Here is a 46,362-nt window from a genome sequence, read left to right as displayed (position 1 = left end):
CACTATGTTTGTGCATTATGGCAAAGAAAAAGAAGCTCTGTTACGAGCTTCCTAAAGAATGAACGCTAAATCGACTGTGAATAGTAACTAATCATGAGCTTTTGCCCCGGGAGTAAAAGCCCTCCTCAGTACAGGCTGACCGCCAGAAAATATACAGCCAGATAATAAAGCGTCAGAAGTACCGCGCTGTGCCAGCGGGCTCTTTTCCCGCTCAAATAGCTCCAACCCAGAATCGTATCCGATATAACAAAAAAGATCCCTCCTGCTCCTCTGATGATCCCCGGCATACTGCCGTCATTCATCCCCCAGGACGCCATAAAAGCCGCCATGAAGCAAAGCAATGCCGCATAGACAAAACCCGGAACCAGCAGCCGTCTTTCCAGTCTGTTCAGGTGAGGACTGAGAATCAAAAACATAAACCCATACAGAATTACAAACAAAATGACTGCGTTCCGCCAGCCACACCCATCCAGCAGAATACCGGTTATCAGACAGATGTGCCCCACTCCGAAAGAGGCAACGCCTGCCAGAAACCATATTTCCAGAAGTACGTCCGCAGCCATATAGCAGACAATCCCGGCAAAGGTCCACCAAGCCATAGGAGTCTGCGAAGATACGGCAAAAGAAAGCGCCATCAGTACGGGCATAAACGTAGCCAGTGCCTTAAATATAAGCGGTTTCCTGCTGCCGCTCTCTTTTCGAAAAAAATATACCAGACCGAAGACTGCCATGAATACTGCCTCCATCCCTAACATACGCCCCCCCTTTCCATCTGTTTACTGAAAGGTTTTATTCTTCACTGCCCCCACAATCGTATAGATCAACAGCGCACCGATATTTACAATAACTACACTTGCGCCCGCCGGTGTTGCCCATACGTAGGAGACAGTAATACCGATAAACAGACATACGACGGAGATGACCGCCGAGTTTATAACCACACTTTTAAATGTCCTGCACACCCTCATGGAAGTCAGTGCCGGGAATATAATAAGGCTTGAAATCAGCAGCGCCCCCATCATGCGCATGCCCAGAACAATAGTAACCGCTGTGAGAACGGCGATCAATGTATTATAGAGATTGGCTTTTACCCCCGTTGCCAGAGCAAAAGTCTCATCGAATGTGATTGCAAAAATCTTATGGTAAAACAGAATATATAAAATCAGTACTGCCGCAGAAAGGAGGACACTCATTCTGACATCCCCGCTGCTCATGGCCAGAATGCTTCCAAACATATAATTATAGACATCTGTATTCATGCCCGTGGTCATTGATATCACCATAACTCCCACCGCGAGAGCGCTCGTTGAAATCAGTGCAATAGCCGCATCCCCTTTGATTTTGCTGCTGCCGCTGATCCGCAGCAGAAGAACCGCCGCCAGAACCACCACCGGAATAGCCACTGTAAGCGGTGCAGCATTGGCTGCGGCTGCAATGACAAGGGCACCGAATCCCACATGGGACAAGCCGTCCCCGATCATGGAATACCGCTTCAGCACGAGGCTGACTCCCAGAAGGGCAGAGCAAAGCGATACCATTGTCCCCACCAGTATGGCCCTTACCATAAACGGATAGGAGAACATTTCAATTAATTTATCTAACACGCTGTCCACCTCCCAGAAATGCCTTTCCAATCTCGCTGTTCCTGTATTCTTCTGCCGTCCCGAAGAACAGGGCCGTCTCCTGGAGGTGCAGTATATGGCTGGCATATTCCATTGTACTTTCAATGTCGTGGGATACCATAACCACTGCAATCCGGGAATCTCTGTTGATCTGTTTAATCAGCTGATAAAACTCCTGGGTCACAATCGGGTCCAGGCCGGTTACAGGCTCATCCAGGAGCAGTAATTTCCTGGTAGCACACAAAGCCCTGGCAAGCAGAACCCGCTGCTTCTGTCCACCGGACAAATCCCGGAAACACTGTCTTTCCAGTTCCCGGATACCCAGCAGTTCCAAATTCTCTTTTGCACTGCGCTTGTCCGCTCCGGTATAAAAGGGACGCATCCCCCGGCCGTTCAGCCGCCCCGACAGTACCACTTCATAGACACTTGCCGGAAAATCTTTCTGTACATCCGTCTGCTGCGGCAGATACCCGATCTCATTCTGGGAAAGGCCGTCTCCCAGGATAATCTTCCCCTTTACCGGGTTCTTCAGCCCCAGAATGCTTTTCACCAGAGTACTCTTGCCGGAACCATTTTCCCCGACAATGCAAAGATAGTCATCTTCACTCACCTGAAAAGACAGGTCATGCACAACCGTCTGGCCTTCGTATGCAATTGAAATGTTTTCACATTTAATCAGTGCCATCTGACAATGCCTCCCTTAATGTCTCTACATTTTTTTCCATCAGGCTCAAATATGTTTCGCCATTCTGAAATTGTTCCGCGCTGATATTATGGCAGCTGTAAAACACTTTTACTTCCGTCCCTGTTGCCTCTGCAATGGCCCGGGAAATATGATCACTGCTCAGTTCCATTTTTAGAACGACCGGTATTTTTTCTTCCTTCACTTTGTTAATCAAAAAAGCCATGGTGGCCGCACTGGGTTCCGTATCCGAGGCGCATCCGGGAAATGCAGCATAATACCTGAGTCCGTACTCATCCGCAAAATAGCGGAACGGAAACCTGTCCCCAAACAGAATGGTATCCCGGTCAGATTCCTCCACCACTTGCCTGAACTGTGCGTCCAGATCCTCAAGTTTGTGTATATAGGTTTCTGCATCCTGCTTATAGGCATCCGCATTATCAGCGTCTGCACTGCACAGCAGTTCCGTGATGTTATCCACAATCTTCACCGCATTTTTAGGAGATGTCCACACATGTTCATCATATTCCCCCGGATTATCTTCCTCTTCCCGGTGATTTTCCTTCATCCCAGCTACATGTTCTTCCTCCACAGTATCCGCACAGTCTACCAGGCGGAGTGTTGCCATCCTGCCCGTGTCCATTGAGGACAGGATGTCCTCCACCCATTCGTCGTTTTCCCCGCCCACATAGATAAAAAGGTCACAGTTCTGGATGGCTATGATATCCTGAGGAGTAGGCTCATAAGAATGGCTCTCCTCCCCGGGCTTCAGAAGCATCTTCAGGTCTGCCCTGCCGCCTGCAATCTGCCTGACAAAATCATACTGGGGAAATATGGTTGTAACCACTTTGATCCTGTGGTCATCCGCGCTTGTTCCTTCCTGCTGCTTTGCTTTAGAGCAGCCTGACAGAAAGCAAGACATACCGAATAACAGACACATCAGCAAAACGGTTGTCCTCTTCCGGCAAACCGCTGCTGTTGTTTTTCCATTTCCATTGTAAATGCCGGCCATGTAACACCACTTCCTTTTCCCAGCAAGATAACTGCTGCATTCTTATGCCTGCCTCTCGTATTTGGTAAATCTGAATTCCAGGTCAAAGCAGGTCTGCTCCTCCCCTTCCTCTGTCATCGTCCACTCTTCCAGTTCATCCAGATTCGGCAAAAATGTGTCCGCCTGAAACGCATGGTCAATCCGGGTAATATAAGCGGTATCGCAGAGAGGAAGAAGCTGGCGGTAAATTCTTTCTCCCCCGATCACATAGATATCATCCGACTGGTAACGTTTCAATTCTTCCTGCAGTTCCTCTAGAGTATGGACAATAACCGCGTCTTTTACACGGTAATCTTTGTTGCCCGTCAATACTATATTAGTTCTGTTTTTTAAAGGCAGCCCGTTCGGAAAACTTTCCAGAGTCTTACGCCCCATCACTACAATCTTCCCCGTAGTCGTCTGACGGAAAAACTTCATATCCGTCGGAATGCTCACCAACAATTTATTTTTAAAGCCAATTCCCCAGTTCTTATCTGCTGAAGCTATCAATTTCATATATTATCCTCCTGTTTTATCCGAATTTTCAAATGCCGTATTTGACGGCAGTAAACCAGTAACTTTGTAAAAGCCTTCCATCTACGTTCTGCGCTTTCTGACTGCCCCTCTATACTGCAATCGGAATATTTTTAATCTGAGGATGTGTCTCATAATGGTCCAGCCTCACATCATCCGTCGTAAAGGCATAGAAATCCTTCACTTCCGGGTTCAGCCAAAACTGCGGCGCCGGAAGCGGCTCCCTGGAAATCAGCTCTTCAATCAGAGGTATATGCCTGTCATAAATATGAGCATCCGCAATCACATGTACAAATTCCCCCGGCTGCATATCACAAACCTGCGCCAGCATATGGACAAGCACCGCGTACTGGCACACATTCCAGTTATTAGCCGCCAGCACATCCTGAGACCGCTGATTCAGAATCGCATTCAGCGTCAGCTTATCGCTTCCATTTTCCTTTGTCACATTAAACGTCATACTATAAGCACAAGGATACAGATTCATCTCATGCAGATCCTGATGTACATAAATATTGGTCATGATCCTGCGGCTGTAGGGATTATTCTTCAGATCGTAGATCACCCGGTCCACCTGGTCCATCATCCCTTCCCGGTACTGGTGCTTCACGCCCATCTGATACCCGTAAGCCTTCCCAATCGAACCATCCCCGTCAGCCCAGCTGTCCCAAATATGGCTGTTCAGCTCATGAATATTATTCGACTTCTTCTGCCAGATCCAAAGCAGCTCGTCCACACAGCTCTTAATCCCCGTCCTGCGCAGCGTAAGCGCCGGAAACTCCTTCCTCAGATCATACCTGTTCACAACCCCAAATCGTTTTACTGTATAAGCCGGCGCGCCATCCTCCCACACGGGACGCACCTTTTCCCCCTCCGTACTGGTGCCATGATCAATAATATCCCGGCACATTCCAATAAAAACCTTATCTGCGTAACTCATGTCGCTCCTTCCTCAAAGGGGTCTGACCCCTTTGCTTACCATATTCTGAATATTCTGAAAATTCCCATCTATTTTTTATGGGTCTGAGATGTTATAAAGCATCTTCTCCAGACCTCTGTTTAATGCCGCAATCTCTTTTTTTGTCATTCCTCTGGTCATCTCTCTGTCCATCTTTCTGCGGTCAGCTTCCATCCTGCGCTGAATATCATATGCCTTTTCTGTCAGATAAATATTCTTTCTCCGTTTGTCAGCTGCGTTGGGGACACAGAGAATAAAACCTTTTTCATCCAGCCTCTTTAAGAGTCCGGTTACCGTTGGATTCTTCAGACTCAGATGGCGTTCTACATCCCTCTGGTTCACTTCTTCTTTGTTCGTATGAAACAGATAATCCAGCACCGCACACTGGGAAGCTGTAATTCCAATAGTTTTAAGCTTTCCGTTCAAGTCTTTCTCAAAGACGTTGTTGATCTGTTTTATAGTAAATCCAATCGGCTGGTTTCTTCGCTCCATGGTTTTCTCCTTTCCGTACTGGCAATATATAGCTTGCTATACACTGTTATACCATTATAAAAGAGGTGTGTCAACTTCATCACACCCCTTTTATGAAAGTCCTGTATTGCCGGATCTAGTACTCGCGGATAATACTACTGATTTCCAGTATACTCTCCATTTCCTTTAGTCCGGTCAGAGCATCCTGTAAATGATATTCTTTTACCTTTTCTGTCACGATAACAAGTTCCGCCTGGTTCTCCTTTACATGCTTCTGGACAACCCTTGCAATGCTTACCTTATGGTCTCCAAAAACCTGTGCGATACACGCCAGCACGCCTGGCTGGTTTTTCACCTGCATCCTCAGAAAAAACTTATTCCTGACCTCACTAAAATCTTTTACCGGCAGTTCCCTGTAACATGTACAGCTGATTCTGCCCATACAGCCATACTGCAGGTCTCTTGCCACATCAATGATATCACCGACAACCGCACTGGCTGTCGGCAGCTCACCTGCCCCTCGTCCATAAAACATCGCGTCATCTACCGCATCACCATGAACAAATACAGCATTAAATGAATCCCGCACGGATGCAAGCGGATGTTCTTTGTTCAGCAGCATGGGATATACCCCCACCTCGATCCCGGTTTCCGTATTATGTGCTACGCCAAGCAGCTTAATAACACTATCAAATTCTTTCGCATACGCAATATCTTCCGGAGATATTCTCGTGATCCCCTCTGTATAGACATCTTTAAATACCACCCTGGAATGAAATGCTATAGATGCCATGATCGCTACCTTTCTTCCCGCATCAAGCCCCTCCACATCCGCAGTTGGATCGGCCTCGGCATATCCAAGTTCCGTTGCCTTCGCCAGCGCTGACTCAAAACTCATATTCTCTTCAAACATCTTCGTCAGAATATAGTTGGTAGTCCCATTTACGATCCCGATCACCTCAGAAATATCATTTCCTGCCAGACACTGCTTCAGCGGACGGATGATCGGAATCCCGCCTGCAACAGCTGCCTCAAATAAAAAATCACAATGATTCTCCTCCGCAGCGTCCAGTAGTTCCCGGCCATACTCTGCCACCAGATCCTTGTTGGCCGTTACTACATGCCTGCCGGCTTGAAGAGCCTCCAAAATCATAGTCCTGGCCGGCTCGATTCCACCCATCACTTCGATCACAATTGTTATGTCTTCATCCGCGAGTATCTCCTGCCAGTTATCAGTCAGAAGTGAGGGAGCGATCCCTTCCCTTTTCTTTCTCATATCATGCACGAGTATCCGTGATATCTCCAGTTCCGCACCTATCGTGCGTTCCATTACATCTGCTCTTCTCTGAATCAGTTTATAAACACCCTTCCCCACCGTACCCAGTCCGAGCAGCGCTGCCTTAATCTTTTGTCCCTTCATTATAACACCCCGTCTGTGCTGCGGAAATGAACAGCCTGCCAAAGAAACACCGATCCCGCTTCATTTACTTAATAACTTAACAGGCTTTACACCTTCGCATGTACTATGTAATCCATATAAATATAAGCCTCAGGACACGAAATCAGTGTCCTGCAGTTATGAAATTTTCTGTTCCAATCCTTTTACTCTTGTCTCTAAATCTGAATACTTTTCCGCCAGCAGATTAATCGTACTGCTTTCTATTCTGATTGCATTTACCGCTGACTCCAGAGAAACCATCCGGTTCTCAAGCCTTTCAAAATGTCTGTTGGCTTTCTCCTGCACAAAATCAAGTTCCTCAAGAAGATTATTTTTGAGTCTATACAGACTATCAGCCATTTCTTTTTTCGTCGGCATCTCCGACAGCCTTGCATCCAGTTCTGCTTTCGTCGGCATCTCACACAGCCTTGCATCCAGTTCTGCTTTCGTCGGCATCTCACACAGCCTTGCATCCAGTTCCGCTTTCGTTGGCATCTCACACAGCCTTGCATCCAGTTCTGCTTTCGTCGGCATCTCACACAGCCTTGCATCCAGCTTTTTATCCATCATATCGGAAATTGCCTGCAATAACTGTTCTTCTGATATGAACATGCTTACCACCTCACCTTTTGTGTGGACATTATAACACATGCCCCGGTATAAAGTCTATTAAATTATCAAGGTACTTCCCCTTGGAAATCAGCTGAAAATTCAATGCCTGAACGACAGAAAATAAATAGATTTATGTAGAGAATCTGATATACTAAAATGGGCATTAAAATAATCACCTAATTTGCTTAGACAATTATTTTAACACCCATCCATGCATCCTTCAAAGGATAACTGAGAGCGATAGACGGGATTCGAACCCGCGACCCCGACCTTGGCAAGGTCGTACTCTACCAACTGAGCCACTATCGCGTATCTTGTGTGTTCCCTGACCGGAACAATAATTACTATACTATATGCAGTCCGTATTGTCAACAATTTTTTCAAACTTTTTTAACTTTTTTATTTTTTCTGCAGACTTGCTTTAATCTGCCCTCACCGGCCGCTTTGTCTATTTCTCCATAACGCCACGAATATACCAGTGTTTTCCATTTGTATTTCTACATCCCGTAATATAAAATAGACACATTGCGTCTTTTAATAAAATACCTGCAGATCATCCCTGGGTACGTTCGAAAGAATCCCCCGGGACGGCCATAAATTTTCAAATTAGATTGGGTAAATACGATGATTACTAATGATTCAATCGGCCAGAATATACGGCGCCTGAGAAAAGAACGTAATATGACACAGTTACATTTAGCAGAAAAGCTTCATCTCCACCGGGCCACTTTGTGCTCCTATGAGTGCGGCAAACGGCTCCCCGATATATTTATTCTGATATCGATTGCAGATACATTTCAGGTAAGTTTGGATACACTTGTAAACAGAAATATCTGTTTTACTGAATAGGCCTGTCTGGTTCCGGAAATCGTTTTCCTAAACCATAAACAGGCCTGTATCATACTACATTGCAAAGCAGGATGTATCACTTTTATGCTTTATCGCATCAAGCTCCTATATCGCATCATGCCGTCCCGATATCGGCTGCTAACCACACATCTTATGCAGCACCGCCGCAGCCTGTCTGACAGCCTCCTCAGAAGTTTTCCAGAGCAGATACTCATTTCTTTCCGGCAGGCCCATGCTGGCTCCTTCCATGCGGAATTGCATGGCGCTTTCTACCTCCTGTTTTCCAGACATATGGAAGGAGGTTATCCCGGCAGCCGGTACAAGTTTCTCAATCACCCCAGCCTGAATTCCACCGGCCGCCAGAATCTCGATTCTGCCTGCGCTCTTCTCCTCCAGCTTGGCCAAAACATCCCGGCCATCCAAACCGGTTTCTTTCTGCCCGCTGGTCAAAATCGTCTTCATCCCTATTGATACCGCCTCTTCCAGCGCTTTATATGGATCCTTGCATACATCAAAGCATCTGTGCAGTGCAACGTCCATATTTCCTGCCGCTTTCACCAGTTCTGACATTCTTCCGGTATCGAGCGTGCCGTCCGGATTCAGCATGCCGACAACCGCCCCGGAAGCTCCCAGTTCCCGGTACATCTGCAATTCTTCTTTCAATTGTTCAAACTCATAATCATTATAGCAGTAATCCCCGTATCTGGGACGTAGCAGCACACGTACACGAATATCCGTATATTTGCGCACCAGCTTGAATAACGCCTGTCCCGGCGTCACACCCCCGATCACCAGATTGCTGCACAGTTCGATCCTGTCTGCGCCTCCTTTTTCCGCTGCTATTGCGGACTCTACGCAGTCCGCACATACTTCCAATACATACTTTCCCATTTTTTCTCCTTTCATGCCCTCTTCTGCCTTAAATAAATATCCGAATTGATTATCACTGTCTACCCATGTATTTCAGCCACATATTAATTTACCACAGCTGAATGTGTTCTTCAAATGAAATTCTCCGTCCAGAACAAGGATATCCGCATCCTTTCCCACAGACAGCATCCCTTTGTGCTCCAGCCCAAACTCTTCTGCCTGGTTAACAGAACTCATCTGAACAGCATCTTCCAGTGAAGCCCCCGTGAAGTCCATGATATTGCGGAATGCCTGAATAAATGTCAGAACGCTTCCTGCTATCGTACCGTCTTCCAGCCTGGCTGTCCCATCCTTTACATACACCTTCTGTCCGCCCAGCTCACTTAAACCTTCCGGCATCCCCTTGGCTCTCATGGAGTCCGTGATCAGTTCAATCCCGCCGCTTCCTTTTATTTCATAGGCAAGCCGCACCATCTCCGGTACAATATGAATTCCGTCACAGATAATCTCAGCCTTCACCCCCGGCGTCAAAAGGCCGTATCCGGTCACTCCCGGCTCTCTGTGGTTTAAGCCTCTCTGTGCATTGTAAAGATGGGTAATATGGCTTGCACGGCTGCGTCCAAGCTCTGCATAAAGTGCATTCGAATGCCCGGCGCTTAAGACTACCTTGTGCTCCTCACACCAAGCCTCAAACTGTGTGTCCGCTTCCTCAGGAGCATATGTCACAAGCCGGATCATTCCGCCGCTGATCTGATTCCACTCCTCCAGCACTTTCTCATCCGGTTTTTTAATATAAGAGGCATCCTGCGCACCTTTAAACTTTTCAGAAATAAACGGCCCCTCAACATGGATTCCCTGGATGATCGGGTTCATTTTTGCTGCACTGCAGATATTTTTCATCGCTTCTTCTATCTTATCATAAGTTTGTGTCATGGTTGTACAGAAATAGGAAGTGATCCCTTCCTCTGCAGCCATTTTATTCACCATGCTGCTGATTTCTCCAGGCAGTGCATCCATATTGTCTTGACCATATCCGCCGTGGCTGTGGACATCAATAAATCCCGGAATCAGAATATTCCCTTCCGTCGCAACCTCCTCGTCGCCGGCCTTTTCCGTAAAGCTTTCCATATCACCTACTTCTGTAATTTTCTGGTCAAATCGGATATATCCCCGGTAAATCACTTCTTTGCCGGTGTATATTTTCTTATCTTTTATTAACTTCATATCATCCTCCATTCTGCCGCTTGCCACGGTCTTCTTATTTTTTGTCCGGTTCTCGTTTTTTCAGCGCAATGAAAACGCCGTAGCATAATAGCACTCACCGTTTCTCCTGTTTCATATAATACATCAAATAGAAAAAGAACCGTAAAAACGGCCCTCTTTCTCTATATCTTTAAATATGCCAGATTCTGTCCGCATATTTCTGTTCCAGGACATTGTTAAACTCCCTGCCGCCATCTATATTCGCACTCTTATAGACCGGAGCCTCATATCCCTTTTCGGTCATGTCTTTCACAGCCTCATAAATTGTCTGCTGCAGAAGAAGACATGTACTGAATGAGGATGTACCGCACACCTTGCTGTCAAGCCCTTCTATGTCCAGAGAGGCGTCTCCGAAGGTGGACTGGTTGTCCAGAACCACATCGGCAAATTCATATAACAGTTTTCCTGAAGAATGTCTGGAAGTGGAACTGCTGGATACTTCCAGCGCTGTCACTACAATTAACTTGTTGCCTTTTTTCTTAATATGTTCTGCCATCTCGATCGTCATTGGATTTCTCCCTGAGTTGGAGATCAGGATGAAAATATCGTTTGGCTGTATGTCTACGCAGCGCATAAGGAACGGCGCAACGCCTTCCACGCTTTCATACATGCCTTCTGCTCTGTCTCGTATAACCTTGCTTGGTATCAGACCGCCTGCTCTTCCGCACACTTCAATCGCCCCGGCATAGGAATGCCCGCTGCCGAATGCCTGCAGAATACCGCCTTTTTGGATCGATTCTGAAATCAAAAGTGCTGCTGCATGAATATTCTCTGCCTGCGTATTTTCCAGTTTCTCCATAACTTCTTTTGCCTTGTCAAAAAATTCCAGTCCCATAACGCTCTCCTTGTCTTTCAATTATGCTAATAATCCGATAGCATAGAATACGATAGATGCCACCATAATAATTAAAATTGCTTTTGTTGAAGTCATTTTTTTCTTGCCGAGCAGGAAATAAATCCCGGCTACTACAAGTACCGGCACGAGGCTTGGCATAATCTGATCCACAATTGCCTGGCCTTCCAAAGTTACATCACCGGATTTAAAGTTTGCCGCAATATTAGCCTTTACAACTGTAGGGATCAGCGCACCCACAACGGTTATTCCAAGAAGGGTGGCTGCGTGTGTAAGAGCATCCAGCTTATCCTTTGCAGAGGTAACCAGCTTTGTTCCCTCGCGGTAACCAATTCCTGTTGTAAAATATCTGAAAATCAGTATTGCAATATTGACAAGCAGCCAGATCACAACACCTGTCACATTTCCATTCTGTCCCATATAAGCTGCAATAGAACCGAAAATGGTTGGGATCAGTACTCCGAAAATAGTGTCGCCCACGCCTGCAAACGGTCCCATCAGACCTGTCTTGATACCACTGGCTGCATCCTTCGCCGTTTTACCGCCTGACTCTTCTGTCGCTGCATCAATTCCCAGTATAAATCCTCCCATATGCGGTGTGGTGTTAAAAAACTGCACATGGTTTTTCATCATCTCTTTTAAGTCCTCGGACTTTTTGTATAACTTTCTCAATATAGGCAGGATCGCATAGAGATAACCGACACCCATCATTTTCTCATAATTCCATGTAATCTGGGATGCCAGAATCCATCTTTTGCTGACCCTTTTAATATCCTGATCTGTAATCTTCTCCTGATTAATCTTCAAATTCTCCATCTAACAATCCCTCCTGAGCTGATCCTGTATTAACCGTAACTACTTTCTGGTTTTTCTCCAGAAACTGTTTAAATGCAACGACTGCCAATGCTGTACCTAATATTGCCACTCCGACCATAGGAACACTTAAATATGCAGCAGCAAAAAATCCAACCAGAAGATATGAGATATAACTCTTCACCGGAAGGTATCTCAGCAGGATTGCGATACCGACTGCCGGAAGCAGTCCGCCTGCAACTGTAAGTCCGCCCATCAGCCATTCCGGCATGTAGTCCACAATCAGATTGACCAGATTTTGTCCGAAAATCAACATTAAAAATACGGGAAGTGCTCTGGAAAGCCCCCAGGACAAAGATCCCAGCCATGTATTTCTTCCAATGGCCTTAAAGTCCATTCTCTCTACAGCCGCCTCTACTCTTTTCGCAAAGAATACGTTGCTGAATCTGGCCAGCACGTCCAGCTGTACCATCAAAAGTCCTACCGGAACCGCAAGTCCGATACCAAAATCCATTCCTTTTCCGGATGTTACTGCAAACACCGTACCGATAATTGATCCCGTCATGTAGTCCGGCATGGAAGAACCGCCGTAAGTACCAACACCCAGAATCATCAGCTGCAGGGTTGCTCCAACAGCCAGCCCCATCTTCATGTCCCCCATGATGATTCCGGCAATCGTACCTATAATAACCGGCTGGTTTCCCAGAACTGATGTGGATAAGTTTTCACAAATTGCAAAGAATGCAAGTGCTGTCAATGCAAGAATCTGCCACATTTGAATTTCCATTTTTTGTTTCCTCCTCTGCTATTTTAAATAAGATGCAAATTTCCTTTTCTCATCGTTGGGCACCATCTGTGCATATACAGGAACCCCGGATTCTTCAATGGACAGAATTGTCTGCAGCTCTTCCTGCGTACAGTAGACAGACTTTTTAATCTGTTCCCTGCCCTCTTTTATTCCCATATTTCCTATATTGACTTCTTTAACCTTAACGCCATATTCAAGTAGTTTTACAATCGTAGAGGGGTCTTTGACAATTAAAAAGACTCTTTGTCCTGCATAAATACCTTCATTCAGGCGCTTTGCAGCATTTTCAGCAGTCAGCACGCTTAGCTTCATACCCGCCGGAACTGCAGCCCTGAGTGCATTTTTAGCGATCTCGTCATTTACGATGTCATCTCCGACCACCATGATTCTGGTTGCTCCCAGTGTCCTTGTCCAGTAAGTTGCCACCTGGCCATGGATCAGACGTTCATCCAGTCTGAAGTTTACAATACCGTTCTTTTCAACAGGCTCTTTATGCTCCTGTTTCTTTTCCGGCTGGCTGTCATTTTTAACACCTTCGCCCATGATCGTTTCCTTTGCCTGTTCCATCGCACTGTACAGAGTATCACCTGTATTCAGCGCTATAAGCATTCCCATGCACAATCCTGATACCAGCGCGATCCGGCTGTTTTCATGTATAACAGGTGCAGCCGCATTGAACGGTGTGCCGCCCGGCACGTCCGTAATGATGGCCTCACACTGATCGGCCCCGTTCTCTGCCAGTATTGCCCTGTAAGCCTTTTCCACAGACTCTTTTGTCATGTCTTCGGTAAATGTGACCACAAAGAACTGCGGTGCAGCCCCTGTTATCATTTCACAGCTTGCTTTGCAAGCCTTTGCATATTCTCCGTGTGAAGCAAGGATATAATACATATGTCTTCCTCCTCTAGTCTTTCAGGATAAATTCAATGACCGGTACAAGCACATCCGGTCTCTGCACCGGCAGGGTTACCAACAGAGAGTTATCCTCAAACTTGTCTTTAATATGAATCTCGGTTACCTCAGCGTTTAAATCTTTATGGGATTTTCTCTTGCCGGAAAGCCCTTCGTCCTGAATATATTTTATTTCAGAGTTATCATGGACCAGCTGTGCATAGGCAACCTTTCCTCCCAGCTTTTCGATCAGCAGCGTTCTGTACGGCCATGAGAAAAGGTGCAGGTAGAGGCGGTTCCCATTCTGTGTAAAGCGTGCATCTGCCGGGGCATCGTACTCGCTGGCCCCACAGCCATATATTGCCCTGCCATGCAGCCACATCCATTCACCGACCCGGTTCAAAATCTCTTCCGTCTTTGCATCCCATTCGCCGCGGGCGTTCGGTCCGATGTTCAGCAGCATGTTACCGCCCTTGGAAACAGTATCAATCAATAACTTCGTTACCATCTCCGGTGTCTTCCAGTCCAGATTGTCTCTGTCATAGCCCCAGCTTCCGTTCAGCGTCTGGCATGCCTCCCAGACAAGCTGCTTTTTGCCGCTTTCCATCCTGGCATTACGCTGATACTGCTCCGGAGTTCCTACGCCCCGCCCAAGATCCAGACGGTCATTCAGAATAATGTCGGGCTGAAGGGAGAGGATCATTTTCTCCAGATCCTCGGATTTCCAGTCTTCCCTGCCTTTTCCGACGGAATCTCCCCAGTCTCTGTTTGCATAGGAAAAGTCAAACCACAGATAATCGATCTTACCATAATTGGTCAGAAGCTCTCTGACCTGCCCATGCATAAACTTTGTATAGGACTCCATATCCCCCGGATGATTCTCAATATATTCTTTGTTATTTCTCTCCGGATGATACCCGTCTACCAGGAAATCCGGGTGGTTCCAGTCGATCAGAGAAAAATACAGGCCAACCTGCAGGCCCTCTGCCCTGAACGCCTCCGTATATTCTTTCACCAGATCGCGGCCATAGGCCGTATTGGTAATCTTGTAATCACTGAGTGCTGTGTCCCACAAAGCAAATCCTTCATGGTGTTTTGCTGTCAGCACCGCATATTTAAAGCCCGCTGCCTTTGCCTTTTTTGCCCATTCCCTGGCGTCCAGCAGATCCGGATTAAAGTTGTCAAAATACTTCTGATATCCATCCTTTCCAATCTGCTCCAGTGTCATTACCCATTCATGTCTGGCCGCGGCCGAAAATAATCCAAAGTGTATGAACAGCCCGAAGCGGTCCTCCATAAACCATTCAGGATTCCCATAGTCATCCGGCCATTCAAAATTCTTAATCATCTCCACACTCTGTCTCCCTTCAAATAAATTTATTATGCATAATAGATTGTCCTAATTATAAACAGATTATTTTTTTAACGTGTAAAATTTCGCAATTTGGAAACTTTTTTATGCAAATTGCAAGCATAGGATACCCCAAATTTGTGTAGTCTACACAAAAAGATGAGGGAAGGGGCGCCTGACAGAGACGGAGGGGGTGCCGGAGGGGGAAACTTTGCAGGCCTTTTTAGCGGCTGTCCGTTTGCCAAGTATCACTAGATAAAAACCGCACCGGATGAGAAGGCACCACCGGCATTCACCCCGCAATTCTGATGAATTGCGCGGCTCAGGCCGGCTTAAACTCTGCTTCGGAAGCAGAGTTTAGCCTTCTCATCCGGTGCGGTTTTTATCAAGTGATACTACGGCGCTCTCTATGCCGCTCAAAAAGGCCTGCAAAGTTTCCCCCTCCGGCACCCCCTCCGCCCCTGTCAGGCTGGGTCCATCCGGACGGGAGTTTGGGTTTATCTTTGCAGATGGAAGCGGCTTGGACGGGAGCAGTGGATCAAATTGGCTATGCAGGCATATCCGCTGCAGAATTAGATGTGGAGATGAGGATATATATTGATCAAATGCACAATAACCAAGCCGGTGCTTTTTCATCCTATTATACCGATACCCTTCCCGCATCCCCATCCAAAATCCGCCTCTCCCGCCTAAAAAACTCTCAGTTTCCCCGCTAAACTCCCGCCCCCGGAACTCCCCAGCAGTACAGCGCATAGAACGCCGTCCGCCGCTGGAAACGGAGATAGGGGGATTGGGAAGCGTAGGTTCGGTTGTTAGCTGGAGTAAAGTAAAAAAGAAGGAAAACCGGGGTAATTTTTGTGATTCCGAATCACAAAAATTCCTGGCCCCAGCGCGCGAAGCCATCAGGCTTCGGGTGATGTGGCCAGGTTACCCCGGTTTTCCTTCTTTTTTACTCTACTCCAGCTTACAGCCGAACCCCCGCTTCCCAATCCCCCTATCTCCGTTTCCAGCGGCGGACGGCGTTCTATGGGCCTGTACTGCGACCCCCTCCAATACGTTTAAACTCCTCGACAATCATCTGGGCTATGATTCGTTCTATGAAGGGATGGTTCTGCACCCTGGTTGTGAAATGATACAGTACCGGATAGCTGACGCTTGGATCGGATGCAGCCTCCCGGTTGGAGGTGATCAGGGCAATCCTGCCCTTTGTTTTGCGAACGAAGGACCTGGACTGATCCAGGGGCTTCATCCCGTTTTCGTATATATACTGTCCTGAATTTGAGAAGATGATAATGAGTGTGTCCTCATCGGCCTCGTTGATATATTGTTCCTGCTTGACATCATAGATATTGGTCTTGATGTATTTACCCACTCCGGCTATTTCGTACATAAAATCCATTGCAACGGTCTCGGAATATACAGAACCGAATGCCGCCACCTTTTTATACTGATGCAGGGCTTTTGCGAGTTCCCTGATCTGATTTCTGTCTATGCCCGATAAGAAGTGTTCGATATCTCCCGAGAGAACGCTCAGGAATCTCTCGATACCGTATTGTTCAATGAATCTGTCCATGGGGACTTTTTCTTCGTAGTTATGGTATCCTGCCCTCTTTTTTTCATTGCGTGCATTGTCACGGAATTCCTTGTAGTCTTCAAACCCCAGTCTTTTTACAAACTTGGACAACGTGGATTTTGATATGTGGCATTTGTCCGCGACCTGGTCTATGGGCATGTGTTCGATATCTTTGATCATCCCCAGCAGGCTTTCCGCAATGTGGGCTTCTGTAGAATCATATTCCGAATCATTGAGCAGGTTAATCAGCCGATAAGCAACAATATACATGGTCCACCTTCCTATTCAGCGCTTTTAAGTTCCAGTCCCAGTTCTCCCAACTGTTTTTCATCCACAATATTCGGCGCTTCTGTCATCAGGCAGGAAGCGTCTTTTACCTTCGGGAAGGCCATTACATCACGGATGCTGTCTTCTTTTGCCATTAGCATTACCATACGGTCCAGTCCGTATGCCAGTCCTGCGTGAGGCGGAACTCCATATTTGAAAGCGTCCAGAAGGAATCCGAACTGCTCATGGGCCTGCTCTTTTGTAAATCCAAGCACCTCGAACATTTTCTCCTGCACGTCATTCTGGAATATTCGGACACTGCCGCCTCCGATTTCATTTCCGCTCAGCACGATATCGTATGCCTTTGCGCGCACTCTCCCAGGGTCAGAATCTAAATACTGCAGATCCTCTTCCATCGGCATGGTAAACGGATGGTGCATTGCCACATAACGGTTCTGCTCCTCGCTCCATTCGAGCAGCGGGAATTCCATGATCCACACAAACTTGTACTCATTTTTATCCAGGATTTCCGTCTGTCTTGCAATTTCCAGGCGGAGATTTCCCAGAACGTCCCATACAACCTTGTTCTGATCGGCCGCAAAGAGCAGCAGATCCCCCGGCTCGCCGGACATTGCCTGTACAAGGCCCTGCATTTCATCCTCTGTCATGAATTTGGCAAAGGAAGACTTCATGCTGCCATCCTCCTGCAGTGCAATATAGGCAAGTCCCTTAGCGCCAAAGTCTTTTGCAAAATCGACCAGTTTATCGATCTTCTTGCGCGGCATGCCGCCCTGGCCTTTGGCATTGATGCCCCGGACTGTCCCGCCATTCTCCACGGCGCCTTTGAATACAACGAACTCACAATCTTTGACCGCTTCCGTCACATCCACGAGTTCCATGCCGAAACGGGTATCCGGCTTGTCGGAACCGTAACGGTCCATCGCCTCCTGCCATGTCATTCTTGGAATGGGCAGCGCTACATCCACATCCAGCACCTCTTTAAAGAGTCTTGCAAGAAGTCTTTCATTTACATCAATTACATCGTCTACGTCCACAAAGGAAAGCTCCATATCGATCTGGGTAAACTCCGGCTGTCTGTCCGCACGGAGATCCTCATCGCGGAAACATTTTGCGATCTGAAAATAGCGGTCATAACCCGAACACATCAACAGCTGCTTAAAAAGCTGCGGAGACTGGGGAAGCCCGTAAAAACTGCCCGGATGAACACGGCTCGGCACCAGGTAGTCCCTTGCGCCCTCCGGAGTGCTCTTACCGAGTATCGGAGTCTCAATCTCCAAAAATCCCTCTTCAGAAAGGAACTGTCTGGTAAGAGTAGCAATCCGGCTTCTCATCATCAGGTTCTTCTGCAGATCCGGCCTTCTCAGATCCAGATATCTGTATTTTAGGCGGAGTTCTTCCTTTGTTTTGCTGTTCTCTTCAATCGGGAACGGAGGGGTCTCTGATTCGGAAAGGATCCGCAGTTCATCCGCCCTGATTTCAATCTCTCCTGTTGCAAGGTTTTCATTCACAGCGCCGCTGCGCGCTTCCACCCTGCCCACAACCGCAATTACAAACTCACTGCGCAGCTTCGCAGCTTTATCGATCAGGGCAGACTTATCCTCCCCCTCAAACACAATCTGCAGAATACCGGAACGGTCTCTCAGGTCCACAAACACAATCCCGCCCTTGTTTCTGTTCTTCTGGACCCAGCCCATAACCGTTACCATCTCACCGATATTTGAACTGGACAACTCACCGCAGCGGTGAGTTCTCTTTAATCCTTTCATTGATTCAGCCATTTCCTATTCATCCTTTCTTCATAGGGGTCTGACCCCTTTGCAAAAGGGTCAGACCCCGTTCACACTTTTTTCACATTTAGAGAGTATCTATGGAATCCCGATAACATTCTACGATGTCTGCGTATCCCTGTTCTGTCAGCTGTTCCTTCTGGAACTTTTTGTTCTTCTTCATATTGGCGATCATAACCTGCCGCCCTGCCGCGCGCTCTGCTTTTGCCAGGTTCAGCACTTTCAGCATACCTTCCTGTGGCATATTTTTCTCGATTAGAAATGCCTTTTTATCCCGGCTGGCCGGCACCTGATAGCCCCGCTCCAGCAATAACATGACAATCCGCTCGAAGCCGATGGAGAACCCTACCGCCGGGGTGTTCTGCCCGGTGAATTTTCCGATCATCTCATCGTAGCGTCCTCCGCCGCCAACAGAACCACCAAACTCATCCATGGAGATTTCAAATATAGTTCCGGTATAATAAGACATGCCGCGCACCAGTGTGGGATCAAATGTGATTCTGAAATCCGCTTCTTTTGCACTGTCTACGCTCGTAATAATCATTTCCAGTGAAGCCGCCGCTTCATCCTCGAGAAAGCCTTCCAGCTTCTCTTTGCAGTAGCGTACGCCTTCCACGTCCCCCGTAATTTCTTTAAATAACTGAAGATATTTTTCCACCGTTTCTTTTGCATAACCGCAATCCTCTAATTCTGCTGCCACACCGTCCATTCCGATCTTGTCCATCTTGTCCAGTGTAATGAATACATTTTCATAGTCTGTTTCCTGAAATCCGCTGTATGCTGCCATTGCCTTTAAAAATCTTCTGTCATTGATGCGGATGGTAAAGTTTTTAAAATCCAGCTTTCCAAGCAGGGTGGATGTGGCAAGGATCAGTTCGATCTCAGCCAGGTTGCCCGGCTCTCCTAAAATGTCAATATCACACTGCATAAACTGACGGAAACGTCCTCTCTGGGGTCTGTCGGCACGCCATACATTTCCCATCTGCAGCGCCTTAAAAGGGGATGGCAGGTCGTTCGCATTGTTGGAGTAATAACGGCACAGCGGCACAGTCAGGTCATAGCGCAGGCCGCCGTCCACAAGATCCGCCTCTTCCCGGGCCGCATCAATTTTCAGCTTTTCTCCTCTTTTCAGGATCTTAAAAATCAGCTTTTCATTATCTCCGCCCTGTTTGCTGCACAAATTTTCAAGATGCTCCACGCAAGGGGTCTCGATTGATGAAAATCCGAATGCCTTGTATGTTTCCTTAATGAGCCCGATACAGTAATCCCTGATTTCCATTTCGCCGGGCATCATGTCCTTCATTCCGGTAACCGGTTTTTTCTTTAACGCCATAACCATTCTCCTTTTCTCTCTATCATCTCATCAATGCGGCCGATATACTCCGCAATGTCCTTCACATTTTCAATTCTCACCAGACTTGTCTGCCTGCCGTTCTCCAGGGTAATCTTCTCCGGCAGCACGATTTTCGTGGAAGCACCGGCTCCGGCAGCCAGGATTGTCTGCTTTTCTTCCATAATTAGTATATTGTATATTCCGGCTTTGTCAACCTTTGCATAGCCAACATTTTCAAAATTTCCTGCAATATTCTTCTGCCGGTACAGATAATAAGGTAAAAGGCCCATTCTTTCCGCGGTCGCGGCGCTCTCTTCCACCATCTGCTCAATCCCGGAATGCATGTCTATTTCCCGGTTCTCCTGCCCAAACTTCGCGGCTCTTTTGATTGCAAGCGAGTGAACCGTAAGACTGTCCGGCCCGAGTTCCTCGATCTGTCTGAGCGTATCGCGCATATCCGCGGCGTCCTCTCCGGGGAGCCCCGCAATCAAGTCCATATTAATATTCGTAAATCCCAGTCTCCTGGCCTGCCAAAACACGTCTTTCACGTCCTGGGCACTGTGTCTTCTTCCAACTGCATCCAGCGTCTTCTGCTGCATGGTCTGCGGATTCACCGAAATCCGGGTCACCGGATGACGCGCCAGTACCTCCAGCTTTTCAACCGTAATACTGTCCGGTCTTCCCGCTTCTACCGTGAATTCCAGCAGATTGTCAAAAGAAAATTCCTCCTCCAAAAGGCTTAGCAGCTGATCAAGCTGCGCTGCGTGGAGCGTGGTTGGGGTGCCTCCCCCGATATAAATCGTATTCAGCTTTCGGCCCGCTGCCGCCCTGCCGATGGCCGACACCTCTTTACACAGGGCTTCCATATACAGATCCATCTTGTCCGCCCACCGGTTAAGCGGGGACGATCCAAAGGAACAGTATGAGCAAATACTGGGGCAGAATGGGATACCTACATAAAGGCTCCAGCCATTTTTGCAGTCCAGCCGTCCCAGGAGATCCCTTTCACGCTGCGCAATCTCACATCCAAGCTCCGCTTTTTGTGGGCTGACCCCAAATACATCCTCCAGAAATCTGATCGTCTCCTCTTTGCTCATACCGTTTTCCAGCTTCTGCATTGCCAGCTTCGTCGGCCTGACGCCGGTCAGCATTCCCCAGGCAAGTGTCCTCCCGGTCACGCTGCTGAGATAATCATAGGTCTGTTTTGTCACATGCCGTTTCGTCTCCTGCCGGTCCCCGGAATGCCCGGCTTGCTCCTTCGTAATGGAAAAGCAAGAGCCCCCTTCCAACACTAGTCTTACCAGGGGTTCTTGCCTGTCATCCACCTTCTGCCTGATTTCCTCATTCGGAAAAAAGGCTTTTACGATATGGTACAAATTGTACATATACAATGTATCATTACTGCTGATCTCTATCATAATAAACTCAAATTCCTGACTATACGTTATTTTTGGAGAGTTACTGGCCATGTAGTAAAGGGATTTCCAACCGGATTTGCCATATCAAATAAACGGATTGTGTATCTTCTCAAAACCAATCGTAGTCTCCTGCATATGCCCCGGATAAACCTTGGTCTTCCCGGGAAGGCGCATCAGCTTATCCTGAATGGACCGCACCAGCTCGCTGTAGCTTCCTGTGGGCAGATCCCCTCTGCCGATGGAAGTCCAGAACAGGGTATCCCCGCTGAACAGGACTCCTTCCGCAGGAATATAGTAACAGCATCCGCCGATTGTATGTCCCGGCGTATACAGCACCTCGATCTCCATCCCCGCGGCTGTCAGCTTCTGGCCGTCTTTTAAATACTCGGCATCGGAAAAGGTATAGCCTGGTCCATATTCTGCCGAGGCATTCAGCACAGAATCATTTAGCAGCCCCTGCTCCTCCTCGTGCGCATAGACGGGAACCGGAAATTCCTTCAGGAATCCATCAAGCCCCATAATATGATCAAAATGCCCGTGGGTCAGCAGAATTGCCTTCAGCTTGAGTCCCTCGCTTTTTATATGGCCCACCAGCTCTTCCGGACAGATCGCCGGATCCACCAGAAAACATTCCTTTGATTCTTCATTCTGTACAAGATAACAATTCGTCTGGAGCATTCCAATAACAAACTTCTCTACTTTCATCGCTCTACCCCGCCGTCCTTTCAATATCCATCACGCCTTCAATCTGGCGCAGCTTCTCAATTACCCGGTTCAGTTCCTCTCTGCCATGGACAATAAATCCCATATCCAGAGAAGCCGTTCCCTTCTTGCTCGTTCTAATATTCATAGACTTCACGTCAATCTTAGCCTCTGTGAAAATCTTGGAAATCTCCATCAAAAGCCCCTGCCTGTCATGGGCAAACATCTTCAGTTCCGCCAGATACTGACCGCCGTTTTCTTCCGCTGCCGTCTCTTCCCACTCGGCATCAATCAGCCTCTCTCTCTCGGTCTCGGAGAGATGAATCATGTTCACACAGTCTGTCCTGTGAATCGACATGCCGCGTCCCCTGGTGACAAAACCAACAATCTCATCTCCGGGCACCGGATTACAGCATTTTGAAAAACGCACCGCCATATCATCGATTCCCTTAACCACGATCCCGCTCCTGGACTTAGCGATATGCACCTTCTGGTTATTCGCCTCGGAGATCTTCTCCAGGATTGTTTCATCCGTGATCTCTTTTTTATGTTCTTTCTCATACTCCTCCACAAGGCGGTTCACGACCTGGCCTTCCTTCACACCGCCGTGCCCGAGCGCCGCAAGCACCGCATCCCAGTCGCGGAATCCGTACTTTTGCTGCACAATCTGCTGATATTTCGCTTTCATGATATTCTGGGGATTGATAGACTTTGTCTTGCAGTAGGCAGCGATCAGCTCTTTTCCCCTGATAATATTGTCTTCTTTAAATTCTCTCTTAAACCACTGATTAATCTTGTTCTTCGCCTGGGTGCTTTTGACAATATTCAGCCAGTCCCGGCTGGGCCCCTTGGAATTCTGTGAGGTCAGAATCTCAATTCTGTCCCCGTTCTGTATCTTATAGTCAATATTGACCAACTTCCCGTTCACCCTGGCGCCCACCATCTTATTCCCCACCGCACTGTGGATCGCATATGCGAAATCCACCGGAGTGGAGCCGTTAGGCAGATTCTTTACGTCCCCGTTGGGGGTAAAACAATATACATCCTCTGCAAATAAATCCAGGTCGCCTTTTAGCAGGCTTAAAAACTCCCGGTTATCCGACATATCACGCTGCCATTCCAGAATCTGGCGCAGCCAGCTCAGCTTTTCTTCTTCCTGCGCTTTCACGCTCTTTCCTGCGCCGCCTTCTTTATACTTCCAGTGCGCCGCGATTCCGAATTCTGCCGTCTTGTGCATCTCTTCCGTGCGGATCTGTATCTCAAAAGGCTGCCCGGAAGGTCCCATCAGTGTTGTGTGCAGGGACTGGTACATATTGGCTTTCGGCATGGCAATATAGTCTTTAAAACGCCCCGGTATCGGCGTGTACATCTCATGAATCACGCCAAGCGCAGCATAGCAGTCCTTAACCGAATCCACAATGATGCGCACGGCAAACAGGTCATACACCTGATCCAGCGTTTTATTCTGGTTTACCATCTTTTTATAAATACTGAAAAAATGCTTAACCCGGCCATATACTTTGGCCTCGATGTGAGAGTTTTTCATATGGGTGGAAACCTCAGCCACGATCTGCTGTACAAACTCCTCCCTCTCAGTTTTGCGTTCATTCAGATCCCTCACCAGGTCAAAATACACTTCCGGCTGGGAATACTTCAGCGACAGGTCATCCAGTTCCGTCTTAATCTTGGAGATACCGAGCCTGTGTGCGATCGGGGCGTAAATGTCCATCGTCTCCCGGGCTTTTTCCTTCTGCTTAGCCGGGGTCATAAACTCCAGTGTACGCATATTGTGCAGCCGGTCCGCCAGCTTAATAATGATCACACGGATATCCTTCGCCATGGCCAGAAACATCTTACGCAGATTCTCGGCCTGAACCTCCAGCTTATCCTGGGAGTAGGATAACTGTCCCAGTTTCGTGACCCCATCGACCAGAAGTGCTACCTCCTCGCCGAACTCTCTTGCCACATCCTCCAGTGTCATCTCCGTGTCTTCCACGGCATCGTGCAGCATACCTGCAACAATCGTCTCCTTATCCATCTCCAGATCGGCAAGTATAATGCCCACCCAGAGAGGATGTATAATATACGGCTCGCCTGACTTGCGCGCCTGATCCTTATGCGCGCTTTTAGCCGTCCTATAGGCCTTCTCAATCAGGGTAATATCTGCGGATGGGTGATACTTCCTGACTCTGGCTATCAAAGCCTGATATAATTGTTCAGGGTCTTGATAATCTTCGGGTGCTTTCACAGCATGCCCATCCACAATCTCCAGATTTTTATTCAGTAATTCATATTCCGGAGTTCCCGCCATATCAATTCCCCCTTTCTTCTATGGTAAGTTTCATACCCCTAAGTATAACATTATTTTAACAATTTTCAAACTATTTCCCCATAAATAGACGCAAAAACGCATAAAATTGGAAACAGTTCAGACAGACCTGAACTGTTGCGCATCCAGTTCATTTAAATTCGCCTCCTGCGAAGAGCCGGATGCCTGCTGCTGCCATGTTTTCGTACGGTCTTCGCAGTAAATACCCAAACCTGTCTGAATTGCTGCTAAAATTACTATATACAGTAACTTAAAATGGCGCTATTGATAGTTTACTACTGTAATCTGCAGCGTTTTCTTACCCATATAGTCATTCACAGACGGATAGAAAGTAAATGACAACTCGTCTTTCCGCTTTATATAATCCAGGCAGTCCTGCGCATCCCCAAAGTAAATTGCCTCCATCTGGTTTCCCCGCCTGTCCTGGACACGAAATTTCAAAACATTCTGATTTTTTCCGATAATCCTGGGACTGAGCACCTTCAGATTCTTTTCTGCGAACAGGGGTTTCGTATTCCCTTTTCCAAAAGGCTCTAAAAGCTCCAGTTCGGATACCAGCGATTCGGTCACATATGCAAGAGGAAGCTGCATGTCAATGGATACCTTCGGCAGAAGATCTTCCTCAGATAAAACAGCCAGCTCGTTGATTGTTTCACGGAATCTGCCCACATTTTCCTCCTCCAGGGACAGCCCTGCCGCCAGCTTATGCCCCCCGAACTTCGTAAACAGCGCCCGGCATCTGCACATCTCCTCAAACATATTGTAGGACTCAATGGACCGCCCGGAGCCTTTCACGCCCTCCTCGCCCTGGGTGAGCACAAAAGTGGGACGGTAATATCTCTCCTTAATTCTTCCCGCTATGATGCCCGCTATACTTTCATGGCACTCCGGAAGATAAACAACCAGAACCTTATCCTCCTTCAGAGAAGTATTCTCAATCTGCTCCACCGCCTGCTCCACGCCCTTTTCCGTCATCTCCTTGCGGCTGTCATTGAGAGCCTTAAGATCCTCCGCCAGCATCACTGCTTCTCTGCGGTTCGGTGCATTCAAAAGCTCCAGCGCGCGTTTTGCCGTGTCCAGACGGCCGCTGGCATTAATGCAGGGCCCCAGCACAAATCCGATATGATAAGCCGACAGTCTGTCCACAGGGACTCCCGTACACTCAATCAGCGCCCTCAGTCCAAGATTACCGGTACGCTTCAGCATTTCCAGCCCCTGCTTCACAAAAATCCGGTTTTCACCGGTCAGATCCATCACATCCCCTACAGTAGCTATGGCCACATTTTCCATCAGATAATCAATATCATCCACATCTTTCTGCATCACCTCATAAAGCGCTTCCACCAGTTTGTAAGCCACTGCCGCCCCGCAAAGCCCTTTAAAAGGATATTCACAATCCGCCCGGTGCGGATCTACCACTGCGTCCGCCTGGGGCAGCAGATATTCCTTCACACCGCCTGCCTCCAGATATGGCACCTCGTGGTGATCCGTCACAATAATCGTAAGTCCCCTCTGCTTGCCATAAGCAATCTCCTCCGCAGCCGCAATCCCATTATCGCATGTAATAATCGTATCGATACCATCCTCCAGGGCGCGGTCAATCAGCATCCTGTTCAGTCCATACCCATCCCGTATCCGGTCCGGAATATCCGTATCTACATCACCGCCCAGCTTAGAGATCCCTTCCTGCAGCACATAAGTCGCATTCACCCCGTCAATATCATAATCCCCGATAACACGGATGGCCTCCCCTCCCCGGATCTTCTCCGCCAGAATCTCCACCGCCTTATCCATATCCTTCATCAGCATTCCATCATACAAATCCGCAATGGTCCCATTCAAATAAAACCCAATCTCCTCATCCGTCATCAAATCCCGGTTCCGAATCAGCCGCGCAAGAATCGGAGAAACATGGTACCGCTCAGCAATCCCATTAAAATCCGCCTTCTTCATAGAAACAAACCACTTCTCCACCTTTTATCCTCCTCGTACACATTATACCGCACCCCAGTGCACATCTATTGCCTTCACCCATTAGCCTGGTCAAACATCACCACATCCGCACACCCGTACATAACATAACAACTCACTGCCGCCCCTAAAAGCGCATCCCCCAAAACATCTCCGAATTACACATATCAGTACCATATTATCCACAAACACACCCCACTGTCAACAAGAACCTGTCGTAATTTGTCGACGCAGCATATAAACAGTTACTACTAACGCCCCAGGGGCCGCGCATAGTAACTATAAACTCTCTAAAAAGCTCCCCCGTCTCCCAACCCAATCAGCTGCCCCCGCCAAACCTCCGGGCAAGCCCCCCTCCCGCAAGGATGCGTCCAGCCTGAGAAAATCGGGATGCTCCGCCGCTGTCCGGTGAGGCTTATGCTGATTCCGGAAGCCTCTAGCGTGCCATAGAAGCGCTTACTGCGAAAAAGCCGCATTTTATGGAGGATAATTGATTCCGAATCAATTATCCAGAGCGTCTGAGCTTAGAAAGCATCAGCTTTCTAAGTGAATACGCTCGGTTCCATAAAATGCGGCTTTTTCGCAGTTAGCGCTTCTAGTACTGCGTTGCATAATTAGCAGTGAATAAAGTGCCTGATATCTGCATCAGGTGTGCGTCTGCGAAGCGACGGCGTAGCGGTTCCTACGTCTAGCTTCGCAGACGTGCTCCTGTTGTAGATAGCAGGTGCTTTATCACTGTTAATTGCGCAACGCAGTACTAGGCTAAGCGCCCGGTTTCCGGAATCAGCATAAGCCTCACCGGACAGCGGCGGTGCATCCCGATTTTCTCAGGCGCCCCCGCCGCCACTCTACTTGCTTCTCTTCTTCATCACATACCAAAGTGCTCCCGTTACGCACACAGATGAATAAGCTCCACATACAATTCCCACCATCAGCGGCAGTGCAAATTCTTTGATTGAACTTACACCCATAATATAAAGAACCGCCACCATTACAAATGTTGTCAATGAGGTGTAAATACTACGCGTCAGTGTACGGGTGATGCATCTGTTTACAAGAACAGCCAGATCCTCCCCGCGCTTCTTCGTCTTCATCTCCTCACGGATTCTGTCGAAGATTACGATGGTTGCGTTGATGGAGTAACCTACTATAGTCAGCATACATGCGATAAATGTATTTCCAACGGATACTCTTGCGATCACGTAGAACGTCAGTACCACAAGAACATCATGCAGCAGCGCCAGTACCGCGCTGGTTGCAAAGCGGATATCCTTGAAACGGAACCAGATGTAAAGCAGCATGCAGATTGTTGCAATCAGAACCGCGATGACCGCGTCCTGTCTCATCTCTGAGCTGACCGTTGAACTGATATTTTCTGTCGTAATCTCATCCTCATTTACCTTGAAATTATCGACCATAGCCTTATTAAATGCTTCCCGCTTATCCAGTTCGAGAGTCTGTGTCTTGAAGATGACCTGGTTTGTTCCTTCCACCTTCTGAACCTGGACATTATTGTCGCCGGTTGCGTCCTCAATTAGAGGTACGATATTTTGATCAATCTCCTCCAGGCTGTATTCCTGATCAAAGGTCACATTCGTTGAGGTACCGCCCTTAAATTCCAGGCTGTAATTCAGAACGCCCTTCCCCTGGCCTCCATTGATTCCCATAAAGACAAAACCTACTAAAACCAACGCGATGGAGATTCCGAAAAACACCTTTCTCTTTCCGAGGAAATCGATAGGTTTGCGTTCCGCTTTCACACGTCCGTATACTTTTTCATTGTGAATACCCACGGCATAGAAAGCATATACGATGAGACGGGTAATTACAAGCGCAGTAAACATAGAAACCACAATACCCAGGGCCAGCGTCTGCGCAAAACCTTTGACAGTGCCGCTTCCCTTGAGCCACAGGACTGCCGCCGCAATCAGTGTTGTAATATTGCCGTCCAGAATGGCTGACATTGCCTTATGGAAACCTGCATTCAGGGATGCCCTCACGGACTTGCCGGTCGTCAGTTCCTCCCGCACTCTGGCAAAGATAATTACGTTCGCATCCACCGCCATGCCGATGCCAAGGATGATACCCGCAATACCCGGCAGGGTCAGTGTAATGTCAAATGCATTCAGCAGAACCAGGATCAGCCCTGTATAAATCAGCAGTGCGATACTTGCCGCCAGTCCGGGAAGCAGATAAACAACGCACATAAAGATAAATACAATAGCAAGGCCGATAGCGCCTGCCTTTAAGCTCGTGCTGATTGCCTCTTCACCGAGCTGTGCCCCCACTACATTTGAACGGAGTTCTTCCAGTTCCAGGCTCAGCCCGCCGATCCGGATCGTAGAAGCCAGTTTGTCCGCCTCCTCGAAGCTCATACTGCCTGAAATCTGAGCCTCGCCGTCCTTAATCTCGGAATTCACACTCGGAACACTGATCAGCTCTCCATCGTAATAGATCGCAATGGTCTCCTTAGCCGCCAGCGCAGCCTTTGTAGCCGCGGCAAACTTCTCTGTCCCTTCTTTTGTAAAAGACAGCTGTACGATATTTTCCTTATTCTGCAGATCATCCTGGGTGGTCGCTGCCTGCGCATTCTTAACATCCGTACCATTCAGAACAATGGAGCCGTCTTCCTGCAGCTCTTCAATTGTCTTGTCCAGTTTGTATTTGCCGTTGGAATCCAGACTGTAGTTTGCATTGCCTTCACTGTCTTTCTCCCGGATAAAATACAGGGAACCGGGCTGACCCAGCTCATCAAGGATCTTGTTGGCATCCTTAACTCCAGGGATCTCGATGCTGATCCTGTCCTCACCTTCCTGGTAAACTGTTGCTTCTGTACTATACTGTTCTACACGCCTTTGCAGCTTGTAGATTGTATCATCCATGTCAGACTGGGACGGCTTGTCCCCTTTTACCTGATAGGTGATGCTGACACCGCCTTCCAAATCCAGCCCAAGTTTAATGTTCTTTGCAGCGCCTGAACCTGTTTTCCCGAATCCTACAATCGTTGTAAAGCCCAGAAGGGCAATCAGGACAACCGTCAGAATCAGGCTGATAACGCCTTTACTTTTCTTCATGAGTCACATTCCTTTCTTCGTCTGCCAATGCAGCCTTTATCATAATCGCGCACTCCACACGCTTACGTTCCATCTCACAGCTGACATCATAGGTATCGTGGATTGTATTATGGAATTTGTATGAATTAGCCATACAGCCGCCGCTGCAGTAAAATCTTGCAAAACAGCTGCGGCACTTCTCCTTTGAGTAAACGCTGCAGCCGCGGAATTCATCTGCAATCTCCGGCTTCACAATTCCGCTGTCCACATTTCCCATTAAAAATGCTTCATCCCCCACAAACTGATGGCAGGGGTACAGATCCCCCCAAGGCGTCACCGCCAGGTACTCGGTTCCCGAACCGCAGCCGGACAGACGCTTGGCCACACACGGTCCGCCTTCCAGATCCAGCATAAAATGGAAGAATGTAAATCCTTCGCCATTTCGCTCGCGTTCCACCATTGTCTTTGCCAGCGTATCGTATTCGCTGAAGATCTGCGGCAGGTCGCTCTCGCGTATGGCATAGGGATCCGTCTCTTCCCCCACCACCGGCTCGATAGATATCTGCTGGAAACCTAATTCCGCAAAATGCATCACGTCCTTCGAAAAGTCCAGATTCCCCCGGGTAAATGTTCCGCGTATATAGTATTTCTCCTGATTTCTGCTCTCGGCCAGCTTCTGGAACTTAGGCACAATCAGGTCATAACTTCCCTTTCCGTTGCGGAAGGGCCGCATGCTGTCATTCACTTCTTTTCTGCCGTCGAGGCTCAGCACGACATTATCCATCTCACGGTTCACAAATTCCTGAACCTCATCATTGAGAAGAACGCCGTTCGTGGTCAGGGTAAAACGGAAATGCTTGTCATGCAGCTTTTCCTGTTCTCTTCCGTATGCTACCAGGTCCTTTACCACCTGCCAGTTCATCAGAGGCTCGCCTCCGAAGAAATCCACTTCCAGGTTCCTTCTGCTTCCGGAATTGGCAATCAGAAAATCCAGCGCCTTCCTGCCCACTTCATAGGACATCAGCGCACGTCTCCCGTGATATTCCCCCTCTTCCGCAAAACAGTACTTACAGGCCAGGTTGCAGTCATGTGCGATATGAAGGCAGAGCGCCTTTACCACCGTTTTCCGCTGCTTTACCTCCCCAATATAATCCTCATAGATGTCCTCCGTAAACAGCTGTCCGGCTTCGGTCAGCCCGATCACCGCTTCCAGCACTTCCTGCAGATCCGATTCGCTCAAGGATCCCCCCAGAGTCTCCTTGAGACACCGGTATGTTTCTTCTGACTGCAGAGACTCCACAGTATGGGAAGGATTCATTGCCTCGAGACATGCTATCACATCATATGCGGCCTTGTCCACCACGTGGACAGCACCGCTGTTCACATCAAGGACAATGTTATATCCATTATTCTGGTACTGATGTATCACAACAGATACCCTCACTTTCATCATAATTCAGGCCATTACCGGTTTTGATTCCCGGTAACAAGCGTAAGGCAGCGGCCGAGGTCGCTGCCCTGATTGGTACTTTTAAATACTCTGAAAGCACAGCACACGCCCGACCATCCGTCGTTATGTAAGTGCTGTGCTTATATTCTGTTTCCCGTTGCAAATATATTACTTCTTATGTTCGCAGGTCTGGTTTCCCACTGTGCAGGAAGTCTTGCATGCAGACTGACAGGATGTCTGGCATTCTCCGCAGCCGCCTTTTTTTACTGTATTGTTTAAGGTCTGTGTATTCAGTGTTTTAATATGTTTCATGTTCTCTCCTCCTATATTCATGCTGCAGGCATGTATTTACCTCGTAACATTATAGCACAGTGCCTGTAGTTTTTAAAGTGTTTTTTTCGTGAACGGTATCGGCTGTCTATAAGCGTTCCCGCACGTATTCTCCTGTATATCTTAATTCATCAGGAGACCATGCCCCCCAGCATCCCACCGCCCGCACAGAGCAGGAATGTGGTCAGTATATTTGCCCCGCTTCCCTGCATGGAGCGGTACACTCCAAGAGAGATCAGAAGCAGCAGACCAAAATACAGAATCCCGATCGTCAGCCCCCAAGCAAATTTACGGAATTTTGCCATCTTCCCTGCCGCAAAGCCGCCTACAAATGTGGAAACAACATAAATAACGATAATCCCTCCCGTTACTTTCCCCTCATCCAGGTTCAATTTATAAAGCAGCAGAGTCAGTAAAAGCAGAAGGATTCCCGTCACCACATAAGCACACAAAAGAGCCTTTAAAAGCCAGACGACTTTCCCCTCGGCCCCCCGCCCCTTATTTGTCTTATTCTCCATCTAATTCCTCCTCGTCCATCTATGTACTATTACAACATATGATTGTCCTTCCCGGAATATGCATTTATCCCCAAAAAAGCGGAGTGTGACGGGCAAGTTTCGTATTGTGGATGGGGGCGGGGCGCAAAATAAAGGGACCACCGCCAGCCTGCCAAATGCACCTATGCCGGTGAAAAGTGCGGACACGAACCTAAGAAATTCTAGGAAGCCGGCAGCCAGAAAAGCAGGGCACAGGCGGCACATCACAAGAAATCCCATGATTTCTCGCGCTGGGCCGCCTGATTTTGTGATTCGGTGATCACAAAATCTCCCTGCTTTTCTGGCTGCCGCCTTCCAAGAATTTCTAAGGTCCGCTTTAGCACTTTTCACCGGCATAGGTGCATTAGACAGGCTGGCGGCGGTCCCTTCATTTTGCTAGATGCATCCAATCGGAAGGAAAGGTTGCCTGCCGGGAGGGCTCCGTAACGGGCGCAGTGTATTGATTCGCCCGGTGGGGCATATAATCCCCATTGCTTTATTCACTGCTTAGGGGTGCTTTAGCCAAACTGCAGAATACGGTATACCCAAAGGGCACCCCGTAACTCATGCCCTGCGGGCGGATCTGCAGCACAGCTGCAGAATAAGGTATGACTCTTCTTTTTATCTACCGGAGCTATGATGTACCATCAAAAGAATCCATACGCCGCCCCCATTAATGATCCTCCCCATTTGCGCCCTGCCGATTGGATGCACCCAGCGGAAGGAAGGGATAGCCGCAATCCGCCCAAGTGCACATATGCCGTTGCGAAATGCTAAAGCGAGCCTTAGAAATTCTAAGAAGCCGGCAGCCGGACTAGCGGGGGGATTTTGTGATCTCCGAATCACAAAATCTGCTGACCCAGCGCGAGAAATCATCCGATTTCTCGTGATGTGTCAGCTGTACCCCGCTAGCCCGGCTGCCGGCTTCCTAGAATTTCTTAGGTTCGTGTCCGCATTTCGCAACGGCATATGTGCACTTGGGCGGATTGCGGCTATCTCTTCCTTTCGCGTCCCCCCGCCATCCCAACTTGCCGGGGAGTAAATACCTCTATCTATTGTTCCATCTGCCGTCCCAGAAAACCTGCCGCGCTCATTGCGACTTTTTGCTCCAGTTCGCCAAATTTTTTCTTTTCGTCCTTATTCAGGAAAACAACCGCGCCTATGGCATCTCCCTCGCAGAGGATCGGACACACGACTTCCTCTTTGAATTCTTTTTCATCCTGCACAACCCCCGCATATTTGGCACTGTCGGATTTTGCCAGCAGCTGTTCTCTTGCCTGAATTACTTTCTCCAGCTCTTTGCTGATATACTTATCCTGCAGATCCTTTTTTCCGCTGCCTGACGCAGCCACGATCTGGTCGTTATCGGTGATGCACACTGTACATCCCATTGTCTGGGCAAGGCTTTCTGAATACTGTTTGGCAAGTGTGCCAAGCTCCCCAATCGGGGAATATTTCTTAAGTATTACTTCACCTTCCCGGTCTGTAAATATTTCCAGCGGATCACCTTCCCGGATCCGCAGGGTTCTTCGTATCTCCTTCGGAATAACAACCCTTCCCAGATCGTCAATCCGCCTTACGATTCCTGTAGCTTTCATAAAGAAATTCCTCCATTTAACGTCTTAGTAATCATTAGCACTTCTACTAGTATTTGTTAAATAGAGGAAAATATTCGTGCTCCAGTCAGTTTTCCATTTCCACGTATTGTTCTGCTATATTTTTCACATGATCGCCGATTCTTTCAAAATCTGTCAGGATCTCTGTGAACACAATTCCTGTCTGCGGACGGCATTTACCTTTTTTCAGACGCTGCATCTGCTTTTTAAAATATTTTTCTCTGGTGTCGTCTATTTTCTGCTCCATCAGAGCCGCCTGGTTCAGGATAACGGCGGGAACATCCTCTTCCTGCCTGTTCACGATACGCAAAGCTTCCAGGCACTGCTTTTTCATATTTTTCAAATCGTCCCTGGCAATATCCGAAAATTCACCGTTCCATTTTTTTAAGTCCTGCGCATATTCCGCCAGATTGACCGCATGGTCCCCGATCCGCTCCAGGTTGCTTATGATCACATAATATCCATTAATCTGCCGGGAGTCGGACATGGACATTTCGTTGGCCATAAGGGATACTATATAAGCAGATATTTCCTGATTCAGATAATCGATGTAAGTCTCTCTTTCCCGGATCTTTTTCATTTCTCTGTCATCGTATTTCATGAGTATATCGTATGCATGCGAAATATTTTTTTCTACCATCCCCAGCATTCTTCCCACTTCATTCCCCACCTGGGATATCGCGACGGCGCTCTGTCCGATGGCATACGATGGTTCGAATCTGGCAATATATTTCAGCCGGTAATCTTCTTCCTCCTCTTTTTTGCTGTCCGGCAGAATCTTTACCGCAGCCTGGGCCATGTATTCGCCGAACGGAAGTAAAATCAGGGTCGTTACGATATTAAATACGGTATGTACATTGGCGATCTGGGATACCGGGTTTCCCGGAACCAATGCCTCCATCCATGCTACAAACGGTGTAAACATACAGATCAGAGTGAACAGTACCGAACCGAATATATTAAACATTAGATGGATCACGGTTGTACGCTTGGCATTGACTTTCATTCCGATGGAAGCCAGAACCGCTGTGATACAGGTTCCGATATTCTGTCCAAAAAGAATATATACCGCACTGGACAGCGGGATCATACCGGTACCCGCCAGTGCCTGCAAGATTCCTACTGATGCGGAAGAGGACTGGATCACTGCGGTAAATACCGCCCCAATCAGTATACCCACCAGTGGATTTTTAAATGTAGTCATAAACTGAATAAATGCCGGTGAATTCTGCAGCGGCTCCATGGCGCTTCCCATCATATCCATGCCCATGAACAGGATACCAAGTCCGGCAAAAATGCTGCTGATATGGTGGACCTTTTCGTTTTTTACAAACATGATGGCCGCAACACCGCCGATGGCAAATATAGGGGCAATGGCGCCGATGTCAAGTGCAATCAGCTGACCGGTGATTGTCGTCCCTATATTGGCGCCCATAATCACCCATACAGCCTGTTTCAATGTCATCAGCCCGGAATTTACAAAGCCGACTACCATAACAGTCGTAGCGGAGGAAGACTGTATGACCGCTGTGATGCCTGCTCCCACCAGCACCCCTTTTGCTCTGTTGGATGTTAGTTTTTCCAGAATTGATTTCATCCGGTTGCCCGCCGCAGCCTCCAGACCGTTGCTCATCATCTGCATTCCGTATAAGAAGAGAGCGAGCCCTCCCAGTAATGCAAGTAAATCCTTAATTCCCATCTCTCATACTTCTCCTTTGCATGCCTTAATTTTTACGCACTCTTAACACAGATTATCATAGCCAAAAACACGAGGTCAATCTGACCGGCACGTTTCTTAGCGGTATCTTAATTACTTACTGGAGCTTTTGCGTTACATCACACGAATTCATGCACTGCCGCAGTCAAAGTGCAACTGCCCGCGAACGAATTTTTGCTCCAGATCGGATGCGCCATCTGCAAAACCGCCAGGTAGATATTGAAAACCTCATTATATTCTGCTAAAATTTACATGTCATGAAATAAAAAAGTATACGCAGGATGGAGAAAACAATATGAGCCTGAAAATTCCAATAGAAACTTCCGCCAGGCATATCCATGTCTCCCAGGAAGACTTTGAACAACTGTTTGGCCCCGGCACACGTTTGAACTATACAAAGGAGCTCAGTCAGCCCGGCCAGTATGCATGCAAAGAAAGGCTGACCGTCATCGGCCCCAAAGGACGCTTTGAAAAGGTCATCTTACTGGGCCCGTTTCGTCCCGCAACCCAGGTCGAAATATCCGTTACAGATGCCCGCAGGCTTGGCATACCAAGCGTCATCCGCCAGTCCGGAGATATCGCCGGCACACCGGGATGCACTCTCGTGGGCCCTCACGGAAAAGTAGAGCTGAAGGAAGGGGTCATCGTAGCCAAACGCCACATTCATATGACGCCCATCGATGCCCTCAGGGCACATGTAAAGGACAACGATATCGTTTTTGTCATAACCACAAGCTATGAGCGTTCCCTTATTTTTTCCGATGTGGTCGTCCGGGTGAGCCCTAAATTCGCATTGTCCATGCATGTGGATACCGACGAAGCCAACGCATTTGCCAACGAGGATAACCCAACCGGCGTGATTTTAAAACTATTTGACGGGCATACTTATAATCTGCAGACATGGGCAGATGAACTGCAGTCCGGAATCAACAGGGGGGTCTGACCCCTTTGCAAAGGGGTCAGACCCCCGTGCAAATCCGACACTATTCTGACAATTTCAAAATGGAGGTATTTTAACATGAGTAAAATCGATGAAGTAAGAAGCGCTATGATGTCCGCTATGAAGGCCGGCGACAAGGAAAGAAAGGCAGCTCTCTCTTTTCTGTTATCTTCCCTGAAAAATAAGGCGATCGACAAGCGGGCAGATCTGACGGAGGAAGAGGAAAACCAGGTAATTCTAAGAGAGATTAAACAGACAAAGGAAACACTGGAAATGACTCCCAAAGACCGCACGGATATTATTGAGGAATGCCAGAAGCGTCTTGCTGTTCTGGAAGAGTATGCTCCGAAGATGATGGGCGAGAATGAGATCAGAGAAATCGTGATGGGTGTGCTTGCCGATCTTGGTATAGAGACTCCAACCGCAAAGGATAAAGGAAAGATCATGAAAGAACTGATGCCGAAGGTAAAAGGAAAGGCTGATGGGAAACTCGTAAGCACAATCGTGGCGTCATTAATCCAATAAAATATAAGAGGGCCGCCCGGGGAACAGGGGCGTATGGGCTTTTCTGGGGCGGGCGAAAGACGTGAGATTTACTAAAAGTCCAAATAGGCCGATTGCAGGCACCTTTGACATGCCATCCGAAATCTGATGATTTCGCATGTCAGGTCAAAGTAAAAATATGATTTGGAAATCATATTTTTATCCTGCAATCGGCCTATTTGGACTTTAAGTAAATCTAGCACGTCTTTCTTGACGCCCCTGAAAAGCCCATACGCCCCTGTTCCCCGGGCTGGGTGCATCCTGCCGGGAGACGGGGAGCGGTGGATCGGGCTGAATTGGCGGAGCGTTTTTGGAAGTAGACGTAAATGATGAGATAAACACTTCTATCTGTTAAATACGGCTATTGCCAGACCCTCGCCTCTTATGGCTGACCAGTGGGCCTCGTTGATTTCTTCGAGGCGGTAGCGGTGGGTGATGAGGCGGTAGAGGGGGAGGTCTTTTTCGGCGGCTTTTTTCATGAATTTGAAGCATTCTTCGTAGTCGCGGGTTGTGTAGTATCTTCCTCCTGCCGGCATGGAATCTTCATAATGTTTTACGGCTGTTTTGGACTTGCCGAGGACGTATTGCAGTTCGCAGATGCTGCCGCTGTTTTTTGCGAAACGTTTTGCAGTGCTTCGGCCCAGTGGGGATGCGGTGCATTGGAATACGGCGTCTGCAAGGCTTCCGCCGAAGTACTTCTGGATCTTTTCCAGTACGGCTGATATGCCGTTTTTGTTACGGTAATTGATGCTTTCCCTGGCACCGAATTCTATAGCCAGTTTGAGAGCCTGTTCGTCTCCGTCTATTGCGATTATGTTGTATATGCCCATACAATTCAGTATGGCGATGGCTGTGAGGCCTTCCAAGCCGCAGCCCAGTACGATAACACGTTTTGAAGAATCCAGATGTCCGAGCTTGACAGTCCTCTGTACCGCGCTGTTTACCGCAATGACCGTCTCTGTAAGCAGACGGGACTCTAAATCCAGATCGTTTACCTGGTAGATCTGGTTGTCGGCTCTGAGCACTACATAGTTGGAATACCACCCGTGAAAGCCGCTCCCTGCACTGCCGCGGTTTGCACCGAAAGCGGTGGCCGCTCCGCCGGCCTTTTTTACGGCAACGACTCTGTCACCGACCTTGAGGGCTGTTCCTGCCGCATCCTGCAGAGAAGGGCTGCCCAGTTTCACGATGCGGCCGGTTCCCTGCTGTCCCAGAAGGGACGCCTGGCCCACTCTCTTTTCTTTCATGAATTCTATCGTATCGGAAGGTGACACACAACAGCCTTCCACTTCCACGAGAATCTCTTTTGCGCCGATCTCCGGCAGCTTATATTCTTTCAGTTCATAACTTTCAGGAGACACCAGCACGGCACTCCTCCCCGTCTCATTGCCCGTAAGCACCGGCATTCTTTCCAGGGTAAATGCTGTCCTGTTCTCTTTGTGTGTCCCAACCTCAGAGAGAACTTGTTTTACTATATCATCAATCTTTAAATCCATCTTCGTATCTCCTTTACCAGGATATTCGCCTGTGCTGCATTCCGGATCTGCCTGTATTCACTCCGTGCAGCAGCTTGTCAATCTTGATCTTCACAACGACCTTCCTGTAGGAGGAAGGTATACGTTCATGACAGCAGGGTTTATGTCCGTCCGTGGGATAAACCAGGTAAAACATTCCCGGCTTCATCTGTATTCTGTCGCCCTGCCCGGTTAACCATTCTATATCTGTGTCGGGATCATATGGTGTCTTCACCGTCAGATCCGCCTTGTCCGCGTATTCCCACATCTCCGAGCCTTCCAGAAGAATCTGCACATCCAGATACTTGTCATGGGTTTCAAAATCTGCTTCCTCAAAGCTCCGGGTCTGTCCCTCCTGAACGAATGCGAACCCCTTTCCGACAGGGTATCTGCCAGCCGGCAGGCGTTCCTTCTCCACACGTTCCACAAAACGCACCGCATCCCACAGTTCGGGCACACACCGCTGATAATAGCGGAAATGTTCCAGCTTATCCATTATCATATTATGCTACCTCTCCAATCTGTCAAATCTGCGTCTGCATCTACAGCAGTTTCAGTTCTCTCATCTTATTATATACATTAGCCTTAGCCTCTGCATCCAGAGAAAGAGCCGGCAGCCTCTCGTGGCCGTCCTGGTTCAGCACGCGGTAGTACATAGCCTGTTTACATGCCAAAAAGAGCGGCGTACTGTAACCATAGATGTCCATGGCATTCACCATCTTTTTAAACCAGAGAGCTGCCTCATTATAGTCACCCCTCTTTGCGGACTGATACGTATTGACCGTAAACTCAGGAGCAAAGTTAGCGGTTGCATTGATAAATCCGTCCACACCGCAGACCAGAAGTCCCATAGCCTGGTTCTCATAGGCTGAGAACACAGAAAAATCAGGATTCACTTCCTTCACCTTCTGCATAGAAAGAACATGGTTAAAGTCATTGATCGTATCTTTGATTCCCACAATATTCGGGTTATCCTTCACAAGCTTGCTCACCACATCCGCATTGAAACAATAGCCTGTCAGATCCGGGAAATTGTATATTATAATAGGAAGAGACGTATGGGAAGCCACATAACCAAAATATGCCTCCACCATCTCTGAGCTGTATACACTGAAATACGGATTAATCAGAAGTACGCCGTCAGCGCCGGCAGCCTCCACATATTTTAGCAGCTCCATTGTATTCTCAAGGCAGGTATCTCCGACACCTACGATCACATTCACCCGCCCATTGACATGGTCTATCATTTCTTTAATAAAATTCTTTTTCTCTTCTACAGTCATAATACTGAACTCTCCGGATGTCCCCAGATATGCCAGTCCGTCCACACCCTTTGAGATCAGGAAATCCGCCTGTCTCTTGCTTGCCTCAATGTCTATCTTACACTTTTCATCAAATATCGTGATGACCGGCGGATTCACGCCACACAGTTTCTTCATTATACTATTCCTCCTTCTGATACCCAAGCTCTCTGGATAAACTCTTTCCGGCCTTCAGCATCTCTGCTATGATTAGTTCCTTCTTGTCCATCATGCGCTCTTTCGGGCCCGATACACTGAGGGCAGCAATCATCCTATGGTAGCCGTCATAGACCGGAACTGCCAGACACCATAATCCTTCTTCGATCTCCTGGTCGTCCGTCGCATAGCCCTGGAGACGAAATTCCTGCAGTTGCTTTCTCAATTCTTCCACGCCCTTCACCGTATTTTCCGTAAATGCGGTAAATTTCAGCCCATTCATTATATCACGGCTTTCCTCCGGCGGAAGAAAGGATAGAAATGCTTTTCCCAGACCGGTGCAGTAAACCGGCTTTCTGGATCCGATTTGTGCATTTGTATTAATCGTCCGCTCGCAGTTTTCCTTCGCAATATACACAATCTCTCCCTGCGAGAGAACCCCCAGGAAACAGGTCTCACCCAGCGTCTGCATGAGATGCTTTAAATAAGGTGTAGCCATCCTCCCGATATCGAATCTGGATGCCGCTACCGCTCCAAGGCTTACCAGCTTGCCCCCCAGTGAATACCGCTTCTGCTCATCCACCGCCAGGTAACCGTTTTCCGCCATTGTCTGTAAAAGGGCTATCGTACTGCTTGGAGCATAATTCAGACGAGTGCTGATATCCTTGTTCGTCAGCCCATCGGAGCTACCCTCTAAAAGGTCGAAAATTTTCAATACTCTTTCTGCCGATTTAACCGCCATATAAAACACCTGCTCCTTTCATTTTCAAAGGGCGACTTCCCCATTTTCAATATAAAATTACATTACCACGCCCAACTTTTCTTGTCAACTTTGAAGAGCTCTGCATGGCTCTTCTATACTGCCTCTTTTCCTATTAAAAAGAGAATGCCTAAAATGATGATAAAGTGCACAAGCCCCTCAATTCTGAGGGGCCTGTACATTACGGCATACTGCCGTATACCTATGTCATACCTGATGCATTTTGCACTAGATGAACAGGCATGATATCAAACCTACAATAATAATCAGAATAATACCTACAACCGAAGCAATTGCCTGCCCCAAAGTATATGTTTTCAATCCGCCGGTAAAATTAAATCCGGTCATATTTGATACAATCCAAAAGCCTGAGTCATTAACCGTTGCGCCGAACAGTGCGCCGTCCAGGCACGCCAAGGCGATAAATACCGGGTGGATAGCTACGGTTGCTGCAACGCTCTGCATTATCGCAAATGTGGTCAGTGAAGCCACTGTACCGGATCCGGTGATCTGTCTGAACAGCAGTCCCAGAATCCAGCCAATCAGCAGAATCAGCACGATATTGTTGGAGATATTGGATACCATATTCTTAATTGCTTCACTCACGCCTGAGGCAGTGATTACAGAGGAGAAGGAACCGCCGGCTCCGGTAATCAGGAATACAAGCCCGGCAGATTTCAAGGCTGTAGTCGCTACTTTTTCTGTCTTTGCCAGTCCCAGGTACTTAATAGAGATAACCATACCAGCCAGAGTTCCCAACAGCATAGATGTTGTCTTCTGTCCAAGGAAATCAATCCAGGTCGGAACAGAATCCATCATAGCGCCTGCTACTGTATTCAAAAGAATGAAGATGATCGGAAGCAGGATCGGGAGCAGTGAAACGAAGAATCCCGGCATTTTTTCCGGAAGTTCCAGCTCATTGATGTCCAAGCCGTTTCCATTCTCATCTTTTTCTGCATTCCAAAGCCCTTTCTTCATTAAGAACCCATGAATCGTAACGGCAATCAGTACCATAGGAATACCGAACAGCAGTCCTGCTGCGATCATAATACCAAGATCGAATCCAAAATACTCCGGAGCAACCAGCGGGTTTGGCGTCGGAGGAACCAGGGTATGCGCAACACCGGCACCGATAGAGATTGCTCCTACGATATAACCGATTCCCTTATTCAGCTTCTTCATCAAAGCTACACCGATCGGGATCAAAATTACAAATGTTACATCAAAAAATACAGGGATGGAAAGTACGAATCCGGCAAAACCTACCGCGTACATTGCCCATTTGTTTGGAAATACAGATACCAGTTTATCAGCAATTACACTTGCACCGCCGGTATCACTTACGAACTGGCCGAGGATGATACCAAGGCCGATCGGGAATCCGATACTTCCCAGCATGCTGCCGAAACCATTGTTAATCACGTTAACCAGGCCGGTTGTTACCGTCCCGTCCGCGGCTGTAATATCCACCAGCGGTACTTTAGTCAGAACACCAAGGAGCAGAGAACCAAGGATCAGGGCGATCGCCGGATTCATCTTGGCCTTGATAATAAACAATACAACAACTGCGATTGCGATTATTAAACTTATAATTAAAAATGCTGTTGACATTTTACCCTCCTACATAAAGGCTGCTTTTACAGTCTTGTTCCCTTTTTTACTTCAATGAGTGTCTTATCCTTATTCAGTTCCACACCAAATCCCGGCTTGTCGCTGACTTTCAGCTTACCGTTAACCGGCATTGGCTCATCCTTCAGCAGCGGATAATACTGCGGAACCACCTTATCAGCCTGCGGCGCCATCATCAGGCACTCTGTGATCGGTGAATTTGTTTTTGTTGTTACATAATGATAACTGTATGTACCGCTTCCATGAGGAATTACCAGTTTGCCGTGCGCTTCTGCCATGTTACCGATCTTAATCAGTTCTGTCATACCGCCGCACCAGCCGACATCAGGCTGAATGACATCCAGGTCGCAGTCCTCGATCAACATGCGGAAACCGAACTTGGAAGCTTCATGCTCACCGCCTGTTACCATGATCTGGTTACCCGCTGCTTTCTTAAGGTCACGGTATGACCAGTAATCATCCGGGTTGAAACACTCTTCAATCCAGTTAAACTTCAGGTCTGCAGAAGCCTGCATCAGGCGTTTTGCATAGTAAAGGTCAAGCGCCATCCAGCAGTCCCACATCAGCAGGAAATCATCCCCGCACTTTTCACGCATATCAGCCGCCAGTTCAATGCTCTTCCTCAGGCCTTCCATTCCATCTGCCTGTCCGTAAACAAGCGGAATCTTGCCTCCGACAAATCCCATATCCTTTGCAAGGTCAGGTCTCGGCCCTGTAGCGTAGAAAGTCAGTTCCTCGCGAACCTTACCTCCCAGCATCGCATATACAGGTTCTTCTCTTAACTTGCCGAGCAGATCCCAGAGCGCCAGGTCGACTGCAGATATCGCGTTCATTACCACGCCTTTACGTCCATAGTAAAGAGAGGCACGATACATCTGATCCCAGATGATCTCTATCTCATTGGCATCCTTGCCCACAACAAAGCGGTCAAGATGATTCATAACCAGCCATGCCGCCGGATATCCGCCCGTTGTAATACCGAATCCAGTCACACCGTTATCCGCCTCAACTTCCACTACAAGAGTCTTCAGCGCATTAATTCCAAAGCTGGATCTGGTTGCCTTATACTCCGGATAGATGCTCATAGGAGTTGCAATCTGCTTAACAATCCAATGATCTTCACTCTGATCATGATAATCAGCGCCACCTCCTTCGACAACATAAGCACGGATTGCTGCAATCTTTCTTCCCATTAATGCCATAATAAGTACCTTCCTTTCTTTTCTTTAAAATGACACATTCAAAGTTTACTCCGTTCCACCGATTCGTATATGTGAATCAGATTCTCATTTCATAAACAGTTTATCATTTCTTTATAATTAAGTCAAGATTCAACGACTTTTTCCACACTATACTCAAAAACCGCAGTACGTTTTTGTGCAAGATGTACAATCTTAATGTAACCGTCCACTTTTGCAGGATTGATTTTTTAAGCATTATAAAGTATACTGATTGAGTTGTTAACTGACGGTCAGGCATACCGGTATTCAGCCTGTTTCGCTGAAACATTGTATTCGCTGCCGGAGCTGTAGTTCTTATAGGAGAGGGTAAAGTATCTATTATGTTTCTATTAATTTTTAATCAACTGCTGAAAATGCTCATTATTATGATATTGGCGTTTGCCTGCTACAGGCTGAAGATCGTAAGCCAGGAAGGAAACAGAAGTATATCCAATCTGCTCCTTATGATTGTCAACCCCTGCCTGATTATTACCGTATATCAGACAGACTATGACGCCAGACTTGTCAGAGGGCTTTTGATCGCATTTGCGGCCGCTTTTGCTGCCCATATCATAGCCATTTTGATTGCCCGCTTTCTGGTACCTGAGAAAAATAACCCGAATTATTATCTCGACCGCTTTGGCTCAATCTATTCCAATTGCGGCTTTATCGGAATTCCACTGATCTACAGTGTGCTGGGAAACGAAGGAGTCTTCTATCTCACCGCCTATATGACCATGTTCAATCTATTTACATGGACTCACGGGCTCAGCCTGCTGGAGAATAAGTTCTCTTTGCGGCAGCTGAAGGAGGGGCTGTTATCGCCTATGATCATTGCTACCTGCGCCGCTCTGATTCTGTTTTTTGCACAGCTGCGGATTCCTTCCGCTGTTCTGGATTCTATGAATTATATAGCAGATATGAATACGCCTCTTGCCATGATGATTGCAGGTTTCTCTGTTGCACAGGCTGACCTGAAGAAAATATTCGGACATTTGCACATCTACTGGGTCAGCTTTCTGAAGCTGATCGCTGTGCCGCTGGCAGTCACCGTATTTTTATACCTGCTTCGTATAGACCATGACATTGCATATACTACATTAATCGCAGCGTCATGTCCCACAGCTACCACAATGACAATGATGTCAATTCGTTATAAAAGAAACTATACATACGCTTCAGAAATTTTTACATTTACTACCGTTTTGTCTATGGTGACGATTCCTTTCGTTACTTTTATTGCCGGATTTTTAATAAAATAGAAATTTCTAAGGGAAAATGGATATCCTGTAAAAGAGACTACTAATCAGATTCAGAGAGAGTTTATATGAAAGTTTTAATTTTATCATGCAGCACAGGAGAAGGACATAACTATGCAGGAAAAGCACTTCAGGAGTGTATCCGCCTTCACGGTGATGAAGCGGATATGCTTGACATCATGCTGCTTGCGGGTAAACGTGTGTCCCGTTTCGTGGGCGGTGGGTATGTGTCAATTGTAAAACATGCTCCCCGCTTTTTTCATTTTTTGTATAGACTGGGAGGGGTTGTCAGCTCATCACACCGCAAGTCTCCCGTATACTATGCGAACGCCATGCTCGCCAAACCCCTGAAACGCTATCTGGAGGAACACCATTATGATGTCATCGCCACACCGCATCTGTTCCCTGCGGAGACACTTACCTACATGAAGCATAAAAAGATGCTGTCCCATAAAGTAGTTGCTATTGAGACCGACTATACCTGCATTCCATTCTGGGAAGAAACGGACTGCGATTATTATATAATCCCGCACAAAGAGCTAAAAGAAGAGTTTGCTGCCAGGGGGCTCCCTGCACACAGGCTGAAACCTTACGGCATACCGGTCCGGCAGGCATTTTCGGCTCCCCGGGTTCCAAAAGCAGCAAGGCAGATGTGTAAGATACCTGAGAACGCACATGTCTATTTGATCATGAGCGGCAGCATGGGTTTCGGAAAGATCCAGCTGTTCGTCGCGGAACTGCTGCGCAGAATTCAGCCCGATGAATACATCATCGTCATCTGCGGCGCCAACAAAAAATTATACCATATTCTGACGGGAGAATTCGGCCGTTCTGCCAACGTCAGGATCGTGGGTTATACAGAGCACATTGCCGCCTACATGGACGCCTGTGATGTGCTGTACACAAAACCCGGAGGCCTGACCAGCACAGAAGCAGCGGTAAAAGGAATCCCTATCGTCCACACCACGCCCATCCCGGGTTGTGAAACAAGAAACCGGGAATTCTTCTCCGTCCGCGGGCTTTCCGTTACTTCAGACAAATTCTACGGCCAGATAGCCGCGGGCCAGAGCCTGCTGCGGGCCCCCGTCCGCTGTGAAGCCATGCGTACCGCCCAGTCAGCAGCAGTCCCGGGGGACGCGGCACTCAAAACCTACAGACTCCTGCGCCGTATCTGCAGAAAATCCGGAGGTGAAATATAATGTATTACCTATTTATCCTGCTGGGTTACTTATCCGGCAGCATCCTATACACCCAACTGATTCCCAGGCTGTTAAGCGGAATCGACATCAGAGAGGCCGCCAGCGACCACAATCCTGGAGTCTTTAACGCATTCAAACTGGCCGGCAGAAAAACCGGAGCCATCGTCCTCATCCTGGAGCTGGCAAAAGGATTCCTCCCCATCTGTGCAGCCGCACATATTCTGGATGTCCACGCCCCTCTCTTCGGCATCATACTGGCAGCCCCGGTCATCGGCCATGCCTTCCCATTCATGCATCCCACAAAAGGCGGCAAAGCCATAGCCGTCTCCTTCGGCTGCCTGTTGGGCCTCCTCCCAAACCTATACCCGTTCTTCCTGCTCGCCTTCTTCTACCTCCTCTTCTCCCTGCTGATCATCATCCGCCCCCACCTCCTGCGCACAATCATCACCTACCTCTGCTTCAGCATCACCAGCATCCACCACCTCCAATCCCCCACGCTCCGTTGCGGAACGCTGCTAATATCCTCCATAGTAATCCTAAAACACCTCCTAAAACACGAAAAATCCCCCATCAGCATCCGCCTCCCAGGCCGCCAAAATCACTAAAATAAGCTCCCCCGCCCGCCACGCCAATCCACGTCAATCCCATCCGCCTCTCCCGTCTTCCTGCAGGATGCACCCAGCTTGTAAGGAT

Annotated in this window: 42 protein-coding genes and 1 tRNA gene; 6 read left to right on the top strand and 37 right to left on the bottom strand. The window is 47.9% G+C overall.

Annotated features, from left to right (window positions below; all coding sequences use genetic code 11):
- Positions 1–125: 125 nt before the first annotated feature.
- The 10 genes from ARB69_RS18205 to ARB69_RS18160 form a co-directional block, all read right to left on the bottom strand.
- Positions 126–755: a lysoplasmalogenase gene (locus tag ARB69_RS18205; protein WP_055154604.1), complete on the bottom strand. Its 630-nt coding sequence runs from the start codon at positions 753–755 to the stop codon at positions 126–128.
- A 21-nt stretch (positions 756–776) separates the two neighbouring features.
- Positions 777–1,583: a metal ABC transporter permease gene (locus ARB69_RS18200; protein ID WP_154253324.1), complete on the bottom strand. Its 807-nt coding sequence runs from the start codon at positions 1,581–1,583 to the stop codon at positions 777–779.
- A gap of 10 nt (positions 1,584–1,593) precedes the next feature.
- A complete protein-coding gene (locus ARB69_RS18195) occupies positions 1,594–2,307 on the bottom strand; it encodes a metal ABC transporter ATP-binding protein (RefSeq protein WP_055154602.1) in 714 nt (237 codons plus the stop codon).
- Positions 2,294–3,316 (bottom strand): metal ABC transporter substrate-binding protein, encoded by a 1,023-nt coding sequence (locus tag ARB69_RS18190; protein WP_055154601.1) that lies wholly within the window; start codon positions 3,314–3,316, stop codon positions 2,294–2,296. Before ARB69_RS18190 ends, ARB69_RS18195 begins: the two co-directional genes overlap by 14 nt.
- Positions 3,317–3,358: 42 nt before the next feature.
- Entirely contained in the window at positions 3,359–3,850 is a 492-nt protein-coding gene (locus tag ARB69_RS18185) for a dihydrofolate reductase (protein ID WP_050641377.1), read from the bottom strand.
- A gap of 109 nt (positions 3,851–3,959) precedes the next feature.
- Positions 3,960–4,808, bottom strand: a complete 849-nt coding sequence (gene thyA, locus ARB69_RS18180; RefSeq protein WP_050641378.1) for a thymidylate synthase — start codon at positions 4,806–4,808, stop codon at positions 3,960–3,962.
- Positions 4,809–4,883: 75 nt separating this feature from the next.
- A complete protein-coding gene (locus ARB69_RS18175; protein WP_025655297.1) occupies positions 4,884–5,318 on the bottom strand; it encodes a MarR family winged helix-turn-helix transcriptional regulator in 435 nt (144 codons plus the stop codon).
- A gap of 115 nt (positions 5,319–5,433) precedes the next feature.
- Positions 5,434–6,717 carry a homoserine dehydrogenase gene (locus ARB69_RS18170; protein WP_154253321.1) on the bottom strand — a complete coding sequence of 428 codons (1,284 nt, stop codon included), beginning with the start codon at positions 6,715–6,717 and terminating at the stop codon, positions 5,434–5,436.
- Positions 6,718–6,873: 156 nt separating this feature from the next.
- Positions 6,874–7,347 carry a hypothetical protein gene (locus ARB69_RS18165; protein WP_055154600.1) on the bottom strand — a complete coding sequence of 158 codons (474 nt, stop codon included), beginning with the start codon at positions 7,345–7,347 and terminating at the stop codon, positions 6,874–6,876.
- A 236-nt stretch (positions 7,348–7,583) separates the two neighbouring features.
- A tRNA-Gly gene (locus ARB69_RS18160) sits at positions 7,584–7,656 on the bottom strand.
- 315 nt (positions 7,657–7,971) lie between these two features.
- On the opposite strand from ARB69_RS18160, the gene ARB69_RS28330 reads away from it, so the two are divergent.
- The gene (locus ARB69_RS28330) at positions 7,972–8,196 is read left to right on the top strand and encodes a helix-turn-helix domain-containing protein (protein WP_154253319.1); all 225 of its coding nucleotides are present in this window, start codon (positions 7,972–7,974) and stop codon (positions 8,194–8,196) included.
- Positions 8,197–8,334: 138 nt separating this feature from the next.
- Here ARB69_RS28330 and ARB69_RS18150 read toward each other — a convergent pair whose 3' ends face one another.
- The 21 genes from ARB69_RS18150 to ARB69_RS18045 form a co-directional block, all read right to left on the bottom strand.
- The gene (locus ARB69_RS18150) at positions 8,335–9,087 is read right to left on the bottom strand and encodes a copper homeostasis protein CutC (protein WP_087148833.1); all 753 of its coding nucleotides are present in this window, start codon (positions 9,085–9,087) and stop codon (positions 8,335–8,337) included.
- A 72-nt stretch (positions 9,088–9,159) separates the two neighbouring features.
- On the bottom strand, positions 9,160–10,290 hold the full coding sequence (gene nagA / locus ARB69_RS18145) for an N-acetylglucosamine-6-phosphate deacetylase (protein WP_050641381.1): 1,131 nt from the start codon (positions 10,288–10,290) through the stop codon (positions 9,160–9,162).
- Positions 10,291–10,459: 169 nt separating this feature from the next.
- Positions 10,460–11,164 carry an SIS domain-containing protein gene (locus ARB69_RS18140; protein WP_050641382.1) on the bottom strand — a complete coding sequence of 235 codons (705 nt, stop codon included), beginning with the start codon at positions 11,162–11,164 and terminating at the stop codon, positions 10,460–10,462.
- A gap of 21 nt (positions 11,165–11,185) precedes the next feature.
- Positions 11,186–11,998, bottom strand: coding sequence for a PTS system mannose/fructose/sorbose family transporter subunit IID (locus ARB69_RS18135; protein ID WP_025655290.1), 813 nt, complete (start codon positions 11,996–11,998; stop codon positions 11,186–11,188).
- Positions 11,979–12,782 carry a PTS mannose/fructose/sorbose/N-acetylgalactosamine transporter subunit IIC gene (locus ARB69_RS18130; protein ID WP_050641384.1) on the bottom strand — a complete coding sequence of 268 codons (804 nt, stop codon included), beginning with the start codon at positions 12,780–12,782 and terminating at the stop codon, positions 11,979–11,981. Before ARB69_RS18130 ends, ARB69_RS18135 begins: the two co-directional genes overlap by 20 nt.
- An 18-nt stretch (positions 12,783–12,800) precedes the next feature.
- Positions 12,801–13,694 carry a PTS mannose/fructose/sorbose transporter subunit IIAB gene (locus tag ARB69_RS26170; protein WP_083487144.1) on the bottom strand — a complete coding sequence of 298 codons (894 nt, stop codon included), beginning with the start codon at positions 13,692–13,694 and terminating at the stop codon, positions 12,801–12,803.
- A 13-nt stretch (positions 13,695–13,707) separates the two neighbouring features.
- A complete protein-coding gene (locus ARB69_RS18120; RefSeq protein ID WP_055154605.1) occupies positions 13,708–15,042 on the bottom strand; it encodes an alpha-L-fucosidase in 1,335 nt (444 codons plus the stop codon).
- A gap of 1,027 nt (positions 15,043–16,069) precedes the next feature.
- The gene (locus ARB69_RS18110) at positions 16,070–16,888 is read right to left on the bottom strand and encodes a MurR/RpiR family transcriptional regulator (protein WP_055154597.1); all 819 of its coding nucleotides are present in this window, start codon (positions 16,886–16,888) and stop codon (positions 16,070–16,072) included.
- 11 nt (positions 16,889–16,899) lie between these two features.
- Positions 16,900–18,684 (bottom strand): aspartate--tRNA ligase, encoded by a 1,785-nt coding sequence (aspS, locus tag ARB69_RS18105; RefSeq protein ID WP_055154596.1) that lies wholly within the window; start codon positions 18,682–18,684, stop codon positions 16,900–16,902.
- 76 nt (positions 18,685–18,760) lie between these two features.
- Positions 18,761–20,026, bottom strand: coding sequence for a histidine--tRNA ligase (gene hisS / locus ARB69_RS18100; RefSeq protein ID WP_050641387.1), 1,266 nt, complete (start codon positions 20,024–20,026; stop codon positions 18,761–18,763).
- Complete coding sequence (hemZ, locus tag ARB69_RS18095) at positions 20,017–21,204, bottom strand: coproporphyrinogen dehydrogenase HemZ (RefSeq protein WP_420319458.1); 1,188 nt, start codon at positions 21,202–21,204, stop codon at positions 20,017–20,019. Before hemZ ends, hisS begins: the two co-directional genes overlap by 10 nt.
- 119 nt (positions 21,205–21,323) lie before the next feature.
- Entirely contained in the window at positions 21,324–21,371 is a 48-nt protein-coding gene (locus tag ARB69_RS28495) for a hypothetical protein (RefSeq protein WP_369794802.1), read from the bottom strand.
- A 157-nt stretch (positions 21,372–21,528) separates the two neighbouring features.
- The gene (locus ARB69_RS18090; RefSeq protein WP_055154594.1) at positions 21,529–22,149 is read right to left on the bottom strand and encodes an MBL fold metallo-hydrolase; all 621 of its coding nucleotides are present in this window, start codon (positions 22,147–22,149) and stop codon (positions 21,529–21,531) included.
- Between the two features lie 4 nt (positions 22,150–22,153).
- Positions 22,154–24,457 carry a RelA/SpoT family protein gene (locus ARB69_RS18085; RefSeq protein WP_050641390.1) on the bottom strand — a complete coding sequence of 768 codons (2,304 nt, stop codon included), beginning with the start codon at positions 24,455–24,457 and terminating at the stop codon, positions 22,154–22,156.
- Positions 24,458–24,736: 279 nt separating this feature from the next.
- Positions 24,737–26,449, bottom strand: coding sequence for a single-stranded-DNA-specific exonuclease RecJ (gene recJ, locus ARB69_RS18080; protein ID WP_050641391.1), 1,713 nt, complete (start codon positions 26,447–26,449; stop codon positions 24,737–24,739).
- Positions 26,450–27,294: 845 nt separating this feature from the next.
- A complete protein-coding gene (locus ARB69_RS18075; protein ID WP_050641392.1) occupies positions 27,295–29,520 on the bottom strand; it encodes a protein translocase subunit SecDF in 2,226 nt (741 codons plus the stop codon).
- Positions 29,507–30,928 carry a thioether cross-link-forming SCIFF peptide maturase gene (gene scfB / locus ARB69_RS18070; RefSeq protein WP_050642714.1) on the bottom strand — a complete coding sequence of 474 codons (1,422 nt, stop codon included), beginning with the start codon at positions 30,926–30,928 and terminating at the stop codon, positions 29,507–29,509. The genes ARB69_RS18075 and scfB overlap by 14 nt, the downstream gene beginning before the upstream one ends.
- Before the next feature lie 189 nt (positions 30,929–31,117).
- Complete coding sequence (scfA, locus tag ARB69_RS18065; protein WP_009002406.1) at positions 31,118–31,261, bottom strand: six-cysteine ranthipeptide SCIFF; 144 nt, start codon at positions 31,259–31,261, stop codon at positions 31,118–31,120.
- A 149-nt stretch (positions 31,262–31,410) separates the two neighbouring features.
- The gene (locus ARB69_RS18060) at positions 31,411–31,797 is read right to left on the bottom strand and encodes a TIGR04086 family membrane protein (RefSeq protein WP_050641393.1); all 387 of its coding nucleotides are present in this window, start codon (positions 31,795–31,797) and stop codon (positions 31,411–31,413) included.
- 1,070 nt (positions 31,798–32,867) lie between these two features.
- Complete coding sequence (gene spoVT, locus ARB69_RS18050) at positions 32,868–33,413, bottom strand: stage V sporulation protein T (RefSeq protein WP_025655277.1); 546 nt, start codon at positions 33,411–33,413, stop codon at positions 32,868–32,870.
- 85 nt (positions 33,414–33,498) lie between these two features.
- Positions 33,499–35,130 carry a Na/Pi cotransporter family protein gene (locus tag ARB69_RS18045; RefSeq protein WP_055154592.1) on the bottom strand — a complete coding sequence of 544 codons (1,632 nt, stop codon included), beginning with the start codon at positions 35,128–35,130 and terminating at the stop codon, positions 33,499–33,501.
- A gap of 313 nt (positions 35,131–35,443) precedes the next feature.
- Between ARB69_RS18045 and ARB69_RS18040 the strand changes: the two genes are divergently transcribed.
- Both ARB69_RS18040 and ARB69_RS18035 read left to right on the top strand, forming a co-directional pair.
- The gene (locus ARB69_RS18040; protein ID WP_055154591.1) at positions 35,444–36,091 is read left to right on the top strand and encodes a PduL/EutD family phosphate acyltransferase; all 648 of its coding nucleotides are present in this window, start codon (positions 35,444–35,446) and stop codon (positions 36,089–36,091) included.
- 75 nt (positions 36,092–36,166) lie between these two features.
- Entirely contained in the window at positions 36,167–36,613 is a 447-nt protein-coding gene (locus ARB69_RS18035) for a GatB/YqeY domain-containing protein (protein ID WP_050641397.1), read from the top strand.
- Between the two features lie 362 nt (positions 36,614–36,975).
- On the opposite strand, the gene ARB69_RS18030 is transcribed toward ARB69_RS18035, so the two are convergent.
- From ARB69_RS18030 to rhmD, 6 genes are all read right to left on the bottom strand, one after another.
- Positions 36,976–38,127, bottom strand: a complete 1,152-nt coding sequence (locus tag ARB69_RS18030; protein WP_050641398.1) for a zinc-binding dehydrogenase — start codon at positions 38,125–38,127, stop codon at positions 36,976–36,978.
- Positions 38,128–38,140: 13 nt separating this feature from the next.
- Entirely contained in the window at positions 38,141–38,647 is a 507-nt protein-coding gene (locus ARB69_RS18025) for a YhcH/YjgK/YiaL family protein (RefSeq protein WP_050641399.1), read from the bottom strand.
- A gap of 40 nt (positions 38,648–38,687) precedes the next feature.
- Positions 38,688–39,584, bottom strand: a complete 897-nt coding sequence (locus tag ARB69_RS18020; RefSeq protein WP_025655273.1) for a dihydrodipicolinate synthase family protein — start codon at positions 39,582–39,584, stop codon at positions 38,688–38,690.
- 4 nt (positions 39,585–39,588) lie between these two features.
- Positions 39,589–40,344 carry an IclR family transcriptional regulator gene (locus tag ARB69_RS18015; RefSeq protein WP_050641400.1) on the bottom strand — a complete coding sequence of 252 codons (756 nt, stop codon included), beginning with the start codon at positions 40,342–40,344 and terminating at the stop codon, positions 39,589–39,591.
- A gap of 246 nt (positions 40,345–40,590) precedes the next feature.
- A complete protein-coding gene (locus tag ARB69_RS18010) occupies positions 40,591–41,973 on the bottom strand; it encodes a GntP family permease (protein WP_050641401.1) in 1,383 nt (460 codons plus the stop codon).
- Between the two features lie 26 nt (positions 41,974–41,999).
- Complete coding sequence (gene rhmD, locus ARB69_RS18005) at positions 42,000–43,193, bottom strand: L-rhamnonate dehydratase (RefSeq protein ID WP_025655270.1); 1,194 nt, start codon at positions 43,191–43,193, stop codon at positions 42,000–42,002.
- A gap of 359 nt (positions 43,194–43,552) precedes the next feature.
- On the opposite strand from rhmD, the gene ARB69_RS18000 reads away from it, so the two are divergent.
- The 3 genes from ARB69_RS18000 (at position 43,553) to ARB69_RS26165 (ending at position 46,274) form a co-directional block, all read left to right on the top strand.
- Positions 43,553–44,473 (top strand): AEC family transporter, encoded by a 921-nt coding sequence (locus ARB69_RS18000; protein WP_055154590.1) that lies wholly within the window; start codon positions 43,553–43,555, stop codon positions 44,471–44,473.
- Positions 44,474–44,538: 65 nt separating this feature from the next.
- Positions 44,539–45,669, top strand: coding sequence for an MGDG synthase family glycosyltransferase (locus tag ARB69_RS17995; protein WP_055154589.1), 1,131 nt, complete (start codon positions 44,539–44,541; stop codon positions 45,667–45,669).
- Complete coding sequence (locus ARB69_RS26165) at positions 45,669–46,274, top strand: glycerol-3-phosphate acyltransferase (RefSeq protein ID WP_083487143.1); 606 nt, start codon at positions 45,669–45,671, stop codon at positions 46,272–46,274. Before ARB69_RS17995 ends, ARB69_RS26165 begins: the two co-directional genes overlap by 1 nt.
- Positions 46,275–46,362: the final 88 nt, after the last annotated feature.

The organism is Faecalicatena contorta, assembly GCF_001404335.1.
Taxonomy (GTDB): Bacteria; Bacillota; Clostridia; order Lachnospirales; family Lachnospiraceae; genus Faecalicatena; species Faecalicatena contortus_B.
Note: the sequence above shows the minus strand (reverse complement) of the source record. Positions and strands in the feature narration are given on the sequence as shown.

Bases quoted from the DNA above. Each gene is read 5' to 3' on its own strand.
- ARB69_RS18135 (WP_025655290.1), bottom strand. From the start codon at position 11,998: ATGGAGAATTTGAAGATTAATCAGGAGAAGATTACAGATCAGGATATT.
- ARB69_RS18085 (WP_050641390.1), bottom strand. From the start codon at position 24,457: ATGGCGGGAACTCCGGAATATGAATTACTGAATAAAAATCTGGAGATT.
- ARB69_RS18030 (WP_050641398.1), bottom strand. From the start codon at position 38,127: ATGGATTTAAAGATTGATGATATAGTAAAACAAGTTCTCTCTGAGGTT.
- thyA (WP_050641378.1), bottom strand. From the start codon at position 4,808: ATGAGTTACGCAGATAAGGTTTTTATTGGAATGTGCCGGGATATTATT.
- ARB69_RS18205 (WP_055154604.1), bottom strand. From the start codon at position 755: ATGTTAGGGATGGAGGCAGTATTCATGGCAGTCTTCGGTCTGGTATAT.
- ARB69_RS18130 (WP_050641384.1), bottom strand. From the start codon at position 12,782: ATGGAAATTCAAATGTGGCAGATTCTTGCATTGACAGCACTTGCATTC.
- ARB69_RS18195 (WP_055154602.1), bottom strand. From the start codon at position 2,307: ATGGCACTGATTAAATGTGAAAACATTTCAATTGCATACGAAGGCCAG.
- ARB69_RS18090 (WP_055154594.1), bottom strand. From the start codon at position 22,149: ATGAAAGTAGAGAAGTTTGTTATTGGAATGCTCCAGACGAATTGTTAT.
- ARB69_RS18120 (WP_055154605.1), bottom strand. From the start codon at position 15,042: ATGATTAAGAATTTTGAATGGCCGGATGACTATGGGAATCCTGAATGG.
- ARB69_RS18020 (WP_025655273.1), bottom strand. From the start codon at position 39,584: ATGAAGAAACTGTGTGGCGTGAATCCGCCGGTCATCACGATATTTGAT.
- ARB69_RS18175 (WP_025655297.1), bottom strand. From the start codon at position 5,318: ATGGAGCGAAGAAACCAGCCGATTGGATTTACTATAAAACAGATCAAC.
- aspS (WP_055154596.1), bottom strand. From the start codon at position 18,684: ATGGCTGAATCAATGAAAGGATTAAAGAGAACTCACCGCTGCGGTGAG.
- hisS (WP_050641387.1), bottom strand. From the start codon at position 20,026: ATGGCGTTAAAGAAAAAACCGGTTACCGGAATGAAGGACATGATGCCC.
- spoVT (WP_025655277.1), bottom strand. From the start codon at position 33,413: ATGAAAGCTACAGGAATCGTAAGGCGGATTGACGATCTGGGAAGGGTT.
- ARB69_RS18170 (WP_154253321.1), bottom strand. From the start codon at position 6,717: ATGAAGGGACAAAAGATTAAGGCAGCGCTGCTCGGACTGGGTACGGTG.
- ARB69_RS18045 (WP_055154592.1), bottom strand. From the start codon at position 35,130: ATGGGAATTAAGGATTTACTTGCATTACTGGGAGGGCTCGCTCTCTTC.
- nagA (WP_050641381.1), bottom strand. From the start codon at position 10,290: ATGAAGTTAATAAAAGATAAGAAAATATACACCGGCAAAGAAGTGATT.
- ARB69_RS18010 (WP_050641401.1), bottom strand. From the start codon at position 41,973: ATGTCAACAGCATTTTTAATTATAAGTTTAATAATCGCAATCGCAGTT.
- ARB69_RS18165 (WP_055154600.1), bottom strand. From the start codon at position 7,347: ATGTTCATATCAGAAGAACAGTTATTGCAGGCAATTTCCGATATGATG.
- rhmD (WP_025655270.1), bottom strand. From the start codon at position 43,193: ATGGCATTAATGGGAAGAAAGATTGCAGCAATCCGTGCTTATGTTGTC.
- ARB69_RS18110 (WP_055154597.1), bottom strand. From the start codon at position 16,888: ATGTATATTGTTGCTTATCGGCTGATTAACCTGCTCAATGATTCGGAA.
- ARB69_RS26170 (WP_083487144.1), bottom strand. From the start codon at position 13,694: ATGTATTATATCCTTGCTTCACACGGAGAATATGCAAAGGCTTGCAAA.
- ARB69_RS26165 (WP_083487143.1), top strand. From the start codon at position 45,669: ATGTATTACCTATTTATCCTGCTGGGTTACTTATCCGGCAGCATCCTA.
- ARB69_RS18060 (WP_050641393.1), bottom strand. From the start codon at position 31,797: ATGGAGAATAAGACAAATAAGGGGCGGGGGGCCGAGGGGAAAGTCGTC.
- ARB69_RS18075 (WP_050641392.1), bottom strand. From the start codon at position 29,520: ATGAAGAAAAGTAAAGGCGTTATCAGCCTGATTCTGACGGTTGTCCTG.
- ARB69_RS18200 (WP_154253324.1), bottom strand. From the start codon at position 1,583: ATGTTCTCCTATCCGTTTATGGTAAGGGCCATACTGGTGGGGACAATG.
- ARB69_RS18035 (WP_050641397.1), top strand. From the start codon at position 36,167: ATGAGTAAAATCGATGAAGTAAGAAGCGCTATGATGTCCGCTATGAAG.
- ARB69_RS18000 (WP_055154590.1), top strand. From the start codon at position 43,553: ATGTTTCTATTAATTTTTAATCAACTGCTGAAAATGCTCATTATTATG.
- ARB69_RS18150 (WP_087148833.1), bottom strand. From the start codon at position 9,087: ATGGGAAAGTATGTATTGGAAGTATGTGCGGACTGCGTAGAGTCCGCA.
- ARB69_RS18040 (WP_055154591.1), top strand. From the start codon at position 35,444: ATGAGCCTGAAAATTCCAATAGAAACTTCCGCCAGGCATATCCATGTC.
- ARB69_RS18140 (WP_050641382.1), bottom strand. From the start codon at position 11,164: ATGGGACTGGAATTTTTTGACAAGGCAAAAGAAGTTATGGAGAAACTG.
- scfA (WP_009002406.1), bottom strand. From the start codon at position 31,261: ATGAAACATATTAAAACACTGAATACACAGACCTTAAACAATACAGTA.
- ARB69_RS18190 (WP_055154601.1), bottom strand. From the start codon at position 3,316: ATGGCCGGCATTTACAATGGAAATGGAAAAACAACAGCAGCGGTTTGC.
- ARB69_RS17995 (WP_055154589.1), top strand. From the start codon at position 44,539: ATGAAAGTTTTAATTTTATCATGCAGCACAGGAGAAGGACATAACTAT.
- ARB69_RS18015 (WP_050641400.1), bottom strand. From the start codon at position 40,344: ATGGCGGTTAAATCGGCAGAAAGAGTATTGAAAATTTTCGACCTTTTA.
- ARB69_RS18185 (WP_050641377.1), bottom strand. From the start codon at position 3,850: ATGAAATTGATAGCTTCAGCAGATAAGAACTGGGGAATTGGCTTTAAA.
- ARB69_RS28330 (WP_154253319.1), top strand. From the start codon at position 7,972: ATGATTACTAATGATTCAATCGGCCAGAATATACGGCGCCTGAGAAAA.
- ARB69_RS18025 (WP_050641399.1), bottom strand. From the start codon at position 38,647: ATGATAATGGATAAGCTGGAACATTTCCGCTATTATCAGCGGTGTGTG.